The following is a 56,747-nucleotide window of genomic DNA, read 5'->3' as shown; positions in this document are numbered from 1 at the left end:
ATCTCTTCATCAGCCACGACATGAGCGTCGTCCGCCATATGTCGGATCGCATCGCGGTCATGTACTTGGGCAGGATCGTCGAGGAAGGGGAAACCGAGGCGCTGTTTTCCCGGCCCCGCCATCCCTATACGCAGCTCCTGCTGCAGACCATTCCGAATATCGAGGCGCCGAAGCGCGATCACGAGCTAGCCAGCGGCGAGGTGCCAAGTCCGCTCAAGCCGCCTTCGGGTTGCACCTTTCATCCGCGATGCCCGCTGGCGACGATCCGATGTTCGGTGGAGATGCCGGCGGTGCGCTCTCTGTCGAACGGAACGCGCGTGGCCTGCCATCTGGTAAGCGACGATTGACGGACAAGGCGCAGGGCCGTTCAGGCCAATGCCGCGCGCAGATCATGGGAGAGATCGCGAAGCTCGGTCAGGTCGAGTTCGGATTCGACATGCTCGAGATGATGCGCCATCAGGCGCGTCGCTTTGTCGACATTATTGCCGACAATTGATTCGACGATCTCCGCATGTTCGTCCGGTCCGCAGTTGAAGCGGTTCGTATTGCGATAAACAGCTGTTATCAGGGAGGAACGGGCGATCAGATCGCGCATTGTCGCAAACAGAAAATCCGAGCCGGCGGTCTCCGCCAGCAACAGATGGAAGCCACCGGAAAGCTTGATGATATCGGTGGTGATATCCTCCATGTTGGCGATACGTTCCTTGGCCACATGCTCGCGAAGGCGTTTTGCGTCAGCCTTGGAAATACCTTTGCAGAGCCGCTCGACCACGCAGCGCTCGACGGTGCGCCGAACGAAGAATACATCCCGGGCCTCATCGACCGACGGCTTGGAGACGAAGGCGCCGCGATTGGGGATGATCATGACAAGCCCATCGCGCTGCAATGTCGCGAGCGCCTGGCGGATGCGGGCGCGGCTGACATTGAAGATCGCGGCCATCTGCTCTTCCTTGAGCTGAACGCCGGGCCTGAGCCTCCGCTCGGCGATCGATAGCCAGACCTTCTCGACAATCTGCTCCACGGAGGCCCCGTTTTGGTCAGTCATGCTTTTACTCCTCGTTGCAGCTAGAGAAGCGTGATGCGGCGGAAAAAGTCAATCAGGGCCATTGGATTTTGATTGCAGAATTGTCAACAATATGGAATGATATTGTCAATCATAAATCGACATATGGATGGCGCGATGGAATTCGACTTTGCCGAGCTTGAACCTCAAAGCCGCTATCGGCTTTTGACGAACTTCGTCGGACCCCGCCCGATCGCCCTGGTCACGACGCGCTCGCCCGCCGGCCACAACAACGCCGCGCCTATGAGCTTCTTCAATGTCTTCTCGCACGATCCGCCGATCGTGGTGCTGGGCATACAACCGCGTCTGAACGGCGAGGAAAAGGATACGATCGCCAATATCCGCCGGACGCAGGAATTCGCCGTAAACATGGTGGATTTGGCAATTTCGCAGCAGATGCTGGTTTGCGGTCTCGGCTTCGGCAGCGACGTCGACGAGCTGGCGATGGCCGGCCTCTCTGCAGCCCCCTGCCGCAAGATAGATGCGGCCTATGCCGGCGAATCCCCCTGCGTTTTCGAATGCCGGGTGGAGCGTCTCATCGATTACCCACGCCGCACGCTCGTTCTCGGCGAGGTCGTCCATATGCATGTGCGGCGCAACTGCCTGGATGCCGCCGGGCACTACGTCGATCCGGAGAACTATCAGCCGATCGCCCGGCTGCATGCCGACAATTATATCGTCCCGGATCGCCAGTTCGTCCTCAAGGCTCCGCCGATCGCCGACTTCCTGAAGCCGCAAGACAAGGATTGATGAAAGGTCCCGTCTCCATGCATATCCGTCTCATCAATCCGAACTCGACAGCGTCCATGACGGCCCAGGCGCTGGACAGCGCCATGCGCGTCAAGCAACATGATACGCAGGTATCTGCCGCCAATCCGGCTGACACGCCCGTCAGCATCGAAGGCGCCGCCGACGAGGCCTCTTCCGTGCCGGGCATGCTCGCCGAAATCCGCAAGGGAGAAGCCCTCGGCATCGATGCCTATGTCATTGCCTGCTTCGACGATCCGGGCCTGCACGCCGCCCGCGAAGTCGCGCGCGGGCCGGTCATCGGCATCTGCCAGGCCGCCGTGCAGGTTGCCATGACCATCAGCCGCCGGTTCTCCGTCATCACCACCCTGCCCCGTTCGATCCCGATCATCGAGGATCTGGTGAGCGACTACGGTGCGGAGCGCCATTGCCGCAACGTGCGCGCCATCAACCTGCCGGTTCTCGGCCTGGAGGAAGATCCCGCCGAAGCGGAACGGCTGCTGATCGATGAAATCGAAAGGGCAAAGAAAGAAGATCGCGCCGAAGCCATCATTCTCGGCTGCGCGGGCATGTCCTCTCTCTGCGACCGGCTGCAGGCGGCAACCGGTCTTCCGGTCATCGACGGCGTCACCGCTGCCATCAAGCTTGCCGAAGCTCTGGTCGGGGCCGGCTATGCGACCTCCAAGGTCAATGCCTACGACTATCCGCGCATCAAGGGAGCGGAATGCCAGGCTTGTGTCTGACGCATTCCCATAACGACGGCGGCAACAGGCGGTCCCCCCATCGCGATCTCGTCATTCCTGCGCACCGATGCGGCGCGCGCGGGAATGGCGGATCCAGTGGCTTCGCGCGGATAGCAACCGCCCGGGAATACCCAACGATCGATGCACTGACAGCGGTGGGCCGAGCTCGACGGCAAACCGAGCGAAGTTCCCGCCGAGCATCAGGTCTGGCCTTCGCCAAAGCCGTCTGCACTTGCGCTGCAGGCGTGCCCGAGCCAATCGGCGAAGGCACGCACCTTCTGGCGCGCCTCCGCCCGGGCGGGCCAAAGGGCATAATAGCCATAGCCGCTGTCGATGATCCGTTCGAAGGGCGCGACAAGCTCGCCGCTTTCCAGGTCCTGCCGCGAAAAAGCGAGATCGCCCATCGTCACGCCGTAGCCGCTTGCCGCCGCGGTCATCGCGAAATCCTGGGTGTCGAAGACCTGATGACGGGACGCCTGGAAGGAATAGGCACCTTCGGCCTGCAACCATAGCGTCCAGTCGCTGTGGCGGGGGTTGGAATGCAGCAGCACGCAGTTCTGCAGGTTCTGCACCTCGGGCGGATTCCCGAGTTTGGAAAGCAGCTGCGGAGAACACATCGGCGTCAGGCGCTCGCGCAGCAGCGGCAGCACGTCCATGCCGGGCCAATGGCCGTTGCCATAGGTGATCAGCATATCGATGTCGCCGACGGAGAAGGTCGGGCGTAGAAACCAGGCGGTGTCGATATTGATATTCAGGTCTTCGTGATGGCGGTGAAGATCCGGCAGCCGCGGCAGGAACCATTTGCGCGCGAATGTCGGCGGCATGCGGATCGTCAATGAGCGCACGGTCGTTCTGGTCGCCTCGAACGAGGTCTTCAGCGAGGCGAGAAGACTGTCGACGATCGGGATGAGCGCCATGCCGCGCTCCGTCAGCGCCACCTTGCGCGTGTGACGCTCGAACAGGCTGCAGCCGAAATAATGTTCGAGCTGCTGGACCTGCCTGCTGATGGCGCTCTGGCTGAGATTGAGCTCGGTTGCCGCCGCGGTGAAGCTGCCCGTTTCCGCAACGACGGAAAAGGTCTGCAGGGTTTGCAGCGGCGGCAACCTGTTATGATCGAATCTCGGCTCCATTCCCTATCCGGCTTTCTCGCTGCTGTTGGAAGCGACAAGCTTTAAAGCATGCGGATCGAATGGCAACCGATGTGCTCAGGCGATCGCGCGGCGCATGATCTCCACGGCCTCCCTCACCCGGCGCGGGGCCGTTCCGCCCTTGTGATCCCGGCTGGCAACCGACCCTTCCACGGTCAGAACATCGAAGACATCCGCGCGGATGGATGGCGCAAAGGCCTGCATATCGGCAAGGGAAAGCTGCGAGAGCGTCGGCAGCGCCTTGTCGCGGGCCGCGCCCACGATCGCCGCAACGGCATGATGCGCATCGCGAAACGGCATCCCGGCGCGCACGAGGTAATCGGCAAGATCGGTCGCCGTCGAATAGCCCTGATTGGCGGCGGAGAGCATCCTGTCGCGCTTCACCGCGATGGTCGGAAGCATCTGGGCCGTGACGCTGACGGCGGCGCGAACGGTTTCGAGCGTATCGGTCAGCGGCGGCTTCGATTCCTGCTGATCCTTGTTGAAGGCCAGCGGCTGGCTTTTCATCAGGGCCGCGGAAAAAGCGAGGTTGCCGATGACACGAGCCGCCTTGCCGCGCACCAGCTCCGCCAGATCGGGATTGCGCTTCTGCGGCATGATCGAGGAGCCGGTGCAGAACTGGTCGCCGACCTCGATGAAATCGAACATCGGCGTGCACCACAGGATCACTTCCTCGCTGAAGCGCGAAAGGTGCCCCATGATGATCGAACCGGCGCTGCAGACATCGACCACATAGTCGCGGTCGGAAACGGCATCGAGCGAATTGGCAAAGGACCGGGAAAAACCGAGTCGGGACGCGCTGTATTCGGGATCGATAGGATAACCCGTGCCGGCCAGCGCGGCGGCACCGAGCGGCGAGATATTGAGACGCTCCCGGGCGGCGGTGACGCGATCGAGATCCCGCCGGAACATTTCGGCATAAGCCATCATATGATGCCCGAAGGTGACGGGCTGGGCGACCTGCAAATGCGTGAAGCCGGGCATGATCGCATCGGCATGCTGTTCGGCAAGATCGGCGAAGGCGCCGATCAGCGTCTTCAGATCGTCGGCCAGAAGATCCAGCTGCTCGCGCGCATAGAGGCGGATGTCGGTCGCGACCTGATCGTTGCGCGATCTGGCGGTGTGCAGCTTCTTGCCGGCATCGCCGATCAGCGCGATCAACCGGTTCTCGACGTTCGTGTGAACGTCCTCGAGTTCCGTCTTCCACTCGAAAGTGCCCGAACGCATCTCCTCGGCGACCTGATCGAGGCCGGTCTGGATCTGGTCGTTCTCCGCGGCGGTCAAGATGCCGGCGCGGGCCAGCATTTCGGCGTGAACCTTCGATCCGGCGACATCGTGCAGAGCAATGCGCTTGTCCTGGTCAAGGCATTCGTGAAAGCTCTCGAAATCCCTGGACACGGCCTCCTTGAAAAGCGGCGACCATGTAGCTTCTTTCTGATTTCTCATCTCGGTCTTCCCTTTTGGATGGATGCCGCCCTCCTCCGGGCGCATCTTCTATTGAAGCAGAGCAAGCAGGGTGCGGGCATCGGTCTGGTTTTCGAGATCGAGGACGAACTCGCTGAGGGCATCGACCTTGGATGCGGGTAACACCATCCCGGCAAGCTCGGCATATTTGCCGATCAGCCGCTCGTCGCTCAGAGGGTTCTGCGGGCCTCCCAGCGGAAACTCGACGACGAGCCGATGCCGCTCGCCAGCGGCGGTGACGATCGTGATGGCCGGTTCGTCCTCGTCCTTCATGGCAGGATCGATGCGGACGGCGATGCGATCCATCAGCTGGCCGATTTCCGCAGCCGACCAGGCCGCCTCTTCCAGTTCGGCCAGAAAGACCTTGCCGTAACGCAGCCGGGCGGCCAGCGCATAAGGCAGGCTCATCTGCGCCTGCGCGCGCGATTCAATGACCTTGCCGCCGCACATGCCATACTGGAAACCGCTGATATCGACCTCGACGGCGGCGATATCGGCAGGTGAAAGGCCATGGCGCTCAAGCATCAGGTCCAGCGCATCGATCCCCGCATGCGTGCCGCGGCAGGTGGCGTGCGGCTTGATGGAGCAGCGGTTCAAGCGCCAGTAGTCTCCAAAGTCGCGAACGAGCGCCTGCGGATCGCCCTTGCCCGCGCCGAAGGTCGCAAGGAAGCTGCCCCAGCGTTCTGCCTCGAAGACGCTGTCGGGACCTTCGAAACCCTGCCTCGCGAGACAGGCGGCCATCAGCCCGCCTTCGGCGGCGCGGCCGGCATGGAGCTTCTTGGTCGAACTGCCATTGTGGATGAAGGCCCAGGTGCCACCAGCGAAGGAGCAGGCGGAGCCGAGGGCAGACGCCATAGCAGTCATATCGAGGTTCACCATGCTGCCGACGGCGGCGGCGGCGGCGAATGCACCGCATGTGCCGGTGGAATGCCATCCGAGGGCGTTATGCTCTTCGTAACCGCCGACCGCTTCCAGCACGCGCCGACCGACCTCGTAGCCGAGCAGAACGCAGCGCAGAAGTTCACGGCCGCTGAACGGCCGGTCACGATCGCCGAGCGCGGCCAGCACGGCGGGCAGGACGACTGCACCGGAATGATCGCAGCCGCCGCTATCGTCAAGCTCATACGCATGAGCCGAAACGCCGTTGACGAAGGCTGACGTCCTTGCGTCAGAGGAAATGGGCCGGCCCCAGATTGGCGAGCGCCCGGCTCCGGCCTCAATGCCAAGCATCCGGACGACGGCATCCGTCTCGCGAGATACCGAGCCGGCAATCGCGGCACCCAGCGTATCGAGAATATGAAGCTTCGCCTTGTGAACGGTCTCGACGGGAAAGGCATCGAAGCCCGTTGCACATACGAGGCCGGCAAGCGTGCGGGTCAGATTATCGCTCACCGGCTCGCTCCTCGTCGACATAGGCGTCATAGACATTGATCGGGTGATCGGCAGGCGCGAAGACGCCTTTGCCGGCGTGCCAGCGGGCAACTTCGGCCGCTGTCGCCAGCCACACGTCGTCAAAACTTCCGATGTGCGCGAGCAAGGCTTCGACCAGCGCGATCCGGCCCGGCGTGCCGGTCCATTCGGGGCGAAGCTGAATGACGTAGCAGAGGCCGTATTTGCGGTAGGCGTCGAACTCGGCGATCCAGTTGCCGAGTACCGCCTCGTAAGACGGAATGCGGCTTTGCCCCTTCGGGAACGCAGGCGTGAAATTGAACTGGAAATAGGGCCGATCCTCCAGCTCGTTATGAATTGGAATTTCAACGAGCGAGGACGAATGGCTGTAGGGTACATCATCGCCGTTCAGCGATGCCGACCAGGTATAGCCGGCATCGACGAGCAGGCGGTCGAAACGACGCGGCCAGTTGCCGGCCGGAAGCCGGAAGCCGGAAACCTCGTTCGATGCGACTGTGTTCAACCTCTCACGGCTGCGCTTGAGCAGCGCCACGGCCGTCGGCGCATCCATCGCGTCGTAGCGCTCGAAATCCCAGCCATGGCTTTCGATCTCGTGGTGGGGCGACACGACATCTCGCAGCAGCCGCTCATGCTTTTCCGCTACCACGCCAGGCACAAACCAGCTCGTGGAGACACCGGCATCGGCAAAGGCGTTGCAGAGGCGCTCGACGCCGCGTGTGGCGCCATACTGCCAGACGGAAAAGCTCTTGCTGCGTGCTTTCAGATCCGGTGCCTGCGCGATGGCATCGAGCCCGTCATCGAAGATCACGGAGACGATGGCGGCGCATCTTTTGCCATGAGGCCAGAAGCCTTCAAAAACCGTGCTGGTCATGCCGCAATCTCCGGATGTCGTGCGATCCACCATCTTGCGATTTCGGCGCAATGCGTTGCCCAGACGCCATCGCCATGGGCAGCGATCGCCTTGAAAAGCCCTTCGAGGATGGCAAGCCGGCCGGGCCGCGCGCAGACCTTCGGATGCAGGATCGTCGTCCAACAGAGCCCTTCGCGATGATAACCTTCGAATTCGGCGCACCAGTTTTTCCGAACATCGGCATAGCCCGATATCCGGTCGAGGCCGATGGGGAAATCCGGGTCCTCGCTATAGGCGAGAGCGGTATAGTCGTCGATATCCCAGCGCCCCGGAATCTCGACCAGACCCCGGCCGCGCGGCGTCGCATGAAAGTAAGGGCGATCGTCACCGCGCATCGAGCTGGAATAGATCACGCCGAACTCGTGCAGCAACTGCGCCGTCTCGTCGCTCCAGTCGCCCGACGGCGTGCGGAAGCCGACCGGCGTCACACCCATTCGGCATTGGAAAATGTCGCGGGAACGCCCCATGATATCCAGCTGCTGCTGCCGGCTGCAGTCGATGAAGACCTCGTGATAATGGCCGTGATAGGCAATTTCATGGGCGTCGCGAAGAATGCGCTCGCATCGCGACGGCCAGTGTTCGACCACCCAGGTCGGAACGAAGAAGGTCGCCTTGAGCCCGTATTCACGAAGAAGATCGAGAAGCCGCGGCAGCGCCCGCCATGGACCATAGGCGCCTTGCGTGAAATAGCGCGGATTGGAGAGCAGCGAGCCGTCGAGCATCGCATCGCCCGTCGGGCCGTCGACATCGAAGGCGAGTGCCACGGCCGACTGCCGGCCTGCCGGCCACAGGCCTGGTTTCGCTGATTTGGTTGCATTCTTCGCAGTCATGGGACTCAGCATGCGTTTCGAGATGTTTTGGGTCGCAACCGTCCACCCGCGGGCGCTGAAGCGCCCCGGCCGATGGCTGTCTGCATGGAAGATGGAAGCGCCGCAGTGATCGCGGCGCTTCTTCAAGCGTTACTTGACGCCGTTGATGACGGCCTTCGGAACGGCGTTGTGAACGAGACCCCATTTCTTGAGGATCTCATCGTAGGTGCCGTCCTTGATCAGTCCGTCGAGAGCGCCGGCAACCGCATCGCGAAGGGCGGTATGGTCCTTCTTGAAGCCTATGCCGAACGTGTCGTTGCTGAGCAGCGGCTCGCCGACGAGCGTATAAGTGTTGGGCTCGATGCGCATCTGGTAGGCGATCGTTTCGATGCCCTGCACGACCGCGTCATAACGGCCCTGCTTCATGCCGAGACGGGCGGCGTTCGAATCCGCGGTTCCCTCGAACTTGATGGCGGGCTTGCCCTTGCCTTCGCAATTGGTCGCGCTCCAGGCCTTGACGTTGTCGCCGAAGGAGGTGCTGCGGCTTCCGGCAACCGTCTTGCCGCAGAGATCACTCGCCTGCTTGTAGGTTCCGGCATTGGCGTTGACGGTGAAAAGGATCGGACCGCTGGTGATGTAGTCAACAAAGTCCATGGCGGCCTGGCGCTTCACGTTGTCGCTCATGCCGGAGATGATCATGTCGGCACGGCCGGTCTGAAGGCCACTCTGCAGCTCCTGAAAGGCGGACGTCACGAAAACGGTCGTCAGATTAAGCTTCTTGGCGATGGCATTCGCCAGATCGACGTCGAAGCCATCGATCGTGCCGGTATCCGGATTGACGAATTCCATCGGCGGATAGATCGGGTTGGTCATGATGCGCAGTTCGCCGTCCTTGAGCAGGTTCAGGCTCGAATCCGCGGAGGCGGCTGTCGCAGCGAGAGATAGCAGGGCTACTGAGGCGGCGAGACGAATGAGTTTCATGAAATTCTCCTCTGATGTTCTTTCTTCAGGTTTTTGTTGTCAAAGCACCGCAGAGATGAAGTTCTTCACTCTGGGATTCCTGGGGTTCTCCAGAATTTCGCCGGGCGTGCCGGTCTCGACGATCATGCCGGCATCCATGAAGACGACGCGGTCGGCAACCTCGCGGCAGAAACCGATCTCATGCGTGACGACGATCATCGTCGTGCCGGAAGCGGCAAGCTCCTTCATGACGCCGAGGACTTCGCCGACGAGTTCCGGGTCGAGCGCCGAGGTCGGCTCGTCGAACAGCATGGCCTTCGGCTTCATCGCCAGCGCGCGGGCAATCGCGATGCGCTGCTGCTGGCCGCCGGACAGTTCGCCCGGATAGGCGCCCGCCTTGTCGGCGAGGCCGACGCGTTGCAGGAGAATGCGCGCCTCGGCGATGCATTCCTGCTTCGGCCGCTTCTGCACGCCGACCGGGCCTTCGATGATGTTCTGCAGCACCGTGCGATGCGGAAAGAGATGGAATTTCTGGAAGACCATGCCGACGGCCTGCCGCTGGCGGGCGATCTCGCGATCCGGCAGCGGAAAGAGACGGTTGCCCTCGCGGCGGTAGCCGGCGATTTCATCCTCGACCGTGACATAGCCGGCATCGATCTGTTCGAGCTGGTTGATGCAGCGCAGGAACGTGCTCTTTCCCGAGCCGGAAGGCCCGATGATGCAGACGACCTCACCCTTCCTGATCTCGAAATCGATGTCCTTGAGGACGTGAAAGGTGCCGAAGTATTTCTGCAGGCCGTGTGCCTTGATGATCGCATCCATCAGGAAGCCTCCCCGGCCAGAGCCTGGTTGGCGGCCTGCTGGGCGCTCGCATCGCGCCGCCCCCATCCCTTGGAGAAATGCCGCTCGATGTAGATCTGCCCGACGCTCAGGACGGTGACGACGATCATGTACCAGATGGCGGCCACGATCAGCAGTTCGATGACGCGCGAGTTGACATAGTAGATGTCCTCGACGTTTTTCAGCACTTCGGAATACTGGATGACGCTGGCGAGCGAGGTCAGCTTGACCATGCCGATGGTCTCGTTGCCGATCGGCGGAACGATGACCCGCATGGCCTGCGGCAGCACGATCTTCAGCGTTGCCCGCAGCTTCGTCATGCCGATCGACTGGGCGGCCTCCATCTGACCCTTGTCGATCGACAGAAGGCCGGCGCGCACGACTTCGGCCGTATAGGCGCCCTGCTGGATGCCAAGGCCGAGAAGGGCGGCGACGAACGGCGTCATGACGTCGACGGTGCGGATCGACCACAATCCCGGAATGCCGATGGTCGGGAAGATCAGGGCGAGATTGAACCAAAGGAGAAGCTGAAGCAGCGCCGGCGTGCCACGGAAGAGCCAGACATAGCCGACCGAAATGCTGCGTAGAACCGGATTGTCCGACATGCGCATGATGGCCGCGACGACGCCGAGGACAATGCCGACGATCATGGCACAGAAGGTCATGATGATCGTATTGCCGACCCCGATCATGACCGCCCTGGCAAACAGGTTCTGTCCGACATATTCCCAGGCAATATCGCCCTTCCAGAAGGCTCTCGCCAGAAGAAGAAGGAGGATGATGCAGATCGCCGCCATGATCTTGGTGCCGATTTTTCGCTGCGGCACGATCACGAGCGCATTCACGTCGAGTGGCGCTGAGTTCGTCAAGTTTCGATCCCCTGAGCTCGTTGGTGAGCTTCCGTTTTCTAGTGGGGAAAACTTACGTTGCTTTTGAATTCATCCGCAAACGAGATTTGAACATGCGATTTATGCGCCACATGCATAAATCGCGCATGCCGGCGGTACGGTTTCAGCGCAGACCGCGGTGCTTGCGGCTGCCCGGCCCAGAGGGATCGGGTGCCTTCACTTGTCCTGCGCGAGAGCCGTTTCGACCATGCGCAGCAGGCTCTTCAATTCCGGCTCGCGCACGCGCGCCGCTGCCTCATTTGGCGAAAACCATTGAAGCTGGCGCTGTCTCCGCTCGGGAAAGCGGTCGTCCAATCCGGACACTTCGAGAAGGTGAACCTGCACGATGGATGGAACGGTCTCGCCGGTATCGAGCGATTTCAGATAGGTATAACGACCGAAGCTCTTCTTTCGTGCTTTTCCCTTGACCCCCGCCTCTTCCCAGGCCTCGCGCTCGGCGACCTGATGCGGCAGCTTCTTGTCCATCGGCCATCCCTTGGGGATCACCCAGCGGCCGCTCTCGCGCGATGTGATCAGCAGGATTTCGACATCCTTCTGCCCCGGCAGGCGCCTGTAACAGATCGCGGCATACTGCTCTATCGAACGGCCGGCAAAGATCTTCTGCGCTTCGCCCGCCAGGCGTCTGAGATAGGTCTTTTTAGTCATTCGCCGTCACTGCCGCCTGTGGAACCGGGCTTGGCGTCCGGCTTTGCAAGAGTTCGCCGCGCTCCTCCAGAACGGGATAGGCGGCAGCGGCGACGAAGTGGGAATTGATCTGCTTGAGATCGCGCAGCAGGTCGAGATGAAGGGAGCTGGTCTCTGCCGTCTCGATCCCGCCCTGGCGCAGACGCTGAAAATGCGCTTCCGTTCCCTCGCGCTCCGCCTTGCGAAAGATGACTTTCTCCTGCGCCAGCATACGGGCGGCGCTCTCGTTCTGCGTCATGAACAGGGCGGCCGTCGTCTGCAGGTTCGATTGCAGACGGTCGAACAGCCTTGCCAGCTCGAGCTGGCCTTCCTTGGAGAAGCTCAGACCCCGGCGCAGGCGTTTGGCCAGATGCGGCAGAAGGTTCTGGTCCAGCACATCGCCGGCGTGCTCCATGTTCATCGAAAACAGCAATATCTCGTTCAGCCGCCGCCTGTCGGCTTCGCCGAGCTCATCCGGATCGATCGAGGTCAGATAGGTTTTTACCGCCGTGTTGAGACTGTCGAGGATGTTGTCCAGAGACCGCAGGCGCGTCAGGGCTTTTCGGTCCGTCTCGGAAAGGGCGAGCTTCGCCCCCGCGAGCATTTCCGAGAGCACGTCGACCAGTCTCAACGCCTCGCGCGCAGCCGCGCCGAGAGCCACGACTGGCGTCTCCTTGGCGGCAGGATCGAGATATCTCGGGCGCGTCGGGTCAGCCTCGTCGATCTTCTGCGGCAGCAGTTTCGTCAGCAGATCGGCATAGGGCCGCAGGAGCGGCATGAATATGACGGCCAGCACGATATTGAAGGCACTGTGGAAATTGGCGACGGCCCGGGCGCTGTCGCTGTCGATCATCGCCGACAGGCGTGTGACCGGCTCCAGGAAGCCGATCATCGCAGCCACACCGACAATGCGCGTCAGCATGTTGCCGATCGGCAGCCGCTTGACGGACAGATCAGAGCCCGATTGCCCTTCGATCAGCGGATTGATCGCGGTTCCGAGATTGGCTCCGAGGACGAGGGCAAATGCCTGGTCGATATTGACGAGGCCCTTGCTTGCCAGGGACATGATGAGCAGCACCACGGCAACGCTGGAGTGGGCCGCCCAGGTCAGAATCGCGGCCAGAAGCAGGCTGAGAACCGGGGTCGACGCGATGGCATCCAGCACGTAGGCCAGCGCCTTCGATCCCTCATATTGCGTCATCAGGTCGAGCAGCTGGTGCAGCGCCAGAAGCATGAAGCCAAGCCCGATCATGACGCGTCCGAGATCGTGCACGCGGGAATTCGCGGTTCGGCGGAACATCAGCACGCCGATAAGGATGAGCGCCGGCGAAGCAGCGGCAACATCGAAGGACAGCACCTGGACGATCAGGGTCGTGCCGACATTGGCGCCCAGCATCACGGCAAGCGCCGGCACGAGGTCCACCAGCCCGCCCGCCGCGAAGCCGGAGGCCATCAGACCGGTTGCCGTGCTGCTTTGCAGGATGGCGGTAACGCCGATGCCGGCGAAGAACGCCTTGATGCGATTGCTCAGCGCGCGGCCCAGAAAGGAGCGCAGATCGGGGCCGAAGGCGCGCTGGATGCCCGTCTGGACCATGCGCGTGCCCCACAGCAAAAGGGCGATGTGGCCAGCCAGAGCAACAAGGCCGAAAATAAGCGCCATAACGGTCCTCCGTATGCTTGTGACGCCCGATCCGATGCCGGACGACAATATCTCAGTTCGCTAAGTTTTCATTAGCCGACTATGTTTCTCCCCTGTTTGCATCTTTTGCAAGGCGAATTGTCACAAAACTGTCATAAATTTTATTTATGCATTTATAAACAAAAAGATAGAAGGTAAATTCTTCTGCAATCCTTCTGTTATGGACCTGCGGTCAGCCGCCCCTGACCGAATCGCGCCAGACGAGTTCGGGCTGTAGCCTCAGCGATCTGCCCTGCGCGACGCCACTCCCGGACAGCCATGTCACCGCCTCGCGCGCGATTGCCGTCACCGGCTGCGAAAATGTCGTCAGCCGATAGGACGACCAGGAAGCCTGCTCGATGTCATCGAAGCCGACGACGCAGAGCTGCTGCGGAACGGAAAGCGAAAACTGGTGGCGGGCGGCGTCCATGAATCCGCAAGCCAGCAGATCCGTTGCGCAGAAGACGCCGTCGGGCCGTTCCTTGCGGGTGAGCAAGCGCTGCGCCAAGATCCGGCCGGCCTCATATCCAGTCCAGCCATGCCGCTCGACGACGACGTCCAGGCCGTGATCCCTGGCGGCGGCGATGAAACCCTCCTCCCTTGCCATCAGGCTCGGCGTGCCGGCCTCCGAATTCGCAAAGGCAAGCCGGGTGCACCCGGCCCGAACGAAGGCCGTCACCACACGCGCCGCCGCCTCGCGGTCGTCGAGATTGATGTGCAGCGGTCCCGACTGGTCCTCATCGCGATTGATCAGCACGAGCCGTTGCCCGCTGCGCAGGCAGAGCTGCGTGATCGATTTGTCCGGCAGGCCGGACAGGATGACGGAGGCATCGGCACGGTAACGGATAGCCTGCTGCAAGGCCCTGTTGACGCTGCCGTCGGAGCGATCGGTATTGATCAGCATCGCCACCTTCCCCGCATGCTGCAACTGCAAGGTCAGCTCACGCAACAGGGCGGAGCGATAGGGCGTCGCAACATCGGAAACGATGAGGCACACGATACCGCTCTCATTGCGCATGAGCCCGCGGGCGAGATGATTGACCTGATAGCCAAGCTCTTCGGCCGCCTGCAGAACCTTTTGCCGCGTCGCTTCGGAAACGCTGGCGCCGGGGGTGAATGCGCGCGACACCGCCGAGCGCGAGACGCCGGCTCGCTGCGCCACTTCCTCAGCGCTGACAAAATCTCGTTGCGACACGGTGCCTCCCTAGTCTTCGATGGACTTGAGCATAGATTGCAATCGCGTGCAACATGGCAATCATGTCAGTATTGTGAAACTTTTGTGACAATGCTGGTTGACATGGTGAAGCAACCAATGCAGCATTTGCACACGCTTGCAAAAGCGCTCGGCGTGGAGGCGCCGCAAAGCAGGAGGACATCATGCGATTGGTCAACATGGCTGCGGCGGCACTTGCCGCGGGAATATCTCTTATTGCCTGGTCGGCGCACGCTGCCGGCGATCTCAACGTGATCTGCTCCGCAGATCCCGAAGTCTGCGACCTGATGAAGGGTCTGTTCGAAAAGCAGAGCGATATCAAGGTCAACATGGTTCGGCTTTCCGCCGGAGAAACCTATGCCAAGATCCGCGCCGAGGCGCGCAATCCGAAGACCGACATCTGGTGGGCGGGAACCGGCGACCCACATCTGCAGGCCGCAGCCGAAGGCTTGACCCTGGAATATAAATCGCCGCTCTTCGACCAGCTTCAGGACTGGGCCAAGAAGCAGGCGGAAAGCGCCAATTTCCGCACGGTCGGCGTTTATGCCGGCGCGCTCGGCTGGGGATACAACACCGAAATCCTGAAGAAAAAGGGCCTGAAGGAGCCGAAGTGCTGGGCCGACCTGCTCGATCCCTCCTACAAGGGCGAGATTCAGATCGCCAACCCGAATTCGTCGGGCACATCCTACAACACGCTAGCGACGCTCGTTCAGATCATGGGCGAGGACAAGGCTTTCGATTACCTGTCGAAGCTCAACGCCAACATCTCGCAATATACCAAATCGGGCTCCGCTCCGGTGAAGGCGGCCGCGCGCGGGGAATCGACGATCGGCATCGTCTTCATGCATGATGCCGTTGCCCAGACCGTCGAAGGCTTCCCCATCAAGGCGGTCGCGCCTTGCGAAGGGACCGGCTACGAGATCGGCTCCATGTCCATCATCAAGGGCGCCAGAAACCTGGAGAATGCCAAGAAGTGGTACGACTGGGCGCTGAGCGCCGAGGCGCAGTCGCACATGAAGGACGCCAAGTCCTATCAGCTCCCCTCCAACAAGTCGGCCGAGGTTCCGAAGGAAGCGCCGAAGTTCGAGGACATCAAGCTGATCGACTACGACTTCAAGAAATATGGCGATCCGACCGTCCGCAAAGCCCTGCTTGCCCGATGGGACAAGGAAATCGGCGCGAAGGCCAACTGATCGTCCCCTCGATCCTGCGGGCCGGGGCGCACATGCATCCGGCCTGCACCACATCTGAACTTTGCTGAATGGGATGCGAATCCGACCATGACCAATAGCAAACGCCGGCTGGATGTCGCACTTGTTCTCGGCATCGCCGCCTTGATACTACTCCCATGGTATCGCATCGAAGGCGGCTTCTTCGGCTTTGACTGGCTGGGCAGCTTTCCTCGCGACCCCTCCACAGCGCCTGGAATCCTGCAGATCGCCAGTTATGGCCGATGGTGGCTCGCGATCGCCGCCGGGCTCTTCGTGCTCGGCGGCATCGCGCGCTTCGTTTCCAACCCCATGCGCCGCGGCGCGCTCATGGCCCTTGCCGGTGCACTGGGTTGCGTCTTTCTATCGCTGCAAGGCCTTGCGATCGCCTCGTCGGGCTGGAGCTGGACGATCAGCGAAACCATGTTCGGAGCACTGGCGGACGGTCAGCCGGCGATGGGCGCCGGCGCCATCACGCTTGGCATCGTCTTCGTGCTGCTCTTCTCCTTCGGCCTTGCGGAACGCGGCGTGATGAAGGGTGATGCCTTCGTCGTCAGCGCCATCACCATGCTGGTCGTCCTTGTGGCGATCTTCGTATTCTACCCGGTCGGCAGCATGTTCATCGGGGCCTTCCAGTCGTTCGATGGCTCGTTCGATCCGACCGGCTTCACGACGAACATTCAGGATCCATCCATCTGGAGCCTCAGCTGCATCGTCGGCGGCGACCGTTGCGGCGTTGCCTGGCGCACGCTCTGGCTCGCCATCCTCACGGCCGGGGGATCGACGCTGCTCGGTCTCTGCTTCGCGCTTGTCGCCACCCGTACCAACTTTCCCTTCAAGAAGGGATTGAGGCTGCTGACGATTCTCCCGATCATCACGCCGCCCTTCGTGGTCGGCCTTGCCCTGACCTTGCTGTTCGGGCGGGCGGGCGTGGTGACGCAGGCAGCAGCATCGATCTTCGGCACGGAGCCAGGCCGCTGGCTCTACGGCCTGACCGGCATATGGATCGCGCAGGTCCTCTCCTTCACGCCGATTTCCTTCCTGGTTCTCATCGGCGTCGTCGAAGGCGTAAGCCCGTCGATGGAGGAAGCGTCGCAGACCCTGCGCGCCAACCGCTGGCGCACTTTCTGGCGGGTATCCCTGCCCCTGATGAAGCCCGGCCTGGCAAATGCATTCCTGATCGGCTTCATCGAGAGCATGGCCGATTTCGGCAATCCGATGGTGCTCGGCGGCAGCCATGGGGTTCTGTCGACCGAGATCTTCTTCAGCGTCGTCGGCGCGCAGAACGACCCGTCGCGTGCCGCCGTCCTCGCCATGGTCCTGCTCTTCTTCACCTTGAGCGCATTCCTTGCCCAGCGCCTGTGGCTGCAAGGCAAGAGTTTCGCGACGGTGACGGGCAAAGGCGATTCCGGCGCCCACGCAGCCCTTCCCCGCGGCCTTTCGATCGCAATTCATGCGCTCGTCATTCCCTGGATGATCTTTACGGTCGTGGTCTACCTCATGATCCTCTTCGGCGGTTTCGTGCGCACCTGGGGTCTCGACAACACGCTGACGGTCGAGCATTACGTCAAGGCTTTCTCCATCGGCCTGCGCGACGATGGCGGCCTTGCCTGGAGCGGCGTTGCCTGGAATTCCTTCTGGACGACGATGGAGATCGCCCTGATTTCCGCGCCGCTGACGGCCGCCGTCGGATTGCTCACCGCCTATCTCATCGTGCGCCAGAAGTTCGTCGGCCGCGGCCTGTTCGAGTTCGCGCTGATGATGAGCTTTGCCATCCCCGGCACGGTCATCGGCATCAGCTACATCATGGCCTTCAATTTGCCGCCGCTGGAGATGACGGGAACGGCATTGATCCTCGTCGCCTGCTTCGTCTTCCGCAACATGCCGGTCGGCGTTCGCGGCGGCGTGGCGGCCATGAGCCAGCTCGACAAGAGTCTCGACGAGGCATCCCTGACGCTGCGCGCCGACAGCCTGAGAACCATAAGGAAAGTGATCCTGCCCTTGCTGCGGCCGGCGATCAATGCTGCGCTGGTCTATTCCTTCGTGCGCGCCATCACCTCGATCAGCGCGGTCATCTTCCTTGTCAGCGCCCAGTACAACATGTCCACCGCCTATATCGTCGGCCTCGTCGAAAACGGCGAATACGGCGTCGCGATCGCTTATTCCTCCGCTCTCATCGTCGTCATGATCACCATCATCGCCGGCTTCCAGCTGCTCGTCGGCGAAAGACGCCTGCGGCGCGTAAACCGTGTCGCAACGACGCCGACGACGCCCGCATCCCTCGCTCAGGAGAAAACCGCATGAACCCGAAGGCTCCCGGTTCCGTCGTCTTCGAGAATGTCCGCAAGAGCTTTGGCGCGTTCACCGCCATTCCCGACCTGTCGCTCACCATAGAGCCTGGGACGCTCGTGACCCTGCTCGGCCCTTCGGGCTGCGGCAAGACGACGACGCTTCGCATGCTGGCGGGGCTGGAGCATCCCTCCTCCGGACGCATCCTGATCGGCGGCAAGGACGTCACCATGCTCCCGGCGAACGAGCGCGATGTCTCGATGGTCTTCCAGAGCTACGCGCTGTTTCCGCATATGACCGCGCTCGACAATGTCGCCTACGGGCTCGAATCCTCCGGCATGAAGCGCAAGGAGGCACGCGAAAAGGCGGAAAATGCCTTGAGCCTCGTCGGGTTGGCGGGCATGGGCGTGCGTCTGCCGGCAGAATTATCCGGCGGCCAGCAGCAGCGGGTCGCCGTGGCGCGCGCCCTCGTCGTCGAGCCTCAGGTCCTGCTTCTTGACGAACCGCTCTCCAATCTCGACGCTCGGCTGCGCCGCCGCGTCAGGACGGACATCCGCGAATTGCAGCAGCGCCTCGGCTTCACCGCTGTCTACGTGACCCATGATCAGGACGAGGCCCTTGCGGTTTCCGATCGCATCATCGTCATGAAGGATGGCGGGATCGCCCAGCAAGGCGCGCCGCGCGAGCTCTACGACGCTCCCGCCTCCGCCTTCATCGCCGACTTCATGGGCGAGGCCAACGTCATGCCATGCGATATCATCGAGGTCGATGGCGACAGCGCGACGATTGCGATCGAGGGACTTCGCCACAAAGTGAACGGCCGCTCCGTCAAGCGCGGCCCCGCGCAGCTCGCCGTCCGGCCGAACGCCATCACGCTGACGCCGCGCAGGGACGATAGCCCGTTCAACGGCCAGATCGTCCATTCCGCCTATCTCGGCGATCACGTCGAGTATGAGGTGCAGACCGAGCGTGGCTCCCTCTTCGTCGTCGACACGACCGTCGACGCAGCTCTTCCTCCCCGCACGGACGTCGCGATCGCCTTCAAGGATCGCGGCATCGCAGTCATCGGCGGCTGAATGCCGTCAAACATCAGACGATCAAGGACATATCGCATGACATCCGCATCTCCCGCCGATCTCGAAACCCGTTTTGCGCTTGCCGAGACTATCGGCCGCGAGGCAGGAAAGCTCGCCCTCGATTATTTCAAACGTCGAGAGACGCTGATCATCGAAACCAAGCGCGACCTGCAGGACGTCGTGTCGATCGCCGACCGCGATGTCGAAAATCTCATCCGCGGCCGTATCCACCAGGCCTACCCTGACGACAGCATTCTTGGCGAAGAATACGGCCTGGAGACGGGCACGTCGGGCTATACCTGGGTCGTAGACCCCATCGACGGCACCAGCCCCTTCGTCAACGGCATGCCCAATTGGTGCGTTTCCATCGCCGTGCTGCACGACGGCGTTCCGGTAGTGGGCGTCATCTCGGCCCCCTGCCACGACGAGCTCTATGCCGCCGCGCTCGGAAAGGGCGCTACCCTGAACGGCAAGAGCCTCAAGCTCGATTCTGCGCGCAACATCCGCAATGCCGTCACCGGCATCGGCGCCAACAATCACGTTACCCCCGCCTTCGTCGCAAGAATGATCGAGCAGCTTCTGGAGGCCGGAGGCAATTTCGTCCGCAATGGATCGGGCGCCCTCATGCTCGCCTACGTCGCGGCCGGCCGGCTGGTCGGCTACTACGAACCCTATATGCATGCCTGGGATTGCCTTGCCGGCTATTGCCTCGTGAAAGAAGCCGGCGGCTGGTATCATCCCTTCCCCACGGAAGGCGAACGCCTGACCAAGGGATCGGTGGTTCTGGGGGCGGCCCCGGGCGCTATCGACGATCTACGCAGGATCGCCGGCGTTTAAGGCTGGAACCGATATGCCGGCAGTGCCGGATGGTCGCCACGCAGCCTGAAGAGCCGCGATCCGAAACCCGTTCCGCCCGCCATTTATGCGAAAGCAAGGTGGCGAGCGGGCACCGACGCGGCTCCGGAGGCAAAAAACAGGGCACGATGCCGGCCTCTTATACGTTTCGGCATCGTATTTTAGAGCCCTTCCGCTTTTCCTGGGATCGCCCTACTCCTCCAGCGCCGCCTGCCTGTCCTTGATCAGCCGCATCGGCAGACTGACCGTCACCGACAAGCCGCCGAGGCCGGAGCGGGCGAGTGTCAGCTTTCCGTCATAGGCCTCCACCAGATCCTTCGCGATGGCGAGCCCGAAACCGGTGCCGGCGACGCTTTCGTCAAGCCGCCTGCCGCGGCGGATGAAGGCGATCTCCGCGTCCTCCGGCAAACCGGGACCATCGTCTTCGATAAGCAGTTCCACGCCTTCGTGCTCGGGCAGGAGCGAAAGGCAGACCTTGACCCTGCCCGCCGCCCACTTCCTGGCATTGTCGATCAGGTTGCCGGTAATGTCCGCGAAATCGGCTTCGTCGATCGCCAGCCACATTTCGCCCGGCGCGACAAGATCGAACTCGATCTCGCGCTCGACCGACAGGCGGCGCATGACCGAGATGATCTTCTGCAGATCGGCGCTGGCGTTCAGGACACCCACCGTATGGGCGGCCGCCAGGCTTGCGCGGGTTTGCGCCAGCGTTCGCTTGATCTGCGCCTCCATGCGGCTGACTTCCGTCTGGATCGCCGCCGCCCGTTCCGACATCCCCTCTTCCGAAAGGATGCGCGCCGTCGCCTCGAGCGCGGCCAGCGGCGTCTTGAGGCCATGGGCCAGATCGCCGGCGCGGGCGCGGGCCTGGGTCAATTGCGTCTCGCGCGACGCCAGAAGGCCGTTGAGGTCGTCCACGAGAGGCTGGACTTCGCGCGGAAACTGGCCGGTGATCTTGCGCGCGGAGCGCTCCTGCACGGCCATCAAGGCCGTGCGAAGATCGTTCAGCGGCCGCAAACCGTAGCGCAGAAACGCCATGACGGCCGCGATGAGGGCGACCGAGAGCACGCCGAGCGAGGGCGCCATGGCATAAAAGAAGCGCCAGCGCGCCGGCGCCAGCTCGCTATTGTCGAGCGCCATCACGATATCGACGATCTGATCGCCTGACGCCGAAGGGATCGAGATCGATCGTTCGACAGCGAGAAGATGGCTGCCGTTCGGCCCCTTCATATCCGTCGCCCTGTCGGCGTCGCGAGGGCGGGAGCGGGAACGCAGCCATGGCAGGTTCTGCTCCCAGAGCGATTGCGAGCGCAGTTCGACATTGCCGTTTCGCCCGATCTGCCAGTAGAAACCGCCATTCGGGATGCCGAAGCGGGGATCGGTCGGCGTATCGTCGAGAAAGAGCTGGTTGGATGAATTGATATCGACGGCGGCCAGCAGGACGCGCAATTCCTCGTCTATCTCGGAGAGCGCGAGCGCCCGGACGGCCAGCCCCGAGATGGCGTTGATGCCGACACCGGCAAGAAAGGTCGCGACGATGATCGCCACCACGGAACCGAGCAGCAGCCGTCCCCGCAACGAGAACGGTGTCATGAGGGCGGCGCCTCGCGCGGAATGACATAGCCCTGGCCGCGGCGCGTCTCGATGACGGTTCCGTCGAATTTGCGCCGCAGGCGCGCGACGACGACCTCGAGCGCATTCGACAGAAGCTCCGTCTCCTCGTCATAGATGCTGTCGGCGATCTGCGAGCGCGACAGGACCGTGCCGGCATTGTGCAGCAGATAGGCGAGAAGCCGGTATTCGAGCGCCGTGACCTGAACCGGCTGGCCGCGAAACGACACCGTGCGCTGACGGGTATCGAGCTCGAGAACGCCATTGGACAATATCGGTGACGATTGCCCGGTCGCACGGCGCATCAGGGCGCGCACGCGCGCCAGAAGCTCCTCCATGCGAAAGGGCTTTGTGAGGTAATCGTCCGCGCCGGCGTCCATGCCGTCGACCTTGTCGCGCCAGCCGTCCCTGGCCGTCAGGATGATCACCGGCATGCCGCGCCGTTCGGCGCGCCAGCGCCGCAGCACCGTCAGCCCATCGAGCTTCGGAAGTCCGAGATCGAGAATCACCAGGTCGAAATGCTCGATGTCTCCGCGATACCACGCCTCTTCGCCGTTGCTGACCGTCGAGACGACATAATGCTGATCCTCCAGGCAGCGGCGCATATCCGCCACGATACTGGGCTCGTCCTCGGCAATCAGAATGCGCATCGTCAGCGTCTCTCGATCACGGCGAGCGAAACACCATCGAGCACGATATCGCCGCGCTTGCCGTCGGCTTTCAGCACGCGCACGGCGTAAGCCTGGCGTCCGGCCCGGCGAACCCGCTTGATTCGCAGTACCCTTCCCGGCATTTCGCGCGCGACGACTGCATAGATGTCGCGCAGCGGCCGCAGCGGGCCGGAATCCTCCACCAGGACGCTGCTATGCGAACGGGCCGATGCGTCCATGCCTATGCAGCTCAGCAAAGCCGCCACCAGGAGAACGGACAGCCGGCGGGGCCGACCGGCTCTTTGCCCGAATATGTGCAACGATGTTCATCCTTCTTTCGAGATTGCACGCGGGCCGTGTTGCGCCTCGGCCCAACCATAACTTTCTCAACATTACAGTTCCCTGACAACCCCCGTAAGAGAGCTGCAAATTGAAAGGTGTATAAGCGTTGAGAGATGGCACGCTGATTGTGCCGAATTTCGTTTCGCAGAAGTTACCATGACTATCCAGATTTCGTCGATTATCTCAAATGCCAGCCTCTCCGTATTTTCAGGCGGCATACGGCCCGAGTTCGTTCGCAACGAAACCCTCGTGGACATATTCAGGGCGACGGTCGCCCGCAGCCCCGACAAGACGGCCCTTGCCCTGATCGGAACCGACCAGGCGATGAGCTATGCCGAGCTGGACCGGTTGTCCGACGAAGCGGCGCACGCGCTGAGTCGCCGCGGCATCGGCCCCGGCGACTTTGTCGGCCTGTGGTTCCAGCGCTCCCTCGATCTCCACGTCGCGCTTCTCGCCATCCTCAAGGCCGGCGCCGCCTACATCCCCTTCGATGCCGCGGCCCCTGCCGACCGCGTCGCGGTGAGCCTAGCCGATTGCGGTGCGAGATGGTTGCTGACACATGACGAAAAGGCGGCTCTTGCGCCTGCATTCGACGGCCAGACTCTTCTCCTCGAATCCCTGCTTGCCGAGGACGGTTCGGATGTTGTTCCGCGTGCCGCGGGCAGCAACGATCCCGCCTACGCGATCTACACCTCCGGCTCCACGGGCAAGCCGAAAGGGATCGTCATCACGCACCGGAACATCTGCCACTATCTGCGGGCAGGCAACGACGTTCTGGGCCTCGTCGAATCGGACGTCGTTCTTCAGCAGGCCTCCGTTGCCTTCGATCTTTCGCTCGAGGAAATATTCGTTCCCTATCTGGTCGGCGCAACCCTGAAGGTCGCGACCTCGGCCGTGATGGCGGAACTCGACAGGCTTGCCGATGTCCTGGAAGCGGAAAAGATCACGGTCATCGACACCGTCCCGACGCTGCTCACCATGCTGGAGCGCGACGTCGACAGCCTGCGCGTCATCATCGTCGGCGGTGAGGCATGCCCTCCGGCAATCGTCAGCCGTTTCTGCAAGCCCGGCCGGCGCCTGATCAATACCTACGGCCCCACGGAAACCACGGTGGTCGCCACCTATGCCGAACTCGATCCCTCGCGACCGATCACGATCGGCCGCCCGATCGCCAACACAACCGCCTATGTTGTCGATGAAAACCAGCAGCTGGTTGCGCGAGGCGACACCGGCGAACTGCTGATCGGCGGGCCGGGCGTGGCTGCCGGATACCGGAATCTGCCGCAGCTCACCGCCGCCAAATTCGTCGCCAATCCCTTCGTCGCCAATGGCGACCCTGTGCTTTACCGCAGCGGCGACGCCGTCCTGATGGATGAGGAAGGCCAGCTTCATTTCCTCGGGCGCATCGACGATCAGGTCAAGATACGCGGCTATCGCATCGAGCTCGGCGAAATCGAAACGGTCGTCGGCGAGCTTCCGGAGGTCAAGGCGGCCTCCGTGGTCGTGCATCGCCCGCCGGACGGCGAGGACATGCTGGTCGCGCATATCGTGACGACGGGCAACAATTTCGATCGCGAAAAGGCGCGCGCCGTTCTGGCTGCCAAGCTGCCGCCCTACATGGTGCCCGCCGCCTGGCACAGCCATGTGTCGTTGCCGCGGCTGCCTTCCGGCAAGATAGATCGCAAGACACTCGCCGCGATTCCGCTGGCAACCGATCAATCGGCCCAGGCGCAGGAGCCGCCCCGCACATGGACCGAAGCACAGCTGCTGAAGGCGGCGACCGAGGCGCTTCGCCTGCGCTCCATCAATTTCGAAGCCGATTTCTTCACCGAGCTCGGCGGCCATTCCATGCTGGCGGCCCGCTTCGTATCCGAAGTCCGGAAGATCCCGCTGCTGGCGGGCATCGCCCTGCGTGACGTCTATGCCGGCCGCACCCTGCGGGGTATCGCGGCACTCCTGGAGCAGCGGACCGAGCGCGCCTCCGGGCAGGAGCGCAGGAATTTCGAGCCGGCTCCCTGGCGCCGGCGCTTCTTCTGCGGTCTGGCCCAGGCCGTGGTATTGCCCTTCATCGTGGCGCTTGCGACCCTGCAATGGATCGGCCTGCTGCTGGCCTCGATCCTGCTGATCGGTGACGGCGCATCGGTCTGGAACGAAGTCCTTGTCCTCGGCGGCGTCTATCTCGGCCTCAATCTGGGCGAGAAGCTGATGGTCGTAGCCCTCAAATGGCTCGTCATCGGCCGCACGCGTCCCGGCGTCTATCCGCTGTGGGGCACCTATTACTTCCGCATCTGGCTGATGCAGCGCATCGTTCAGCTCACCGCTCCGAAATTCCTCAAGGGCTCGCCGCTCATTCGCGTCTACATGCGCGCCCTCGGCGCCAAGGTCGGCAAGGACGCGATGATCGACGAATTCGAGGAAGGCGCAATCGATCTGGTGCGCGTCGGCGCAAGATCCAGCCTCGGCGTCAAGCTGAAGCTCGCCAATGTCGAAGTCATCGGCAACGAGATCCATGTCGGCACGATCGACATCGGCGAAGGCGTGCAGATCGGCAATGGTTGCGTCATCGGCCATAATGTCAGCATCGGCGACGGCGCGGTCATCGGCGACCTGACGGCGCTTGCCGCCGGCACCAAGGTCGAAGCCCATACCCAATGGGACGGCTCGCCCGCTCGCCTGACGGGTCCTGCCGAACGCGAAGCCATGCCGGCGCATCCCGAGCTGGGAGCCGTCGGCCGTGCGTTCCAGTTCGCCGCCTATTTCGTCGCCTACAATCTCAGCCTTGTCGTCGGCCTGCTGCCGATCTTCCCGGCGTTCTTCCTGTTCTCGGCCGTCCAGCAGATGGTCTCGCCGGGCACCGACGAGTCCCTGTCCTGGGGTATGATCGCCGCGCTTTCCTGGCCGGCCGCGCTGCTGCTGATCGTCGTATCCATGGCGGTGGTCGTGGCGCTGCGATGGGTGCTGTTGCCGCGCGTCGTGCCCGGTCGCTACTCCATCTTCGGCAATCTCTATTTCCGCAAATGGGTCGTCGGCCTGACGACCGAAGCGATGCTGGAGACGCTGAACTCGCTCTACGCCACCGTCTTCATGCGCAACTGGTATCGCCTGATGGGCGCAAAGATCGGCAAGGGCACAGAAATCTCCGCAAACTTCGCCGGCCGCTACGACCTCATCGAAATGGGCCGCGACAACTTCATCGGCGACGAGACCATTTTCGGCGACGAGGAAATCCAGAACGGCTGGATGGTGCTCAAGCGCCTGAAAACCGGGGACCGCTGCTTCTTCGGCAATTCCTCCGTCATCTCGCAGGGCGCGGTGATCGAGAGCGATTCGCTGGTCGGCATCAAGACGCGCCTGCCCGACTCCCTGCATGTCAAGGCGGGCGAAACCTGGTGCGGCAGCCCGGCCTTCCAGTTCCCGACGCGCGAAAGGCTGCAGGCCGCAGCCACCGCGACCTATGCGCCGCCATTGCGCATGCGCCTCGTCCGCATCCTGTTCGAGGCGATGCACACCTCTCTGCCGACGGCGATCCTGATCGTCATGGCGCTTGCCATGTCGGACATGCTGGCGGATGCGATCGACGACCGCGCCTGGGGCACATTGTTCTGGACACTGATGGCATCCGGCCTGGCGACCTCCGGCATCCTCTATCTGGTCGCCGTCGCCTTCAAATGGACCCTGATCGGCACCTACAAGCCCATGAACCGGCCGATGTGGTCCTGGTGGGCGATGCGCACCGAGGCCGTCGCGGTCTTCTACGGCGGGCTCGCCAGCAAGATGCTGCTCGACTATCTGCGCGGCACGCCCTTCCTGCCTTGGCTTCTGCGTCCCTTCGGCGCCCATATCGGCCGAGGCACATGGATCAACAGCACCGATATCTGCGAGTTCGACTGCACCCATATCGGCGATCATGCCGTCCTCAACATGGGGTCCTGCCCGCAAACCCATCTCTATGAGGACCGCATCATGAAGGTGGGCCGCATCGAGATCGGCCAAGGCGTATCCGTCGGCTCCGGCAGCACCGTCCTCTACGAGGCCAATGTCGGCGATTTCGCCGAGATCGGGCTGCTGACGCTGGTCATGAAGGGCGAGGCCATTCCGCAGGGAACATCATGGGTCGGCACGCCCGCTCAGGCCGTTCAAGCCGAGCAGGAACCTGCGCCAGCGGTTCGGAAGGAAGCCTTGCCGTCCGCAGCCGCATGAGTGCTGCCGTGATGACTCCTCGCTTCGAGGTGGTTCTGAAGGTTGCGGATGCGATGGCCGTCCTCGTTCGCCCGGCTCCGGGCGGACGCGAAGAGCGCGACCAAGCGGCGCAGGCCGCGCTGAGAGGTGCGACGCAACGGGACGATCTGCTCATCTACCGCCGGCCGAGTGCCCGGCCGGCGCTGAAGCCTCCCTATCATGAACTGGGCGTTTCCCTTTCGCACCGCGCCGATCTGCTGCTGGCGGGCTTCTCGCCAGACAAGGCAATCGGCGTCGATATCGAGATCGGAGACGATCGCGGTTTCGACCCGATCGCCTTTGCCGCCGATCACTTCTCGCCAGGCGAGGCGGCGGCCATTGCCGGACTTGATATCGTTCCGGCACTGGATACCTGCTATCGTCTCTGGGTTGCCAAGGAAGCTGTATTGAAGATCAGTGGCCGCGGTATTTTCGACGGGCTGGACGAACCGGATCTGGCGAAGCATCTGGATTGCGTCCGCATAAACGGCGCAACCGTTCGCCTTGACGCTGGCTCGCGACTGCCAGCGATCGCCGTATCGGTCGTCCGGCTTGCCGCACCGGCCGAGGAGCCGACTTATTGCGCCCTTGCCTGCGCGCTGGGCTGACGGATACGCAGCCGCGTCATGCGGCCTGCCCTTCCAACATGACGGCCTTTAAGTTCTCGACTTCAAATGGTCGGTCGGCAGCGCCGTGGTGTATTTGATCTGGCTGAGCGCGAAACTGGAGCGGATGTTGGCGACGCCCGGAATACGGGTGAGGAAATCGACGACCAGCGCCTGAAACTTCATCAGATCCTCGACCACCACTCTGAGCATGTAATCGGCTTCACCCGTCATCAGATAGCATTCGACGATTTCCGGTTTCGTCCGGATCGCGGCGTTGAAGACATCGAGCGATTCCCGGTCCTGCTGCTTGAGTGAGACCTGCACGAAGACGTTAACGGCAAGCCCGAGCGATTGCGCGTCGACCAGCGCCACGGAACCCTTGATGAGGCCGCTTTCCTTGAGTTCGTTGACCCGCCGCCAGCAGGGAGACGCCGAAAGGCCGGTCGCTTCGGCCAGGTCCGAAATGCTCATTTCGGCATTCTGCTGCAGGAGGTCGAGGATGCGGATGGAAGCGGTATCGAGGGATGATCTGAAAACAGGCATAATTGACCGACAAGAGAAGATTTTTCGAAAGAAGATTTCGCATTTTCTCAAATCCGGGTCAACTGAGACCAGTTTAATCTCGAATTCAGGTGTAGCATTTCGCAAAACTGCCCTGGAGGAGAAAGACCACGATGACTGCGCCGGCCATAACACCAGCAACGCTGGCATGCCTGAAGAATCTGGAGCGACAGGTCCTTTGGCATGCATGCTGGATGATCCACAATGCCAACCATTTGCGGGCGAAGGGAGAGGTCAAGGTCGGCGGCCATCAAGCCTCTTCGGCATCGCTCGCCTCGATCATGACCGCGCTCTATTACCATGTCCTGCGGCCGGAAGACCGCATCGCCGTCAAGCCGCACGCCTCGCCGGTTTTTCACGGCATCCAATATCTGATGGGCAACCAGACGCGGGAGAAGCTGGAGAATTTTCGCGGCTTCGGCGGCGCGCAATCCTATCCGAGCCGCACCAAGGATATCGATGACGTCGACTTTTCCACCGGCTCCGTCGGCCTCGGCGTCGCCATCACTGCCTTTGCCTCTATCGTGCAGGACTATATCAGTGCAAAGCCGTGGTCCAAAACGCGGCCGGCCGGGCGCATGGTCGCGCTGGTCGGCGACGCGGAGCTGGATGAGGGCAATATCTACGAATGCCTGCAGGAAGGCTGGAAGCACGATCTGCGCAATACCTGGTGGGTGATCGACTATAACAGGCAGAGTCTCGACGGCGTCGTGCGCGAGGGGTTGTGGCAGCGCATCGAAGGCATATTCACGGCCTTTGGCTGGGACGTGAAGGTGATGAAATACGGCGTGCTTCAAGAGGCCGCCTTCCAGGAGCCGGGCGGCGACGCTTTGCGCGGCTGGATCGATCGTTGTCCGAACCAGCTCTATTCGGCGCTGACCTTCCAGGGTGGCACCGCCTGGCGCAAGCGGCTGACCGACGAAATCGGCACGGAACCGGGTGTTGCCGATCTGCTGGCCGCGCGCAGCGATGATCAGCTCTCCGACCTCATGAACAATCTAGGCGGCCATTGCCTCGAGACGCTGATCCACACCTTCGAAAGCATCGACCACGACCGGCCGACGGTCTTCCTTGCCTACACGATCAAGGGCTGGGGCACGCCGCTTGCCGGCCACAAGGACAACCATGCCGGGCTGATGACCAAGGCGCAGATGGAGGCTTTCCAAAGCCGCATCGGCGTCAAGGCGGGCCAGGAATGGGAGATATTCGGCGCGATCCCTTCCCCTGAGCCGGTGCGCCGCTTCCTTGCGACCGTGCCGTTCTTTGCCGAGGGCAGACGCCGGTTCAAGGCTCCCGCCCTGCCTTCCTCCGGCCCCGTCTTCCTCGACGACCGCGAGCTGTCGACGCAGGCGGGCTTCGGCAAGATCCTCGATGCGCTCGCCCAGCGGGACGACGATCTCTCGGCACGTATTGTCACGACGGCGCCGGATGTCACCGTCTCGACCAATCTCGGCCCATGGGTCAATCGCCGCGGCCTTTTCGCGCGCGCGCAATTGGCCGACACCTTCCGCGACGAGCGCGTGCCATCGGCGCAGAAATGGGAATTCGGGCCGGGCGGCCAGCATCTCGAACTCGGCATCGCCGAGATGAACCTGTTCCTGCTATTGGGCGCCGCCGGCCTCTCCCATTCGCTGTTCGGGGAACGCCTGCTGCCGATCGGCACCGTCTACGATCCCTTCGTCGCCCGCGGCCTCGATGCCCTGAACTATGCCTGCTACCAGGATGCGCGTTTCATGATCGTCGGCACGCCTTCGGGCGTGACGCTGGCGCCGGAAGGCGGCGCGCACCAGTCGATCGGGTCACAGCTTATCGGCATGAGCCAGGATGGGCTTGCGAGCTTCGAGCCGGCCTTCCTCGACGAACTGTCCGTCATCATGGATTGGGCGTTCGACTACATGCAGCGTGACGGCGAGGCAAAGCACGACGAGCGCACATGGCTGCGCGACGAGACGGGCGGATCCGTCTATCTGCGCCTGACGACCCGGCCATTGGAGCAGATCGCCATAAGACGGCAGGATTCTGTCTTCCGGCAGGGCGTGATCGATGGCGCCTACTGGCTGCGCCAGCCGTCTGCGCGCACGCGCATCGTGCTTGCCTATCAGGGCTGCGTCGCGCCGGAAGTGCTGATGGCGGCCGGGCAGCTCGCCGAAGCGCACGGCGATATCGCCGTGCTGGCAGTCACCTCGGCCGACCGGCTGAATGCCGGCTGGACGGCAGCCCAGCGCGCGCGCCGACACGGCCACGTCTCCGCCTCCAGCCATGCGGAAACGCTGCTCGCCGCCGTTTCACGCACCGCAAACCTGATCACCGTGACCGACGGACACCCCGCAACGCTCGGCTGGCTCGGCTCCGTTCACGGTCACAGGACCGTGTCGCTCGGCGTCGAGCACTTCGGCCAGACCGGCACGATCGCCGATCTCTATGCCCATTTCGGCATCGACACGCACGCGATCATGGAGGCGGCCGAATCGCTGATGCGCACGGATGCCACCGTGCAGATGCGGATGGGGGCAGCCTGACGCCGCGTCGGCACGAAAACGGGGCGACGCTTCCGCGCCGCCCCTTGCTCATGCCCGCCCGGCTTCGCTCAGATGGCCTTGGCGGCTCTTACGAAGGCGGCGATCTTGTCGATATCCTTGCGAAAGCCGCCATCGGGCAGCGGCTTGTTGGTATGCGTCAGCGAATCCACGGCCCATGGCTGAACGGCAGCGATGGCGGCCTGGACGTTGTCCGGTCCGAGCCCTCCCGCCAGAATGACAGGCAGCTTGCTGCGCTTGACGATTTCGCGGCTCAGCGACCAATCGTGCGTCACGCCGGCGGCGCCGATGCCATCGATATGGGCTGCGACCGAATCGAGGATGAAGGAGTCCGAATAAGGTTCGAAAGCGGCGGCATGATCCAGCGCTTCCGGTCCGGTCATGGGAATGGCCTGCAAAATCTGCAGCCCGGGATAAAGCGGCAGCAGACGCTCGCGCAACTGGCGCACATGCTGCGGCGTCACCAGCTTGATATCCCCGCACAGATGCAGCACGTCCGGACGCACGGAGCCGACCATGTCGGCGATGAGGCCGAGATCGCTTTCGACGGACAATGCCACGCGCTGAGCCTTGCCTTTCAGCGCATCGACGATTTCCCGCGCCGTCTCGAAGCTGATTTCGCCCGGCAGACCCCGGTTGGACGGCGTCACGCCGAGATAATCCACGCCCGCAGCAGCTGCTGCCAAGGCTTCGGAGACGGTCTGCATCGTATAGATTTGAACTTTCACGGAAGTACCTGCTTCAATGGCTAGATCGATTTGGGAAGAATGGCGTTGACCATGCGTTCCTCGGTAAGCTGAGCCCGCTCGGCATTGCGTGCGACGAGGGCGGAATAGAGGGCATCGATAAGCGCCATCTGGGCGATCTGAGCCGCCATCGGCTCGCTGCCCTGCTCATGAGAAACGCTGACGAGAACGACATCGGCGAGCCGCGCGAGCGGCGAGGCGCTGTTGCCGGTAATACAGAGTGTCGCCGCTCCCCGGGAGCGGGCCTCCTGAAGCATCAGCACGGGATCGCTGGTAATGCCGGAATAGGAAATGACGACGACGAGGTCTTCCGGCCCGGTAAGTGCCGAATGCATGATCTGCAATTGTGAATCGATGGGCGCGTCGCACCGCAGCCCGAGACGGATGCAGCGCTGATAGAGCGCCTGCGCGACAATGCCGGAACCGCCGACGCCGCCGACAAGGATATGGCGCGCACCGGCCATCAGGTCGAGCGCCTTGGCGAGCGTCGCTTCGTGCAGGACACTTTGAGTATCGCTGATAGCCTGGGCGACCGCGCGAAACAGGCGAACGGCCGTCTGAAGATCGCTGGCATGCGGCTCGTTGCCAGCTTCGCTGCGCCTGTCGCGCGGCTCCTGCGCCAGCGCCAGCTTAAGATCGGTAAATCCTTCGAAGCCGGCCGTGCGGCACATGCGCAGCACGGTCGTATCGCTGACATCCGTCGCCTGGGCGATGGCCGACATCGAATTGCGAATGGTGGCGTCGACATTTTCCAGGACCCACAACGCCACACGCCGCTCCGACTCGGACAATTTCGGCAGAACGCTTCGCAGCCGGCTGCTGGCTGGGTTCACTGGACCACGCAGGTCAACGGTCATGGTGGTTCTTTCCCTGGCGGACGCTGTCGACCGGAAAGCTAGCATGGTGATGTTGTGGTGTCACTATAGACAATACATTTTTGTTGTGGCATCACTGCACGATGCAGCTGAGGGGCTGCGAACACTTCTCGAAGAGGATGGGGAGGATACCGTGAAGCTCAAACGTCTTCTGATAGGCGCGGCCCTGGCGCTTGCAGCATTTCCGGCGATGGCCGGCCAACTGACCTTCTGGCATGCTTATGCGGGGCAGCAGGACAAGGTCGATTTCATCAACTTTGCGCTGGGCGAATTCGCCAAGAAGCATCCTGACATCAAGCTGGACGTGGTGGCTGCGGAGCAATCGGCCTACAAGACCAAGCTGAACACGGCAATGGCGTCCGGCAATCCTCCGGATGTATTCTACACCCTGCCCGGCGGCTTCCTGAACGCCTTCGTCAAAGGCGGGCAGATGTACGCACTGGATCAGGACCTCGCCAAGGACGGCTGGCGCCAGAGCTTCCTCGAAAGCGCCATCGCGCAGACGAGCAAGGATGGTCATACCTATGCCGTGCCGATCGATGTCGATTCCGTCGTCTTCTGGTACAACAAAGCGCTGTTTGCCGAAAAGGGCTGGACGGTTCCCAAGACCTACGACGAGCTGATGGCGCTGGCCGAAAAGATCAAGGCCGACGGCACCGTTCCTTTCGCGCTCGGCAACAAGGATTCCTGGCCGGCCACGTTCTGGTTCCAGTATCTCGAAATGCGCCTCAAAGGTTCGGGCGTCGTCGCCTCCTTCGTCAATGGCGACGCCAAGGCAACGTTCGGGCCGGAAGGCGAGAAGGCCTTCGAAAAGGTCGCCGACATCGCCAAGAAGGACTATTTCCCCACCGGTTTCAACGGCATGAGCGACCAGGAAGCCAACATGCTGTTCCTGAACGGTCAGGCCGCGATGATGCTGAACGGCACATGGCAGATCGGCGCTTCCGCCGACGCGCCTGAAGGTTTCGATCTCGGCTTCTTCTCCTTCCCGACGGTTCAGGGCGGCGCGGGCGACCAGTCCGACGTTCTTGCCGGCGTTGCCGCCTCCTTCGGCATCTCGCAGAAGGCCGAAGATAAGGCGGACGCCGTGACGCTCCTGAAGTTCCTCACCTCGCCGGAGGTGATGACCAAGTATGTGGAGCTTCGCAAGACGATGGTGACAGTCAAGGGCGCCACCACCGAAGCCGCGGCCGGCCCTGTGCTTTACGGCATCAGCAACGGCCTGGTCAGCGCCGCCGGTCATCTCGATTCCTTCTACGATACGGCCATGCCGCCGGCCGCGACCAACACCTACTACAGCGCCCTGCAGGGCGTTCTGGATGGCTCCGTCGCTCCGGCCGATGCCGCCAAGCGTCTGGAAGACGCGCTGAAAGCCGGCAAATAACGCCCGGGACATGAAACGACGACAAGGCCGCCGACCCCGTGCGGCGGCCTGATGAAAGTTCAGAGAACCGGCGGGATCATGAGCACTGACGGCCTAGCAAAAAGATACAATCGGGCGGCACTTCTGTTCCTTTCGCCAGCTCTCTTGTTCGTTTGCGTCTTCGTCGCCTATCCGGTTGCCTATGCCGGCTGGCTGACGCTGTTCCAGTGGGACGGCGCCTCCGCGCCCATCTTCGTCGGCGCCGGCAATATATTGCGTCTCGCAGCCGATTCCGTCTTCTGGGCGTCGCTCGGGCGCAATCTGCTCGTCGCCCTGTCGGCCATTGTCTTCCAGGTGTTTCTGGCGCTGGCGATCGCTTACTGCCTGGTCCGCATCATCCCCGCCTTCAGCCGGATCTTCCTGTTTCTCTATCTCGTGCCGGTCATGGTGAGCGAGATCTGCATCGGCCTCCTCTGGCGGTTCATGTACAATCCCTATTTCGGCCTGGTGAACGCCGCCTTGAAACTCGCCGGACTGGATAGCCTGAAGCGCGGCTGGCTGGGCGAATCCGATACCGCCTTCCTGGCCGTGGTCGTGGTCATGAGCTTTACCTATCTCGGGCTCTACGTTCTGTTGTTCACCTCGGCGGTGCGCAGCGTGCCGGAAAGCGTCTACGAGGCTGCCGAGATCGACGGCGCCGGCGACTTCCGCAAGTTTTTCTCCATCACCATCCCCATGGTCTGGGATGCCGTTCGCGCCAATTCGCTGCTTGCGATCATCGGCTCGCTCAAGACCTTCTCCCTCGTGTTCGTATTGACCAATGGCGGTCCGAGCCATGCCAGCGAAGTGGTTTCCACCTACCTCTATAAAGTGGGCTTCAGCAGCTTCCAGATGGGTTATGCGGCCACGATCGGCTTCGTGCAGATGGTGCTGACGGCGCTGGCCGCCTGGATCATCTTCCGGTTTCTCAAGCGCAGGGGTGAGGCATGACGACCGTCGTTCGCCGCTGGAGCCTGACGAGCACGATCGTCCTTGTGGTCCTGACGCTGCATGTGCTGCTGGTGATCTTCCCCTTCATCTGGATGATCTACAGCACGTTCAAGACCAACAAGGAATTCATGCGCTCTGTCTGGTCGCTTCCGACCAGCCTGAATTTCGATGCCTATGTCGGTGCCTGGAGCGGCGGCGCGCTGGGCGGCTATGCGCTCAACTCGCTGATCATCATGGCGGGCTCGACGCTGATAACGGTTTTCCTCTCGACGCTGGCCGGCTACGCGCTGGCGATCTATCGTCCGCGCTGGATGCCGGCGCTGGAGCTTTCGCTGACGGCGGCGATGGCGATCCCTGCCTATGTGGCGCTGGTGCCGCTGGTGGTCATGCTGCGAAGCGTCGGGCTGCTGGACACGCATCTCGGCGTCATCCTGCCGACCGCGGCCTTCAATATACCGGTGTCGATCTTCATCATGCAGGCCTTCTTCAACACGCTGCCGCGAGAGCTTTTCGACGCCAGCCGTGTCGACGGCGCATCCGAATGGCGCATCTTTCAGAAGATCGCCCTGCCGATCGCCCGCCCCGCCATGTTCACGGTCGGCATCGTCAACATGATCTGGGTCTGGAACGATTTCCTTTTTCCGATGGTCTTCATCAACAATCCCGCACGCAAGACCCTGCCCGTCGGCCTCACCGACTTCGTCGGCGAGCACATCACCAACTACCCCGTGATGCTGGCAGCGATCCTGCTCGCCGCGGTGGCGCCTCTCATCCTTTTCATCTTCTTCGAACGTCAGATCACGGCCGCGCTCATCGGAGGCGCCGTGAAAGAATGACCCACGGGTCTTATTTTCCAGGAGAAATGCCATGTCTTCCAAAGATCTCGATTTCGCCAGCCGCGCCGTGTTCTACGAGCCGGAAGAACATTCGCAATCGATCAGCTATCCGATCTACATGTCGGCCAACTTCCAGTACGCCGGCGATATCTACGACCAGATCGTGGACGGCGCGCGCAAGGACGTGAACATCTATTCCCGCTGCGGCAACCCGACCGAATACAAGCTCGAAGAGCATATTGCGGGCCTGACCGGCGGCACGGCCTGCCTCGCCACGGCTTCCGGCATGGCGGCAATCTCGCACGCCCTGTTCGGCATTCTGAAAGCCGGCGATCATATCGTCGCGGATCTGACGACCTATTCCAGCACGCATGAATTCTTCGACCACCGCGCCCAGGACTTCGGCCTGAAGGTCAGCCTTGTGGATTGCACCGATGTGCGCGCCGTCGAGAATGCCTTCACCGATCAGACGAAGGTGCTTTACGTCGAGGCGATCGCCAACCCGACGATGAAGGTTCCGCCGCTGCGCAAGCTGGTGGAACTTGCCCATAGCCGTGGCATCGTCGTCATCTGCGACAACACTTTCGCCTCGCCGGCCGTCTGCCGCCCGCACGATTTCGGCGTCGACGTCGTGGTCGAAAGCGCCACCAAGTTCATCGGCGGCCATAACGACGCCGTCGGCGGCGTCATTACCCAGAAATCCGATATCCTGCCGGCGGACTGGCTGGAGGATGTGCGCTGGAACACGCTCAACAAACTCGGCGCACCGCTTTCGCCCTTCAATGCCTGGCTACTCCTGCGCGGTGCGCAGACCCTGGCGCTGCGCCTTGAAAAGCAGTGCGCCAATGCGCTGGCGCTCGCCAGGCACCTGGAGGCGCATCCGCGCGTCAAGCGCGTCTTCTATCCCGGCCTGCCCTCGCATCCGAACTACGAATCGGCCAGCGAACAGCTGCGCGGCGGCGGCGCAATGCTGTCCTTCCAGGTGGATAGCGAGGCGGCCGGCGTGCGCCTGCTCAAGCGGCTGAAACTGTGCTCCTTCGCAGCCAGCCTCGGCGGATTGCGCACGACCACCCAGGTTCCCGCCACCATGGCGTTTCTCGATATTCCAAGCCAGGAGCGCGAGGCGATGGGCGTGGTCGACGGCCTCGTCCGCTTCTCCGTCGGCATCGAACACATCGACGATATCATTGCCGACGTCGATCAGGCCATCGAGCAGATGCATACCGATCTCTGAGGCGCATGAGAATGGCCGTCATCGTCCTGCTCGGCGATATCAATATCGATCTGGTGCTCGATATCCCCGACTATCCCGCCGAGGGCGGGGAAGCGATCGCCACCGCTCAAACGGTGGCGATCGGCGGGTCGGCGACGAATACGGCAATCGCGCTTGCCCGCGCCGGGCATGAATGCCGCCTGCTGGGGCGGGTCGGGCAGGATGCATGGGGCAGTCAGGCGCTGTCGCAATTGCAGGCAGCGGGCGTTGCGACGCACTGGATCGGCCGGGATGCGACCGAACCGACCCAGCTGAACGTTGTCGCCGTCGGCGCGACGGGCGAGCGGACCATGTTTGCCTATCGTGGCGCCAACGCGCAATTGTCGGCGGAGATGATCGATGAGACCGCATTTGCCGATGCGGCACTCCTGCACCTCTCGGGCTATGCGCTGTTGCAGCCCCGGCAGGCAGGGGCGGCGCTGCGCGCGATCGACATTGCCGTCCGCAACGCCATTCCGGTCACGCTCGACATTCCGAGCGGCGTGGTGAGCGCGCTGGGGGAAAAGGTGCGATCTCTCCTGTCCAAGCTCGACACGATCCTGCTTGCCGACAGCGATCTCGCCCGGCTTCTGAACCGGCCGGAACACACGGATCATAACAGCCTGATCGCCGCCCTGCTGGACGCAGGCGTCAAACGGGTGGCGATCAAGGGTCGCGGCACGGTCTCGCTGCTTCATCAGATCGATATCGAAGAAAGCGCGCCGTGGTTTCCCGTCGATGTGGTGGACACCGTCGGCGCGGGCGATGCCTTTGCCGCCGGCCACATCCATGGACGCATCGCCGGACTCGGCGGCGCCGATTGCTGCCGCCTTGCCAACGCCTTCGGCGCGGTTGCCGTTACCCGCAAGGGCGCCGGACAGGCCATGCCGACATGGGATGAAGTCACCGGTCTCATGGCCGGCGCCCGGCGATAGCCCTTGAGCCGGTAGATCGCACGGCCAACAGCCGATATCCGATATGAATTTCGCGGTTTCCGAACCATCGGCGCACCGTCGCCTTGTTTGAGCGATATAGTCCCGCGCGGGCATCGACATCATCGACCGGCGTCCTCGAATGTTCTGTGTGCGGCCTGGTCGCCTTGCAAGGAGCAGAACGGATGACCGTCACCGAACCAGAACCCATGTCGCGCAGCGCCGCCATATCCTATGCGATCGGCTTGCCGCTGGCCTTGCTCGCGCTCGTTTTCCTGCCGGCCGGTCGTCTTGACTGGCCGCCCGGATGGATCTTCGTCGCCTTTCTCGCCCTCGCCTACGGAGCGTCGCTCCTCGTTCTGAGGCGCGTAAACCCCGGGATCTTCAGGGCACGCAGCCGCTTTCAAACCGGCACCAAGCGCTGGGACCTCATTCTGGTTTCCCTCATGTGCCTCGGCATGGTAACCGAAATACCGGTCGCAACCCTGGACGCCGGCAGAATGTCATGGTCGGCGGTGCCAATGCCTGTGATGACCCTGGGCTATGTGCTGCTTGCCGCCGGTATCGCGCTTGCGACGTGGGCGCAGGCGATCAATCGCTTCTTCGAACCCGGCGTGCGCCTGCAGCGCGAGCGCGGGCAGCACGTCGTCAGCAACGGCCCCTACGCATTCGTGCGCCATCCAGGCTATGTCAGCGCCATCATGGTGTTTCTCGGGTTGGCATTGTCGCTGGCATCGTGGTGGGCTCTGCTGCCGGCCGGCTGGGCGACCGCCTTGCTGATCCTGCGCACGCGCTGGGAGGACGCGCTGCTGCGCGACGAACTCGAAGGCTATGTCGAATATTCCCGACGCGTGCGGTTTCGGTTGCTGCCGGGCCTTTGGTAAGGCTCGGTCCGCCCATCGAGCAGGTCCAATGCCCGGACACCGGGACCCGATCCTGTGAAGGCGGCTTGGCGATCCCATGAGACGCCAACGGTCCATTCCCTCGCTTTACGCGGTCCCGGACGGAAAGCCGCGGCATCCTTTCCAAGGCATGGCTCTACGTCCTCGCATGCCACAAGGACCGAAGCCCGCCGGCCTTTCCCCTTAACGGATCCGTCGTCGGCACGCCGAGCTGCTCGATCCGCGCCTTCTGCTCGGCCGACGGCATGTTGCGGCAGAGATCGGCTTCCTGGCCCGGCGGATAGCCGCCGATCACGAGAAAATCCCCACTGGCCTCGAGCCTGCAATGCCCGGTTCCGGCCGGCAACAGCAGGGCATCGCCGGCTTCGACATGAATCTCCTTGCCGCCTGGCCCGCCAATCAACAGTGTCGCCCGTCCCTCGGCTATTCCCAGTATCTCATGAGCCGTGGAATGATAATGATGAAAGGGATAGACGCCATTGCGCCAGATCCCGCCCCATCCGTTGGCCCGGAAAAGCCGTTCGAACTCTTCCGCCCGCGCCGGCATATCGAGCACGGCGCGATAGACGACAACCGGGAAATTCCGGTTGTTGGGAACCCAGTCACGCGGTTCGAGCCTGATCGCCTGTTCCATCCGTTCTCTCCTCGTCGCCTCGCCATAACCGCGCAACCCGGCGGCGGTTCCACGAGAAACCCGGGAACGATCGGCCGTCGCCTCGGTTTGGACGGGTATCCGGATCAACGAAAGAACGAAAGGACAGATCATGCCTTCCATCGATTCAGCTCATATTCTCATCCTTTCCACCGACGGCTATGAGCGGTCCGAGCTCCGTGTCCCCCTCGACGAACTGCGAAAGCGCGGCGCCAACGTGAAAATTGCCTCCATCAAGGAGAACAGCATAAAGAGTTGGGACAAGACCGACTGGGGCGACAGCGTTGGCGTCGACCTGCTGGCAAAAGACGTCGATGTCGGTCAATTCGATGCGCTGGTGCTGCCGGGCGGCCAGATCAACCCCGACAAATTGCGCATCGATGGCGATGCCATGCGCGTCGTCCGAGAATTTTTGAGCTCCGGCAAAATCGTCGCCGCCATCTGCCATGCGCCCTGGCTTCTGATCGAGGCCGACGCGCTGCGCGGCCGTCAGGCAACCTCCTATCGGTCGATCAGGACCGACGTCGAAAATGCCGGCGCGACATGGCAAGACGAGATGGTGGTGACGGATCAGGGCATCATCACGTCCCGGTCTCCCGACGACCTTCCAGCCTTCGTCGACAAGATCGTCGAAGAGATCCGGGAAGGCCGCCATGAGCGGCGCGTGGCGTGAACCGGAAAAACCCCTCGAAACCCGGCTGCCACAGCCGGGTTTTCATTGCTGCTCTCTCCCCGTGACATGGCGATCGCATATTGACTGGGACGTCCTGCTTTGATCTGTTGACCGGATATGACAATACCTGACACCCAGCAGGATTGGGATGTCCGGGAGGGACAGCAGGGCATGATGATGGAGGCTGTGCAGGCGGTCAGCCTGAAACAGGTGGCGATTTCGTTTGAAATTGCCGGGAAAACGCGGTTCGACGCCGTTTCGGCTACCGATCTGGATGTGGGGGCGCATGAGTTCGTGGCGATCGTCGGCCCGACGGGATGCGGCAAATCCACTCTTCTCAATGCGACCGCGGGCCTTTTGACACCCGCATCGGGCACGGTCGACGTCTTCGGCCAGCCGCTGAAATCAATCAATCGCCAGGCAGGCTATCTCTTCCAGCAGGATTCGCTGATGCCCTGGAAGACGGTGCTGGAGAATGTCGCGATCGGGCTGGAGATCGCGGGCGTGGGCGCCGTCGAGGCACGGAAGAGAGCGCGCGAATGGCTGGGGCGCGTTGGCCTTGCCGCCTTCGCGGACCGCTTTCCGCGCATGCTGTCGGGTGGCCAGCGCAAGCGCGTCGGCCTCGCCCAGGTTCTGATCCGCGACCCCAAGCTGCTTTTGATGGACGAGCCCTTCGGGCCGCTCGATGCGCAGACCCGCCTGATCATGGGCGATCTGCTGCTGAAGCTCTGGTCCGAAGACCGCAAGGCCGTGATGTTCGTCACGCACGACCTCGACGAAGCCATTGCCCTTGCCGACCGTGTCGTCATCATGTCCGCAGGCCCGAAATCGCGCGTCATAGGGGACTTCAAGGTGCCGCTGGAACGCCCGCGCGATATCGCCGAGATCAGGCATGATCCCGTGTTCATCCAGCTGCACCGGGATATCTGGCAAGCATTGCGGGACGAAGTCATGACGGCCTATCGGCAGAGCAGTGGAGAGACCGCATGAATCGCTCAGTCCTCCTTCTGCTGCAGATCCTGGTGGCGCTGGTCGTCCTGGCGCTCTGGCACCTGGCGACGAACACCAGCCTTTTCGGCAATCCGAAGACCATATCCTTCTTCTTTGCCGACCCGCTGAAGGTCGCGCAGCGCATCGTGCAATGGTTCGCAAGCGGATCGATCTGGTATCATCTCTGGATTACGCTGTCGGAATCGATCCTGGCCTTTCTGCTCGGCGCCTTCGGCGGCATCGTCTTCGGTTTCTGGTTCGCGCGAAGGCCGGTGATCGCGGCCGTGTTCGATCCCTACGTGAAGGCGGCGAATGCGCTTCCCCGCGTCGTGCTGGCCCCGATCTTCGCACTCTGGTTCGGCCTCGGCATCTGGTCGAAGGTCGCGCTCGGCATCACGCTCGTCTTCTTCATCGTCTTCTTCAATGTCTATCAGGGCGTCAAGGAAGTCAGCCAGACGGTGCTTTCCAATGCCCGCATGCTGGGCATGAACGAGCGGCAATTGCTGCGCCATGTCTACCTGCCCTCGGCCCTGTCCTGGGTATTTTCCAGCCTGCATACCTCGGTGGGCTTTGCGGTGGTCGGCGCTGTCGTGGGCGAGTATCTGGGATCTGCCGCCGGTCTGGGATATCTGATCCAGCAAGCCGAAGGTGTCTTTGACGTGACGGGGGTCTTCGCAGGCATGGTCGTGCTGACGGCCTTCGTCCTGCTCGTGGACTGGCTGATGACGATTGTCGAACGGCGGTTGCTGGCCTGGCGCGGTCAGTGACGCAGAGAAAATAGCAACGCGGAGGAGGAAAACATGGAACGCAGGACATTTCTGATCGGAACGGCAAGCTTCGGGATCGGCGCATCGCTCGCCGGAATTCTGCCGGCTGCGGCGCAGGACGCGAAACCGGAAAAGCCGGATCTGTTGATCGGGGTCGGCGGCAAGCCGTTGCTCTATTATCTGCCGCTGACGATCGCCGAGCGGAAAGGCTTCTTCAAGGAAGAAGGTCTCAATGTCACCATCAACGACTTCGCCGGCGGCTCGAAGTCGCTCGAAGGCCTGATCGGCGGCTCCCTCGATGTCGTGGCCGGCGCCTACGAGCATACGATCCGCATGCAGAACAAGGGGCAGGACATCGTCGCGATCTGCAATCTCGGCCGCTTCCCGGGAATCGTCATCGCCGTGCGCAAGGATCTGGCCGGCGAGATCAAATCCATGGCGGATATGAAGGGGCGCAAGATCGGCGTGACGGCGCCCGGCTCTTCGACGGCCCTGATGTTCCAATATGCCATGCTGAAGAACGGCCTCAAGGTCGACGACGCGTCGCTGATCGGTGTCGGCGGCGGCGCCGGGGCAGTCGCCGCGGTCAAGAGCGGACAGATCGACGGGCTCTCCCATCTCGATCCCGTCATTGCGCAATTGCAATATGATGGCGATATCGCCGTGCTTCTGGACACCCGCACGGAGGCTGGCACACGCGCCCTGTTCGGCGGCCCGAACCCGGCCGCGACGGTCTATATCAAGCGCGAATTCGCCGCGGCGAACCCGATCACGACGCAGCGGACCGTCAATGCCTTCATGAAGGCATTGAAATGGATTTCGACCGCAAGCCCGGAAGATGTCGCCGGTGTCGTGCCGGAAGAATACCTGCTCGGCAACCGCGATCTCTACATGCAGGCCTTCAAGAACTCCAAGGAGATGTACTCCCCGGACGGCATGGTGACGAAGGAAGGCTATGATTCCATGATGGGCGTCCTGAAGACGCTCGATCCGGAACTCGCCAATGCCGATGTGCCGTTCGACAAGACGTTCGATCCGACCTTCGCAAAGGCCGCGAAAACCTGATCGGCCGCACTGACACTCCCTGCGAAGACGTAGGGAGCACCATCCGAGCAGGATCGCGGTCGAACGTCGCCCGCGATCCCATCTTATCTTTCCGCTGAAAACAGGTTGGCTTTGCCGCCTTGCCGCGATAGATATGGTGGGTATCGCTCTTCGCGTCGGTGACGCCGGGCGATTCTCGTCCGGCCCCTCGGCCATTTTCAGCGGACGACCAGCCGGAACGAGCTTCCGGCCGCGCAGACATGGTCTGAAAAACTAGAATGACTTTCGCGAATTGCAGGGAAATCCGGCTCTAGCGCCCAAAGCCTTTAAAAGCGCACAATCCCCCCTCGCTGCGAAGCGTTTACAGGCGCTTCCCGCAACCCGCATCGGAGGAGATGCAGGCAAGCCCCATGAGGTCACGAGCGCCTGAAGCGCTTAGGGAGGAACAATGCTTGAACGAATTTTCAAACTGAGTGAGCACGGCACGTCCGTCCGCACCGAAGTCATCGCGGGCGTGACGACGTTTCTGACGATGTCCTATATCATCTTCGTCAATCCGGACATTCTGTCGACGACAGGCATGGACCGCAATGCGATCTTCGTCGCCACCTGTCTTGCCGCCGCATTGGGCTCCATGATCATGGGCCTCGTCGCCAACTGGCCGATCGGGATGGCGCCCGGCATGGGGCTCAATGCCTTCTTCGCCTTCACGGTCGTCGCGGCACTCGGCTTCACATGGCAGCAGGCGCTTGGCGCGGTCTTCATTTCCGGCGGCATTTTCGTCCTGCTGACGGTCACAGGCGTACGCAGCTGGCTCATTGCTGGAATTCCACACTCGCTTCGCAGCGCGATCGCCGCCGGTATCGGCCTGTTTCTGGCCATCATCGCGCTCAAGAGCGCCGGTGTCGTCGTTGCCAACAAGGCGACGCTGATCGGACTGGGCGACCTGAGGCAGACCGGCACCCTTCTCGCGATCTTCGGCTTCTTCGTCATCGCCGCTCTCGATGCATTGAAGGTAAAGGGCTCGATCCTGATCGGCATTCTCGCCGTCACCGTCCTCTCCTGGATCTTCGGCGTCAGCGAATTCCACGGCATCGTCTCGGCCCCACCCTCGATCATGCCGACCTTCCTGCAGCTCGATATCGTCGGCGCTCTGCATGGCGGCCTTGTCCATATCATCCTCGTCTTCGTGCTTGTGGAGGTTTTCGACGCCACCGGAACGCTGATCGGCGTCGCCAAGCGCGCAAAACTCATCGAGGAAGGGAAGCCGAACCGCCTGAGCCGCGCCCTGCTCGCCGACAGTGCCGCCATCGTCGCCGGCTCGCTGATGGGCACCAGCAGCACGACGGCCTATGTCGAGAGCGCCTCGGGCGTTCAGGCTGGAGGCCGTACCGGTCTGACGGCATTCACGATCGCCGTGCTTTTCCTGGCTTCGCTCTTCATTTCGCCGCTCGCCGCCTCCGTGCCGGCCTATGCGACGGCGCCGGCCCTGCTCTATGTCGCCGGCCTGATGATGCGCGAACTGACGGAAATCGAATGGGATGACCTGACCGAAGCAGCACCGGCGGCGCTGACCGCGCTTGCCATGCCCTTTACCTATTCGATCGCCAACGGCCTTGCCTTCGGCTTCATCAGCTATGTCGTCCTGAAGGTTTTCACCGGTCGCTGGTCGACGCTGCATTTGGCGACGCAAATCGTCGCCGCCCTGTTCATCGTGCGTTTCGCCTTCTTCGCGGACTAGAGACTTTCCGCTTTTCGTCGAATCGCGAACACGCTGCATCCTTCTGTTCGTACACAATTCCGAACGGAAAGCCGCCAGGCGCTGTTGCCGGAATTGCCCCGGCAGCGCCGCCGATCCATGGCCCGGGTCATTCGACAGAATGTCCCGGGCCTTTCTGGTTCTTGCGGGGCGGCATCCCTTCATATCGTACAGACAACGCATCGGATGAAAGCCGGAGCGCTGCCCTGATGGAAACAGATCGAGGGGCGCTGCGGCCGCGGCGCCCCTCTTGCCATTTGGACCGGCTCCGATCCGCTCAGCGGATCAGGAAGGGCTCTTCGAAGAAATGCTCTTCCAGATTCACGCCTTTGCCGCCGCGATCGACCACGATGAAGTCGGAGATGCCGTCAAGCGGCGTCAGGATGCCATGCCAGACATTGCGCCAGATATTGACGCCCTGCCCCGGCTTCGTGCGGAACGCCAGCGGCTTGCCCGGACCATTCTCCGTCTCCTCGGCCGCGACCACCAGGAACGGATTGCTCGTCAGCGGGACGAACGCCTGGCTGCCGAGAGGATGCCGCTCCACCATCCGCAGCTCCAGCGGCAGAGCATAGGGTTCGCCGCGCAGCCAGCTGATCATCGTTCGTGCCTCCTCGCCGATGGCCTCGACCTTGGCGAGGTCATGATAGCGAACGCATTTCCCGGCATTGATGGGATAGCTTTGCGCCCCGTCGATTTCGATCACGTCGCCGAAGGGGGCGAATGCGGCTTTGGTCAGCGGCTGAATCTCGATCACTTTCATCCATGGTCTCCCGTTTGCGTTCTTCGACGTTGCCCCATTCCGCGTTCGGCGACATGTTGGCGAGGTTCAATGCGTGGGCTGCAACGCGGCCAGCAGGGCTCAACCGGAGCGCAAAGTGCGCTCCGCCCGGCCGGCAGCCTTGGCCGCTTCCATATTTCGATCGTTGCCCTTGCTGGGCCTGAAATCTTTACGCCCCGTCCACGCTGCATTTCGCCAATGTCGCGTCAGGAAAATCGGACCTCATGATCCGGCGGGGTTCTGTATCCGGGAATGCACACGTTCATTTCTTCCCGCCTGCGAATTCGGCGAAGACCGGATTTCCGATAGATGTCTGCCCGGGCATTTCCGAAATCCGCCAGGCACAGTGGCTTACCGGCGCGACATTCGCCCGCGCCTGCAGTCTGAACGAATATTACGCCTATCCCTGCCGCTCAGCCTTTGAAGGGCTGCCGGCGGCGGCTGGGTCCATGCATGTCAAGGCGATATCGCATGAAACGCTCCTCCAAACGTTTTCGATGGCAGATTTCTAGCCGCAAATCACGCGCGCCATTCCCCTTGGAAATTTTGAAAGTCTCGAACGATCCCGCTGCTTTTCAGTGGAATGGACCTGTCGGATAGTAGAGGCAGGAGTGCTACGTTCGGGAGAAAAACATGCAGTCTGATTTGCGGAGAGCCGGGCGGCTCACGACCCATGTGTTGGATACGGCGCTCGGCAAGCCGGCCCAGGGCCTGCGCATCGATCTCTACCGGATCGACGGCGAAGCCCCGCAGCTCCTGACGTCCACCGAGACCAACGACGACGGCCGCTGCGACGCGCCGCTGCTCTCGGGCGAAACCATGAAAGCCGGCACCTACGAGCTGCGCTTCCACGCCGGCGACTATCTGGGCCGCACGAGCGAAGCTCCCATGTTCCTGGACATCATCCCGATCCGCTTCGGCCTCGCCGACGAGGGCGCGCACTACCATGTGCCGCTGCTGCTCTCGCCTTATAGCTATTCTACCTATCGGGGGAGCTGAACGATGACCGCTACGACAATCCGTTCGGAACTGCGTTTCATCCTCAATGGCCAGGACGTCAGGCTCACCGACGTCGCGCCCGACTTGACCCTGCTCGACTGGCTGCGCCTCTCCCGGTCGCTGAAGGGCACGAAGGAAGGCTGTGCCGAAGGCGACTGCGGCGCCTGCACGGTGCTGGTCGGCCGGCTGTCGCCGTCGAATGGCCTGGTCTATGAAAGCGTCAATGCCTGCATACGCTTCCTCGGCTCGCTGGACGGCTGCCATGTCGTCACCGTCGAGCACCTTGCAGGTGGCGACGACCGCTTGCATCCCGTGCAACAGGCGATGGTCGACTTTCACGGCTCGCAATGCGGCTTCTGCACGCCGGGCTTCGTCATGTCGCTCTATGGCCTGTGGATGCAGACGCCGAACCCCACGGATCAGCAGATCGAAACGGCGCTTCAGGGCAACCTCTGTCGCTGCACCGGCTACGAACCGATTCTGCGCGCCGCCCGCTCCATTTCCAGCTATGGCGGAACGCAGAACGATCCCCTGCTTGTCGAGCGCGAAACGATGATCGCGCGGCTCAAGGCCCTGGGCGACGGTGCACGCGTAGAGATCGGCGGGGAACGCCAGCGGCTGATCGTGCCCGCCAGCCTCGATGATTTCGCCTCGGTTCTCGAGGCGTCGCCGACTGCAACCGTGGTTGCCGGCTCCACCGATGTCGGCCTATGGGTCACAAAGCACATGCGCGACATCACGCCGGTCGTCTTCATCGCCGGGCTTCGGGAATTGAAGTCTGTCACCGTAGCGGACGGCGTCGTCAGCATCGGCGCCGGCGTGACCTATTCGGAAGCGATCGCGACGCTTTCGCAGCATATTCCAGAGCTCGGCCCGCTGATTGCCCGCATCGGCGGCCAGCAGGTCCGCAACATGGGCACGATCGGCGGCAACATCGCCAACGGCTCGCCGATCGGCGACACGCCGCCGGCGCTGATCGCGCTCGGAGCATCGCTGACCTTGCGCAAGGGTACGATCCGACGCACCATTCCGCTGCAAGACTTCTTCATCGCCTACGGCAAGCAGGACCGCCAGCCCGGCGAATTCGTGGAAGCCGTGCATATTCCGATTCCGGCTGCGGGCGAAAATTTCGCCGTCTACAAGGTAACGAAGCGCCGGGACGAAGATATCACGGCGACGCTCGGCGCCTTCCGTCTGGCACTCGCCGCCGACGGCACGGTCGCCGCGATCCGGATTGCCTATGGCGGCATGGCCGCAACGCCGAAACGCGCTCTTGCCGTGGAAAATGCGCTGCTCGGCCAGCCCTGGAATGAAAAGACCGTGGAGGCGGCGATGGCAAAATACGCCGAGGACTACGCCCCGCTATCCGACATGCGCGCCACCGCGGAATATCGCGCGCTCGCAGCCAGGAACCTTCTGCTGCGTTTCTACCTGGAAACGACGTCCAGTGCGGCACCCGCCCAGGTGTCCAGATATGAGGCTGCGTGAGCCATGAACAAGCACACTTCAGACATCAAGGCCGAAACCATCGTTGGTGGCGTTCATTCCAGTCCGCGCCATGATTCCGCGCACAAGCATGTCTCCGGCGCCGCCGTCTATATAGACGACATCCCCGAGCCCGCCGGCACCCTGCACGCCGGTCTTGGCCTGTCGACCGTGGCGCACGGCATCCTGAAGTCCGTCGATCTTGCCGCCGTGCGCGCCGCTCCCGGCGTCGTTGCCGTCCTGACCCACGAGGACGTGCCCGGCGTCAACGACATCTCGCCATCCAACATGCATGACGACCCGGTGCTTGCCGCCGACAAGGTCGAGTTTCACGGCCAGCCGATCTTCTGCGTGATCGCCGAAACGCGCGAACAGGCCCGCCGCGCCGCACGGCTGGCAAAGATCGAATACGAGGAATTGCCCGCCGATATCGACATCTGGGATCTCGATGTTTCGACGCATCGGCAAGTCGTCACGCCGCTGACGCTGAAGCGCGGCGATGCGGCTGCCAATCTTGCGAGCGCTCCCCGGCGCGTGACGGGCCGCATGCGGCTCGGCGGACAGGACCATTTCTATCTCGAAGGCCAGATTTCGCTTGCCGTTCCCGGCGAGGACGACGAGGTCGCCGTCTATTGCTCGACCCAGGGCCCGAGCGAGACGCAGCACATGGTTGCCCATGCGCTCGGCATATCCAGCAATGCCGTGACGATCGAGGTTCGCCGCATGGGCGGCGGCTTCGGCGGCAAGGAAACGCAGGCCAACCAATGTGCCGCCATAGCCGCCATCGCTGCCAAGAAGCTGAAACGCGCCGTAAAAGTCCGGCTTGACCGCGACGAGGACATGGTCGCCACCGGCAAGCGGCACGATTTCGCCATCGACTACGATATCGGCTTCGACGACGAGGGCCGCATCCTCGCGATCGATTACACCTTCGCGCTTCGTGCCGGATTTTCCGCCGATCTTTCCGGCCCCGTCGGCGACCGCGCGCTGTTTCACTGCGACAATGCCTATTTCTTTCCGCACGTTCACGCGAAGTCGGCGCCGCTATATACCAATACCGTCTCCAACACGGCTTTTCGCGGCTTCGGCGGACCGCAGGGGATGGTGGGCGCCGAACGCGTCATCGACGAGGTGGCCTTTGCCGTCGGCAAGGACCCGCTCGAAATCCGCAAGCTGAACTTTTATGACGCGATGGGCGTCGACGGCGCACGCAATCTTACCCCCTATCACCAGAAGGTCGAGGATTGCATCATCCAGCGCATCGTCGCCGAACTGGAGGAAAGCGCCGATTATGCCGGACGCCGCAAGGCCATCGCCGAATTCAATGCGAAAAGCCGCATCGTCAAGCGCGGCATCGCGCTGACGCCCGTAAAATTCGGCATTTCCTTCACCAAGACCGAATCCAACCAGGCCGGCGCTCTCGTCCACGTCTACAGCGACGGTTCCGTGCACATGAACCATGGCGGCACGGAGATGGGGCAGGGCCTGCATCTGAAGGTGGCGCAAGTCGTGGCGGAAGAATTCCAGATCGATCTCGACCGGGTGAAGATCACCGCAACGACCACCGCCAAGGTGCCGAACACCTCGCCGACCGCAGCGTCCTCGGGTGCCGATCTCAACGGCATGGCCGCACAGAACGCCGCGCGCCAGATCAAGGACCGGCTGATCGCCTTTGCGGCGGAAAGCCATCAGGTGCCGCGCGAGCAGATCGTTTTCCTGCCCAACCGCGTGCGGATCGGCGATACCGAGATGTCCTTCGACGATCTCATCAAAAAGGCCTATATGGCGCGCATCCAGCTCTCCGCCGCAGGCTTCTACAAGACGCCGAAGATCCACTGGGACCGTTCCAAGGGCCGCGGCCACGCCTTTTACTACTATGCTTACGGCGCGGCCTGCTCGGAGGTGTCGATCGACACGCTGACCGGCGAATATGTTGTCGAACGCACGGATATTCTGCACGATACCGGCCGTTCGCTGAACAGGGCCATCGATATCGGCCAGGTCGAGGGCGGCTTCATCCAGGGCATGGGCTGGCTGACGACGGAAGAGCTTTGGTGGGATGGCAAGGGGCGCCTGAGAACGCATGCGCCCTCGACATACAAGATCCCGCTTGCATCCGACCGGCCAAAGATTTTCAATGTAGCCTTGACCGACTGGTCGGAGGCCTATGAGCCGACCATCCATCGTTCCAAGGCGGTCGGCGAACCGCCGCTGCCACTCGGCCTTGCCGTCCTGCACGCTCTTTCGGATGCCGTGGCGAGCGTCGCCGACCACAAGATCTGCCCGCGTCTCGACGCGCCGGCAACGCCAGAGCGGGTCCTGATGGCGGTCGAGCGCCTGAAGGCGATGCACAAGGAGTGAAGTCATGCCCGCCGCGCGCGAGGACATTCGGGATTTTCTACGCCGCGAACCGGCGTCGATCCTCGTCGAGGTGACAGGGGTCGCAGGTTCCGCGCCGCGCGATACGGATGCCTGGATGCTGGTGTCGGAACGGGCAATCTTCGCGACGATCGGCGGCGGCCAGCTCGAATATATGGCGATAGACCAGGCGCGCCGGGCCTTGCGTTCCGGCCTTGCGGCGGAGCCGATGAACGTGCCGCTCGGCCCGGAGATCGGACAATGCTGCGGCGGCCGGGTGGGGCTTGCCTTTACGGCGCTCAACCCGGAGCTTGCGAACGGCCTCGTCGCCCGCAGCGATCGGGAAATGGCGGCGCGGCCTCATGTCTATGTTTTCGGCGCCGGCCATGTCGGCGATGCGCTCGCCATGGCGCTTTCGCTCGCGCCGCTGCGCGTCGTGCTGGTGGACACGCGCGAAGAAGAGCTGACCGCCTCCAACGTGCCGCGTATCGAGACCTGTTTGACCGCCATGCCGGAAGCGGTCGTGCGCGACGCGCCGGCAGGCAGCAGCTTCGTGATCCTCACCCACGACCACGCGCTTGATTTCCTCATCACTGCCGAAGCGCTCAAGCGCGCGGATGCCGCCTATGTCGGCATGATCGGCTCGAAGACCAAACGCGCCACGTTCCGCAACTGGCTGTCGCGGGAGACCGGCCAGGCGGATCTTTTCGACCGTCTCATCTGCCCGATCGGCGGAACGGCGGTGAAAGACAAGCGCCCGACCGTCATCGCGACCCTTGCCGCCGCCGAGATCATGACGGCGGCGCTGAGCTGGGCGTCAGACCGGGCAAGGCTTGCCGGAGCCGTCGGCCGCTAGGGCAACTCCAGGAAAAGTGCGCAGCTGTTTTCCGTCCGGAATTGTATAAAAACAAAAGGATAGATCCTCCGAAACCACTCCCCGGTAATCTTGCTTGCCGTAGTCCCACGCAGGCTTCCGAAAAACCTGTTATTGGACAACGGGTAACTGCTTCAGGGGATTGGCGAGCGGCACGCCAAGCGGCTCGAAATGGCGCTCGTTGGCCGTCAGGACGGTGAGGCCATGCGCAGCAGCGGTCGCGGCGATGGCAATGTCCTCAAAGCCGGGGTCGTGAGCGCGCGCCCGGTCAAGCATCAGGCCAGCGTGTCTTGCCTCTTCAATTCCGAACGACAGGATGCGGCCGGCATAGAAATGTTCCACTGCTGCAAGCCAGCGGCGTAAATGCTCCGCCTTCGTCGTCGCCCCGATCCGGACGGCACGGGCGATGCCGGCCTCGATCTCGGCTATGGTGATTGCCGAAAGATAAAGCCGGTCACTATTGGCGCGCATCCAAGCCGCGAACGCGTCGGCGCCGACCTGGCGCTTGGTCGGCGCATCGGCCGACACGATATTGGTGTCCAGAAGATACAAGATCAAAAGCCATTTTCACGCAACGCACGGGCGGGCTTCCGCGATCGTTGCGGAATATCCGCCGGCTCGCCGGGAAAGGCCAAAAGCAGGTCGGCGAAATCAGGTACTTTGGAAACCCGTTGCCATTCTTCGAAGGAAACCAGCACGGCTTCCTTCCGGCCATGGCGGGTAATAACCGTCGGCTCACCGGCCACGGCTTGATCGACCACAGCGGAAAGCGTCGCCTTTGCATCCTTGAGCTGGATTTCCTTCATGCCGCGCCTCCATATGACCATCGGTAGTCATATATGATCTCGTCCGGTTTGAATCAAGCGGAGATCAACCTGCGGCCTCGGATCGCGACGCTGCGGCCACCGGCTCGTCTTCCAGCAGCTTGCCGATCAGTCGCTGACATCGCTCCGCCATGAAGTCGATCATGAGGCGGACCTTCGGATCCTGGAAGCGCTTGTGCGGATAGATGGCGGCGAGCTGAACGGGCGCCGGCGGACTTTCCTTCAGAATTTCCACCAGCCGGCCCTCCGTGAGATAGGCCTTTACCTCGAATAGCGGCTTGTTGATGATGCCGCGGTCTTCCAGCGCCCATTGCGTGAGCACATCGCCGTCATCGCTGTCGTAAGGGCCGGCCACCTCGAATTTGCGAGGGCCTTCAGCCGTCATCAGCGTCCAGAAATATTCCTTCGAGCCGGGATAGCGCAGCAGAAGACAGTCGTGCTTGTCGGCGATCAAGGCGTCCGCACCTGACGGCACGCCGCGGCGCGCGAGATAGGCCGGCGAAGCGCAGAGCACCCGCTCGCAATTGAGGATGCCGCGCATGCGCAGATTCGAATCCTCCAGCACGCCGAGCTTGAACGCGACGTCGACCCCTTCGGCAAGAATATCGACATTGTGATCCGACAGACGGACGCGCACTTCGATATCCGGATACTTGTCGTGGAATTCCGGAATGCCCGATGCGATCAGCCTGCGGCCGATGCCGAGCGGCGCGGTGATCCTGAGCGATCCCTTCGGGTTGCGCGAGAGATCGGCGATCGCCGCCTCCGCCTCATTGACAGCCTCGATGATCTTCACCGCCTTCTCGTAGAAGACGCGGCCGTGCTCGGTCGGCGAGAGCTTGCGCGTCGTCCGGTTGAATAGACGCACGCCGAGATGACGCTCAAGTTCCTTGATGCGATTGCTCGCAACCGCAGGCGTGACACGCTGGTCGCGCCCTGCTGCCGAAAGAGTACCGAGTTCGACCACGCGAACGAAGACACGCACGTTATCAAGATAGGACATGACCCCTTCTATCACATCGGCGTGAGGAACAAACCGGGGTGCATCTTATAGATTTTTTTGAAAGTGTTGCGGATTCACCGGGATTTCCGAGAAAATCGAGCGATGGCAAACAATCCGGTAAAGATCGGGCCCGTAAAATTCGGGAGGGAGTTCCCATGTATGAATACGCCATCGCCTGGGACTGGCTGACATTTGCCGTCCGCTGGCTGCACGTCATTACGGCGATTGCCTGGATCGGCTCGTCATTCTATTTCGTCGCGCTCGACCTGGGCCTGAAAAAACATCCGGCCTTGCCACCGGGCGCCTATGGCGAGGAATGGCAGGTTCATGGCGGCGGCTTCTACCATATTCAGAAATACCTGGTGGCGCCGGCCAACATGCCGGACCATCTCGTCTGGTTCAAATGGGAAAGCTACGTCACCTGGCTATCCGGCTTCGGCATGCTGTGTCTCGTCTACTATGCCGGCGCCGACCTCTACATGATCGACCCGGCCGTGCTCGACGTCTCCAAGCCGGTGGCGATCGGCATTTCGCTGGCCTCGATCGCCGGCGGCTGGATCATGTACGACCTGATCTGCAAGTCGCCCTTCGGCAACGACAATACGCGGCTGATGGTGGCGCTGTACTTCATTCTGGTGGCGGTGGCCTGGGGCTATACGCATCTGTTTACCGGCCGCGCCGCCTTCCTGCATCTCGGCGCCTTTACCGCGACGATCATGTCGGCCAACGTGTTCTTCATCATCATTCCGAACCAGAAGATCGTCGTCGCCGACCTCCTCGCCGGCCGCAAGCCAGATCCGAAATACGGCAGGATCGCCAAGCAGCGTTCGACGCACAACAATTACCTGACGCTGCCGGTGCTGTTTCTGATGCTGTCGAACCACTATCCGCTGGCATTCGGCACGCAGTTCAACTGGATCATCGCCTCGCTGGTCTTCCTGATGGGCGTCACCATCCGCCACTGGTTCAACACCCGCCACGCCGATGCCGGCAAACCGACCTGGACCTGGATCGTCACCGTGGTCCTCTTCATCGTCATCATGTGGCTCTCCACCGTGCCGAAGGTCCTCACGGGAGAACCGGCCGAGCCCAAGCTCTCCGCCACGCAGCAGCCCTTCGTCACGGCCGAGGCCTTTCCCAAGGTTCGCGATACCATCATGGGGCGCTGTTCCATGTGCCATGCGAAGGAACCGAGCTGGGAGGGCATCATCGCGCCTCCGAAGGGCGTGATGTTCGAGACCGACCGCGATATCGCCGCCCATGCCCGCGAGATCTATCTGCAGGCCGGCCGCAGCCATGCCATGCCGCCGGCCAACGCTTCGCATATCACCGACGAGGAGCGCCGCCTGCTCGTCTCCTGGTACGAGAGCGCCGTCAACGGGGAGAAGACCCAATGAACGAAGTTCTGATCCGTGGCCGTGTGCTGACCTTCCTGGCCGAACCGCAAGGCATCGATGATGCCGCCTCCTATCGCTATATCGAAGACGGTGCGGTTTTCGTTCGCGATGGAAAGATCGTCGAGATCGGCGCCTACGGCGACATCCTCAAACTGGCGCGCTCCGACACCAGGATCGCCGATCATCGTCCGAACCTCATCCTGCCCGGCTTCATCGACACGCACCTGCACTTCCCGCAGACGCAGGCGATCGCCTCCTATGGCGCCCAGCTGCTCGAATGGCTGAACACCTATATTTTCGTCGAGGAACAGAAGTTCGCCCGCGCCGCTCATGCGGCCGAAGTGGCCGACCGTTTCATGGACGAGCTCCTGTCGAACGGCACGACGACGGCGGTTGCCTATTGCTCGGTCCACCCCGAAAGCGTCGACGCCTATTTCGCAGCGGCGGAAGCGCGCGGCATGTGCATGATCGGCGGCAAGGTGATGATGGATCGCAACGCGCCGGACGCGTTGCGCGATACGCCGCAGCAGGGTTACGACGAGACGAAGCGGCTGATTGCCAAATGGCATGGCCGCGGCCGCGCGCATTATGCGATCAGCCCGCGCTTTGCCATCACCTCGACGCCCGAGCAGATGGAGATGAGCACGGCGCTCGTAGCCGAACATCCGGACTGCTACGTCCAGACCCATCTTTCCGAAAATCGCGACGAGATCGCCTTTGCCACCTCGCTTTATCCCGAAGCGACGGACTATACGGATATCTACGCCCGCTATGGCCTGCTGAACGATCGCATGCTGCTCGGTCATTGCATCCATATGAGCGAACGGGAAGTTGCCGTGCTGGCCGAAACCGGCGCGGTCGGCGTCTTCTGTCCGACGTCGAACCTCTTTCTTGGCTCGGGGCTCTTCAACGCCGCGAAATTCGACAGGCTAGGCGCGCGCTGGTCGGTTGCGACGGACGTCGGCGCCGGCACCAGCTTTTCCATGCTTGAGACCATGGATGAGGCCTACAAGGTGCTGCATCTGCAGGGACAGCGGCTGACGCCGTTCAATTCCTTCTATCGCATGACGCGCGGCAATGCGCTCGCGCTCGGCCTCGAAAGGCGGATCGGATCGCTGCAGGCGGGAGCGGATGCCGATATCGTCGTGCTCGATTCCAGCGCCAAGTCGGCAATGGAATTCCGCATGCGCACGGCAACCTCGCTGGCCGAGGAGCTTTTCATCCTCCAGACCATGGGTGACGACCGCTGCGTCGCCGAGGTCTATGTCGCCGGCAAGGCCATGAAGACGGAGAAGCCGCAAACTGCGGCACGCGAATCCCTGCAACTCGCCTGATCAAACAATGCCGCGATTCGTCGGCGCCGTTTCCGGATGGAAAGGGGCGCCGGCAGCCTATCCGAGAACGCCTTTCATCAGAACCGGTCATTCGCGAAGCCGTTCAGAAACGCCTTGCCTTCCCGCCCATTGCCTTCGTCAATTCCTCCGCGGCTGCTCTTACGACGGGGCCGAGCGCCGCGACCCTCTCGTCCGGCAACCGCACCGCCGGGCCTGAGATGGAAATCCCTGCAACGGCCTCGCCGTATTCATCAAAAATCGGCGCCGCCACGCATCTCATGCCGAGCGTGTGTTCCTCATCGTCGATCGACCAGCCTCTTGACCGTATTCTGGCAATATCCTCCAGCAGCGAGGAAATCGTATCGCAGGTCCTATCGGTGAAATGCTGCAGCACGCGACCGCCGAGCACCGCCTCGATCCGGCTATCCGGCCATGTCGAAATGATCGCCTTGCCGATGCCGGAAGCATGGATCGGCCCGCGCCGGCCCGGGCGGAAAAAAGCGCGCATCGGCGCATGGCTTTCCGCCTGCGAGATGAACACGACGTCGCCATCGTCCTCGATGGCGATATTGGCGGTTTCACCGGACTCTTCCATCAACTGCTTCAGGAAAGGCCGGCTGATCGTGCCGAGCTTGCGGAAGCGCAGGTAGGCCGTTCCGATCTCGAACGCTTTGACCCCGATCGTCCAGGCGCCGGTCTCGCCGTCATGCGTCACCATGCCGTGCTGGGCAAGGGAGGTCAGCAGACGATGGACGGTAGACGGCGCCATGGCGGATCTGTCGGCCAGATCGGTCAGCACCGCGCCGTCGGCTTCGGCCACCAGCTCCAGTAACTTCAAACTGCGATCGAGCACCTGCACGGACGAAGCCGCCGCATTCTCGGCAGGCTTTCGGCCCGCCCTCCCCCTCGTCTTTTCCCGATTGTTCGCCATGATGCCCACTTTTGACTGGAAAGCGCCGTGCATTTTGGCTCGGCGCCTGTGCCTCATCCCATATCCGCTTCGCATCGATTGTTCCAGTTTCGTTGAAAATGTTTATTTCCACATAGTGGGATTAATTTCCATTTTATGATTGCGCCCATCGATGCATGCGCTACCTTCACGTCAGAAACGGAGGAAGTCCCATGGCAAAGATGCGAGCAGTCGATGCCGCAGTGCTGGTTCTGGAAAAGGAAGGCGTCAGCTGCGCCTTCGGTGTTCCGGGCGCTGCGATCAACCCCTTCTACTCGGCAATGAAGGCGCGCGGCTCGATCCGCCATGTGCTTGCCCGCCATGTCGAGGGCGCAAGCCATATGGCCGAGGGCTACACCCGCGCCCGGGCCGGCAATATCGGCGTCTGCATCGGAACGTCGGGCCCGGCCGGCACCGATATGATCACCGGCCTCTATTCGGCCTCCGCCGATTC

General features: G+C 62.4%; 52 protein-coding genes (2 of these 52 only partly in view). 28 read left to right on the top strand and 24 right to left on the bottom strand.

Annotation, left to right across the window (positions count from 1 at the left end):
* Positions 1-347, top strand: partial view of an oligopeptide/dipeptide ABC transporter ATP-binding protein gene (locus ACJJVH_RS28530; protein ID WP_112795215.1) — the 3' portion only. 631 nt of this gene lie to the left of the window's left edge; 347 of the gene's 978 nt are visible here — the last part of the coding sequence; the start codon falls outside the window, past its left edge; its stop codon occupies positions 345-347.
* Between the two features lie 20 nt (positions 348-367).
* On the opposite strand, the gene ACJJVH_RS28525 is transcribed toward ACJJVH_RS28530, so the two are convergent.
* Complete coding sequence (locus ACJJVH_RS28525; RefSeq protein WP_112795214.1) at positions 368-1,045, bottom strand: GntR family transcriptional regulator; 678 nt, start codon at positions 1,043-1,045, stop codon at positions 368-370.
* 135 nt (positions 1,046-1,180) lie between these two features.
* On the opposite strand from ACJJVH_RS28525, the gene ACJJVH_RS28520 reads away from it, so the two are divergent.
* The gene (locus ACJJVH_RS28520; protein WP_112795213.1) at positions 1,181-1,813 is read left to right on the top strand and encodes a flavin reductase family protein; all 633 of its coding nucleotides are present in this window, start codon (positions 1,181-1,183) and stop codon (positions 1,811-1,813) included.
* 17 nt (positions 1,814-1,830) lie between these two features.
* On the top strand, positions 1,831-2,553 hold the full coding sequence (locus tag ACJJVH_RS28515; protein ID WP_113358789.1) for an aspartate/glutamate racemase family protein: 723 nt from the start codon (positions 1,831-1,833) through the stop codon (positions 2,551-2,553).
* A gap of 200 nt (positions 2,554-2,753) precedes the next feature.
* Here ACJJVH_RS28515 and ACJJVH_RS28510 read toward each other — a convergent pair whose 3' ends face one another.
* From ACJJVH_RS28510 to ACJJVH_RS28460, 11 genes are all read right to left on the bottom strand, one after another.
* Positions 2,754-3,683, bottom strand: coding sequence for a LysR substrate-binding domain-containing protein (locus ACJJVH_RS28510; RefSeq protein WP_412066778.1), 930 nt, complete (start codon positions 3,681-3,683; stop codon positions 2,754-2,756).
* A gap of 75 nt (positions 3,684-3,758) precedes the next feature.
* On the bottom strand, positions 3,759-5,147 hold the full coding sequence (argH, locus tag ACJJVH_RS28505; RefSeq protein ID WP_412066777.1) for an argininosuccinate lyase: 1,389 nt from the start codon (positions 5,145-5,147) through the stop codon (positions 3,759-3,761).
* A gap of 48 nt (positions 5,148-5,195) precedes the next feature.
* Positions 5,196-6,557 carry an MmgE/PrpD family protein gene (locus ACJJVH_RS28500; RefSeq protein WP_412066776.1) on the bottom strand — a complete coding sequence of 454 codons (1,362 nt, stop codon included), beginning with the start codon at positions 6,555-6,557 and terminating at the stop codon, positions 5,196-5,198.
* Positions 6,547-7,446: a polysaccharide deacetylase family protein gene (locus ACJJVH_RS28495; RefSeq protein WP_412066775.1), complete on the bottom strand. Its 900-nt coding sequence runs from the start codon at positions 7,444-7,446 to the stop codon at positions 6,547-6,549. Before ACJJVH_RS28495 ends, ACJJVH_RS28500 begins: the two co-directional genes overlap by 11 nt.
* Entirely contained in the window at positions 7,443-8,327 is an 885-nt protein-coding gene (locus tag ACJJVH_RS28490; protein ID WP_412066774.1) for a polysaccharide deacetylase family protein, read from the bottom strand. The genes ACJJVH_RS28495 and ACJJVH_RS28490 overlap by 4 nt, the downstream gene beginning before the upstream one ends.
* 117 nt (positions 8,328-8,444) lie before the next feature.
* Positions 8,445-9,275 (bottom strand): ABC transporter substrate-binding protein, encoded by an 831-nt coding sequence (locus tag ACJJVH_RS28485; protein ID WP_412066773.1) that lies wholly within the window; start codon positions 9,273-9,275, stop codon positions 8,445-8,447.
* 39 nt (positions 9,276-9,314) lie between these two features.
* A complete protein-coding gene (locus ACJJVH_RS28480) occupies positions 9,315-10,076 on the bottom strand; it encodes an amino acid ABC transporter ATP-binding protein (protein ID WP_112795209.1) in 762 nt (253 codons plus the stop codon).
* Entirely contained in the window at positions 10,076-10,891 is an 816-nt protein-coding gene (locus ACJJVH_RS28475) for an amino acid ABC transporter permease (protein WP_112795322.1), read from the bottom strand. Before ACJJVH_RS28475 ends, ACJJVH_RS28480 begins: the two co-directional genes overlap by 1 nt.
* A 267-nt stretch (positions 10,892-11,158) precedes the next feature.
* Positions 11,159-11,647: an NUDIX hydrolase gene (locus ACJJVH_RS28470; RefSeq protein WP_112795208.1), complete on the bottom strand. Its 489-nt coding sequence runs from the start codon at positions 11,645-11,647 to the stop codon at positions 11,159-11,161.
* Positions 11,640-13,325 (bottom strand): Na/Pi cotransporter family protein, encoded by a 1,686-nt coding sequence (locus ACJJVH_RS28465; RefSeq protein ID WP_113435630.1) that lies wholly within the window; start codon positions 13,323-13,325, stop codon positions 11,640-11,642. Before ACJJVH_RS28465 ends, ACJJVH_RS28470 begins: the two co-directional genes overlap by 8 nt.
* Positions 13,326-13,536: 211 nt before the next feature.
* A complete protein-coding gene (locus ACJJVH_RS28460) occupies positions 13,537-14,538 on the bottom strand; it encodes a LacI family DNA-binding transcriptional regulator (RefSeq protein ID WP_112795206.1) in 1,002 nt (333 codons plus the stop codon).
* A gap of 182 nt (positions 14,539-14,720) precedes the next feature.
* Between ACJJVH_RS28460 and ACJJVH_RS28455 the strand changes: the two genes are divergently transcribed.
* From ACJJVH_RS28455 to ACJJVH_RS28440, 4 genes are all read left to right on the top strand, one after another.
* Positions 14,721-15,749, top strand: a complete 1,029-nt coding sequence (locus tag ACJJVH_RS28455) for an ABC transporter substrate-binding protein (RefSeq protein ID WP_112795205.1) — start codon at positions 14,721-14,723, stop codon at positions 15,747-15,749.
* An 87-nt stretch (positions 15,750-15,836) separates the two neighbouring features.
* Entirely contained in the window at positions 15,837-18,068 is a 2,232-nt protein-coding gene (locus tag ACJJVH_RS28450) for an ABC transporter permease (RefSeq protein WP_412066772.1), read from the top strand.
* On the top strand, positions 18,065-19,129 hold the full coding sequence (locus ACJJVH_RS28445) for an ABC transporter ATP-binding protein (RefSeq protein WP_112795203.1): 1,065 nt from the start codon (positions 18,065-18,067) through the stop codon (positions 19,127-19,129). Before ACJJVH_RS28450 ends, ACJJVH_RS28445 begins: the two co-directional genes overlap by 4 nt.
* Before the next feature lie 36 nt (positions 19,130-19,165).
* Entirely contained in the window at positions 19,166-19,966 is an 801-nt protein-coding gene (locus tag ACJJVH_RS28440; RefSeq protein ID WP_112795202.1) for an inositol monophosphatase family protein, read from the top strand.
* 210 nt (positions 19,967-20,176) lie between these two features.
* Here the strand turns inward: ACJJVH_RS28440 and ACJJVH_RS28435 are convergent, their stop codons facing one another.
* Genes ACJJVH_RS28435 through ACJJVH_RS28425 form a run of 3 tightly spaced genes read right to left on the bottom strand, consistent with a single transcriptional unit; the run spans position 20,177 to position 22,481 of the window.
* Positions 20,177-21,574: a sensor histidine kinase gene (locus ACJJVH_RS28435; protein WP_113358502.1), complete on the bottom strand. Its 1,398-nt coding sequence runs from the start codon at positions 21,572-21,574 to the stop codon at positions 20,177-20,179.
* Positions 21,571-22,242 carry a response regulator transcription factor gene (locus ACJJVH_RS28430; RefSeq protein WP_112795200.1) on the bottom strand — a complete coding sequence of 224 codons (672 nt, stop codon included), beginning with the start codon at positions 22,240-22,242 and terminating at the stop codon, positions 21,571-21,573. The genes ACJJVH_RS28435 and ACJJVH_RS28430 overlap by 4 nt, the downstream gene beginning before the upstream one ends.
* A gap of 2 nt (positions 22,243-22,244) precedes the next feature.
* Complete coding sequence (locus ACJJVH_RS28425; protein ID WP_112795199.1) at positions 22,245-22,481, bottom strand: hypothetical protein; 237 nt, start codon at positions 22,479-22,481, stop codon at positions 22,245-22,247.
* 259 nt (positions 22,482-22,740) lie between these two features.
* Between ACJJVH_RS28425 and ACJJVH_RS28420 the strand changes: the two genes are divergently transcribed.
* Both ACJJVH_RS28420 and ACJJVH_RS28415 read left to right on the top strand, forming a co-directional pair.
* Positions 22,741-26,784, top strand: coding sequence for a Pls/PosA family non-ribosomal peptide synthetase (locus ACJJVH_RS28420; RefSeq protein ID WP_412066771.1), 4,044 nt, complete (start codon positions 22,741-22,743; stop codon positions 26,782-26,784).
* Between the two features lie 11 nt (positions 26,785-26,795).
* Positions 26,796-27,410: a 4'-phosphopantetheinyl transferase family protein gene (locus ACJJVH_RS28415; protein ID WP_412066939.1), complete on the top strand. Its 615-nt coding sequence runs from the start codon at positions 26,796-26,798 to the stop codon at positions 27,408-27,410.
* A 48-nt stretch (positions 27,411-27,458) separates the two neighbouring features.
* Here the strand turns inward: ACJJVH_RS28415 and ACJJVH_RS28410 are convergent, their stop codons facing one another.
* On the bottom strand, positions 27,459-27,953 hold the full coding sequence (locus tag ACJJVH_RS28410) for an Lrp/AsnC family transcriptional regulator (protein ID WP_412066770.1): 495 nt from the start codon (positions 27,951-27,953) through the stop codon (positions 27,459-27,461).
* 131 nt (positions 27,954-28,084) lie between these two features.
* On the opposite strand from ACJJVH_RS28410, the gene ACJJVH_RS28405 reads away from it, so the two are divergent.
* Positions 28,085-30,490 carry a transketolase-like TK C-terminal-containing protein gene (locus ACJJVH_RS28405; protein WP_412066769.1) on the top strand — a complete coding sequence of 802 codons (2,406 nt, stop codon included), beginning with the start codon at positions 28,085-28,087 and terminating at the stop codon, positions 30,488-30,490.
* Positions 30,491-30,558: 68 nt separating this feature from the next.
* Here ACJJVH_RS28405 and ACJJVH_RS28400 read toward each other — a convergent pair whose 3' ends face one another.
* Both ACJJVH_RS28400 and ACJJVH_RS28395 read right to left on the bottom strand, forming a co-directional pair.
* Positions 30,559-31,236 (bottom strand): phosphoribosylanthranilate isomerase, encoded by a 678-nt coding sequence (locus ACJJVH_RS28400; protein ID WP_162751723.1) that lies wholly within the window; start codon positions 31,234-31,236, stop codon positions 30,559-30,561.
* A gap of 20 nt (positions 31,237-31,256) precedes the next feature.
* Complete coding sequence (locus tag ACJJVH_RS28395) at positions 31,257-32,111, bottom strand: MurR/RpiR family transcriptional regulator (protein WP_112795194.1); 855 nt, start codon at positions 32,109-32,111, stop codon at positions 31,257-31,259.
* A gap of 151 nt (positions 32,112-32,262) precedes the next feature.
* Here ACJJVH_RS28395 and ACJJVH_RS28390 point away from each other — a divergent pair, with 151 nt between their 5' ends.
* The 6 genes from ACJJVH_RS28390 to ACJJVH_RS28365 all read left to right on the top strand — a co-directional run bounded on the left by ACJJVH_RS28390 (position 32,263) and on the right by ACJJVH_RS28365 (position 38,386).
* Positions 32,263-33,513 carry an ABC transporter substrate-binding protein gene (locus ACJJVH_RS28390; protein ID WP_412066768.1) on the top strand — a complete coding sequence of 417 codons (1,251 nt, stop codon included), beginning with the start codon at positions 32,263-32,265 and terminating at the stop codon, positions 33,511-33,513.
* Between the two features lie 78 nt (positions 33,514-33,591).
* Positions 33,592-34,482: a carbohydrate ABC transporter permease gene (locus tag ACJJVH_RS28385; RefSeq protein ID WP_112795193.1), complete on the top strand. Its 891-nt coding sequence runs from the start codon at positions 33,592-33,594 to the stop codon at positions 34,480-34,482.
* Entirely contained in the window at positions 34,479-35,318 is an 840-nt protein-coding gene (locus tag ACJJVH_RS28380) for a carbohydrate ABC transporter permease (protein ID WP_112795192.1), read from the top strand. Before ACJJVH_RS28385 ends, ACJJVH_RS28380 begins: the two co-directional genes overlap by 4 nt.
* Positions 35,319-35,349: 31 nt before the next feature.
* Positions 35,350-36,552, top strand: coding sequence for an aminotransferase class I/II-fold pyridoxal phosphate-dependent enzyme (locus tag ACJJVH_RS28375; RefSeq protein ID WP_113358507.1), 1,203 nt, complete (start codon positions 35,350-35,352; stop codon positions 36,550-36,552).
* Positions 36,553-36,563: 11 nt separating this feature from the next.
* Complete coding sequence (locus ACJJVH_RS28370; RefSeq protein ID WP_112795190.1) at positions 36,564-37,505, top strand: carbohydrate kinase family protein; 942 nt, start codon at positions 36,564-36,566, stop codon at positions 37,503-37,505.
* 182 nt (positions 37,506-37,687) lie between these two features.
* Positions 37,688-38,386 (top strand): methyltransferase family protein, encoded by a 699-nt coding sequence (locus ACJJVH_RS28365; protein ID WP_412066767.1) that lies wholly within the window; start codon positions 37,688-37,690, stop codon positions 38,384-38,386.
* Positions 38,387-38,540: 154 nt separating this feature from the next.
* Here the strand turns inward: ACJJVH_RS28365 and ACJJVH_RS28360 are convergent, their stop codons facing one another.
* Positions 38,541-39,038 carry a cupin domain-containing protein gene (locus ACJJVH_RS28360; protein WP_113399769.1) on the bottom strand — a complete coding sequence of 166 codons (498 nt, stop codon included), beginning with the start codon at positions 39,036-39,038 and terminating at the stop codon, positions 38,541-38,543.
* Positions 39,039-39,168: 130 nt separating this feature from the next.
* On the opposite strand from ACJJVH_RS28360, the gene ACJJVH_RS28355 reads away from it, so the two are divergent.
* The 5 genes from ACJJVH_RS28355 (at position 39,169) to ACJJVH_RS28335 (ending at position 44,271) form a co-directional block, all read left to right on the top strand.
* Positions 39,169-39,729, top strand: a complete 561-nt coding sequence (locus ACJJVH_RS28355; protein WP_412066766.1) for a type 1 glutamine amidotransferase domain-containing protein — start codon at positions 39,169-39,171, stop codon at positions 39,727-39,729.
* Between the two features lie 171 nt (positions 39,730-39,900).
* Positions 39,901-40,719, top strand: a complete 819-nt coding sequence (locus tag ACJJVH_RS28350; protein ID WP_112795187.1) for an ABC transporter ATP-binding protein — start codon at positions 39,901-39,903, stop codon at positions 40,717-40,719.
* Entirely contained in the window at positions 40,716-41,486 is a 771-nt protein-coding gene (locus tag ACJJVH_RS28345; protein WP_112795186.1) for an ABC transporter permease, read from the top strand. Before ACJJVH_RS28350 ends, ACJJVH_RS28345 begins: the two co-directional genes overlap by 4 nt.
* Before the next feature lie 33 nt (positions 41,487-41,519).
* Positions 41,520-42,551, top strand: coding sequence for an ABC transporter substrate-binding protein (locus tag ACJJVH_RS28340; RefSeq protein ID WP_112795185.1), 1,032 nt, complete (start codon positions 41,520-41,522; stop codon positions 42,549-42,551).
* A gap of 427 nt (positions 42,552-42,978) precedes the next feature.
* On the top strand, positions 42,979-44,271 hold the full coding sequence (locus tag ACJJVH_RS28335; RefSeq protein WP_112795184.1) for an NCS2 family permease: 1,293 nt from the start codon (positions 42,979-42,981) through the stop codon (positions 44,269-44,271).
* Between the two features lie 295 nt (positions 44,272-44,566).
* Here the strand turns inward: ACJJVH_RS28335 and ACJJVH_RS28330 are convergent, their stop codons facing one another.
* Positions 44,567-45,052: an ureidoglycolate lyase gene (locus ACJJVH_RS28330; protein WP_112795183.1), complete on the bottom strand. Its 486-nt coding sequence runs from the start codon at positions 45,050-45,052 to the stop codon at positions 44,567-44,569.
* Positions 45,053-45,703: 651 nt separating this feature from the next.
* Between ACJJVH_RS28330 and uraH the strand changes: the two genes are divergently transcribed.
* From uraH to xdhC, 4 genes are read left to right on the top strand one after another with little or no spacing between them, the layout of a single operon-like run.
* Positions 45,704-46,069, top strand: coding sequence for a hydroxyisourate hydrolase (gene uraH / locus ACJJVH_RS28325; RefSeq protein WP_113405383.1), 366 nt, complete (start codon positions 45,704-45,706; stop codon positions 46,067-46,069).
* 3 nt (positions 46,070-46,072) lie between these two features.
* Positions 46,073-47,557, top strand: coding sequence for a xanthine dehydrogenase small subunit (xdhA, locus tag ACJJVH_RS28320; protein WP_412066765.1), 1,485 nt, complete (start codon positions 46,073-46,075; stop codon positions 47,555-47,557).
* A 3-nt stretch (positions 47,558-47,560) separates the two neighbouring features.
* On the top strand, positions 47,561-49,915 hold the full coding sequence (gene xdhB, locus ACJJVH_RS28315; protein ID WP_412066764.1) for a xanthine dehydrogenase molybdopterin binding subunit: 2,355 nt from the start codon (positions 47,561-47,563) through the stop codon (positions 49,913-49,915).
* A 4-nt stretch (positions 49,916-49,919) separates the two neighbouring features.
* Positions 49,920-50,768, top strand: a complete 849-nt coding sequence (gene xdhC / locus ACJJVH_RS28310; protein WP_112795178.1) for a xanthine dehydrogenase accessory protein XdhC — start codon at positions 49,920-49,922, stop codon at positions 50,766-50,768.
* Between the two features lie 129 nt (positions 50,769-50,897).
* On the opposite strand, the gene ACJJVH_RS28305 is transcribed toward xdhC, so the two are convergent.
* The 3 genes from ACJJVH_RS28305 to ACJJVH_RS28295 all read right to left on the bottom strand — a co-directional run bounded on the left by ACJJVH_RS28305 (position 50,898) and on the right by ACJJVH_RS28295 (position 52,613).
* Positions 50,898-51,338: a PIN domain-containing protein gene (locus ACJJVH_RS28305; protein WP_412066938.1), complete on the bottom strand. Its 441-nt coding sequence runs from the start codon at positions 51,336-51,338 to the stop codon at positions 50,898-50,900.
* A gap of 2 nt (positions 51,339-51,340) precedes the next feature.
* Complete coding sequence (locus tag ACJJVH_RS28300; RefSeq protein WP_113422184.1) at positions 51,341-51,592, bottom strand: type II toxin-antitoxin system Phd/YefM family antitoxin; 252 nt, start codon at positions 51,590-51,592, stop codon at positions 51,341-51,343.
* Positions 51,593-51,656: 64 nt separating this feature from the next.
* Positions 51,657-52,613 (bottom strand): LysR family transcriptional regulator, encoded by a 957-nt coding sequence (locus ACJJVH_RS28295; protein WP_113422185.1) that lies wholly within the window; start codon positions 52,611-52,613, stop codon positions 51,657-51,659.
* Between the two features lie 155 nt (positions 52,614-52,768).
* Between ACJJVH_RS28295 and ACJJVH_RS28290 the strand changes: the two genes are divergently transcribed.
* Together ACJJVH_RS28290 and guaD are read left to right on the top strand one after the other, a co-directional pair.
* A complete protein-coding gene (locus tag ACJJVH_RS28290; RefSeq protein WP_412066763.1) occupies positions 52,769-54,010 on the top strand; it encodes a urate hydroxylase PuuD in 1,242 nt (413 codons plus the stop codon).
* A complete protein-coding gene (gene guaD, locus ACJJVH_RS28285) occupies positions 54,007-55,344 on the top strand; it encodes a guanine deaminase (RefSeq protein WP_412066762.1) in 1,338 nt (445 codons plus the stop codon). The genes ACJJVH_RS28290 and guaD overlap by 4 nt, the downstream gene beginning before the upstream one ends.
* 103 nt (positions 55,345-55,447) lie before the next feature.
* Here guaD and bhcR read toward each other — a convergent pair whose 3' ends face one another.
* Positions 55,448-56,275, bottom strand: coding sequence for an HTH-type transcriptional regulator BhcR (gene bhcR, locus ACJJVH_RS28280; protein WP_412066761.1), 828 nt, complete (start codon positions 56,273-56,275; stop codon positions 55,448-55,450).
* Positions 56,276-56,466: 191 nt separating this feature from the next.
* Between bhcR and gcl the strand changes: the two genes are divergently transcribed.
* Positions 56,467-56,747, top strand: the start of a protein-coding gene (gene gcl, locus ACJJVH_RS28275) for a glyoxylate carboligase (protein ID WP_412066760.1). The gene runs 1,504 nt beyond the window's last position; only the first 281 of its 1,785 coding nucleotides appear in the window; the start codon lies at positions 56,467-56,469; the stop codon falls past the right edge of the window.

It is taken from the genome of Rhizobium sp. SYY.PMSO (genome assembly GCF_046840415.1).
Lineage (GTDB): Bacteria > Pseudomonadota > Alphaproteobacteria > Rhizobiales > Rhizobiaceae > Rhizobium.
The sequence above is the reverse complement of the archived record's forward strand: the minus strand, read 5'-3'. Positions and strand labels throughout refer to the sequence as shown.

What these genes read in the sequence shown, in the direction of transcription:
- ACJJVH_RS28525 (WP_112795214.1), bottom strand. Translation starts at nt 1,045, where the DNA reads ATGACTGACCAAAACGGGGCCTCCGTGGAGCAGATTGTCGAGAAGGTC.
- ACJJVH_RS28520 (WP_112795213.1), top strand. Translation starts at nt 1,181, where the DNA reads ATGGAATTCGACTTTGCCGAGCTTGAACCTCAAAGCCGCTATCGGCTT.
- ACJJVH_RS28515 (WP_113358789.1), top strand. Translation starts at nt 1,831, where the DNA reads ATGCATATCCGTCTCATCAATCCGAACTCGACAGCGTCCATGACGGCC.
- ACJJVH_RS28510 (WP_412066778.1), bottom strand. Translation starts at nt 3,683, where the DNA reads ATGGAGCCGAGATTCGATCATAACAGGTTGCCGCCGCTGCAAACCCTG.
- argH (WP_412066777.1), bottom strand. Translation starts at nt 5,147, where the DNA reads ATGAGAAATCAGAAAGAAGCTACATGGTCGCCGCTTTTCAAGGAGGCC.
- ACJJVH_RS28495 (WP_412066775.1), bottom strand. Translation starts at nt 7,446, where the DNA reads ATGACCAGCACGGTTTTTGAAGGCTTCTGGCCTCATGGCAAAAGATGC.
- ACJJVH_RS28490 (WP_412066774.1), bottom strand. Translation starts at nt 8,327, where the DNA reads ATGCTGAGTCCCATGACTGCGAAGAATGCAACCAAATCAGCGAAACCA.
- ACJJVH_RS28485 (WP_412066773.1), bottom strand. Translation starts at nt 9,275, where the DNA reads ATGAAACTCATTCGTCTCGCCGCCTCAGTAGCCCTGCTATCTCTCGCT.
- ACJJVH_RS28480 (WP_112795209.1), bottom strand. Translation starts at nt 10,076, where the DNA reads ATGGATGCGATCATCAAGGCACACGGCCTGCAGAAATACTTCGGCACC.
- ACJJVH_RS28475 (WP_112795322.1), bottom strand. Translation starts at nt 10,891, where the DNA reads ATGGCGGCGATCTGCATCATCCTCCTTCTTCTTCTGGCGAGAGCCTTC.
- ACJJVH_RS28470 (WP_112795208.1), bottom strand. Translation starts at nt 11,647, where the DNA reads ATGACTAAAAAGACCTATCTCAGACGCCTGGCGGGCGAAGCGCAGAAG.
- ACJJVH_RS28465 (WP_113435630.1), bottom strand. Translation starts at nt 13,325, where the DNA reads ATGGCGCTTATTTTCGGCCTTGTTGCTCTGGCTGGCCACATCGCCCTT.
- ACJJVH_RS28455 (WP_112795205.1), top strand. Translation starts at nt 14,721, where the DNA reads ATGCGATTGGTCAACATGGCTGCGGCGGCACTTGCCGCGGGAATATCT.
- ACJJVH_RS28450 (WP_412066772.1), top strand. Translation starts at nt 15,837, where the DNA reads ATGACCAATAGCAAACGCCGGCTGGATGTCGCACTTGTTCTCGGCATC.
- ACJJVH_RS28445 (WP_112795203.1), top strand. Translation starts at nt 18,065, where the DNA reads ATGAACCCGAAGGCTCCCGGTTCCGTCGTCTTCGAGAATGTCCGCAAG.
- ACJJVH_RS28440 (WP_112795202.1), top strand. Translation starts at nt 19,166, where the DNA reads ATGACATCCGCATCTCCCGCCGATCTCGAAACCCGTTTTGCGCTTGCC.
- ACJJVH_RS28435 (WP_113358502.1), bottom strand. Translation starts at nt 21,574, where the DNA reads ATGACACCGTTCTCGTTGCGGGGACGGCTGCTGCTCGGTTCCGTGGTG.
- ACJJVH_RS28430 (WP_112795200.1), bottom strand. Translation starts at nt 22,242, where the DNA reads ATGCGCATTCTGATTGCCGAGGACGAGCCCAGTATCGTGGCGGATATG.
- ACJJVH_RS28425 (WP_112795199.1), bottom strand. Translation starts at nt 22,481, where the DNA reads ATGGACGCATCGGCCCGTTCGCATAGCAGCGTCCTGGTGGAGGATTCC.
- ACJJVH_RS28420 (WP_412066771.1), top strand. Translation starts at nt 22,741, where the DNA reads ATGACTATCCAGATTTCGTCGATTATCTCAAATGCCAGCCTCTCCGTA.
- ACJJVH_RS28415 (WP_412066939.1), top strand. Translation starts at nt 26,796, where the DNA reads ATGACTCCTCGCTTCGAGGTGGTTCTGAAGGTTGCGGATGCGATGGCC.
- ACJJVH_RS28410 (WP_412066770.1), bottom strand. Translation starts at nt 27,953, where the DNA reads ATGCCTGTTTTCAGATCATCCCTCGATACCGCTTCCATCCGCATCCTC.
- ACJJVH_RS28405 (WP_412066769.1), top strand. Translation starts at nt 28,085, where the DNA reads ATGACTGCGCCGGCCATAACACCAGCAACGCTGGCATGCCTGAAGAAT.
- ACJJVH_RS28395 (WP_112795194.1), bottom strand. Translation starts at nt 32,111, where the DNA reads ATGACCGTTGACCTGCGTGGTCCAGTGAACCCAGCCAGCAGCCGGCTG.
- ACJJVH_RS28385 (WP_112795193.1), top strand. Translation starts at nt 33,592, where the DNA reads ATGAGCACTGACGGCCTAGCAAAAAGATACAATCGGGCGGCACTTCTG.
- ACJJVH_RS28380 (WP_112795192.1), top strand. Translation starts at nt 34,479, where the DNA reads ATGACGACCGTCGTTCGCCGCTGGAGCCTGACGAGCACGATCGTCCTT.
- ACJJVH_RS28375 (WP_113358507.1), top strand. Translation starts at nt 35,350, where the DNA reads ATGTCTTCCAAAGATCTCGATTTCGCCAGCCGCGCCGTGTTCTACGAG.
- ACJJVH_RS28370 (WP_112795190.1), top strand. Translation starts at nt 36,564, where the DNA reads ATGGCCGTCATCGTCCTGCTCGGCGATATCAATATCGATCTGGTGCTC.
- ACJJVH_RS28365 (WP_412066767.1), top strand. Translation starts at nt 37,688, where the DNA reads ATGACCGTCACCGAACCAGAACCCATGTCGCGCAGCGCCGCCATATCC.
- ACJJVH_RS28360 (WP_113399769.1), bottom strand. Translation starts at nt 39,038, where the DNA reads ATGGAACAGGCGATCAGGCTCGAACCGCGTGACTGGGTTCCCAACAAC.
- ACJJVH_RS28355 (WP_412066766.1), top strand. Translation starts at nt 39,169, where the DNA reads ATGCCTTCCATCGATTCAGCTCATATTCTCATCCTTTCCACCGACGGC.
- ACJJVH_RS28350 (WP_112795187.1), top strand. Translation starts at nt 39,901, where the DNA reads ATGATGATGGAGGCTGTGCAGGCGGTCAGCCTGAAACAGGTGGCGATT.
- ACJJVH_RS28345 (WP_112795186.1), top strand. Translation starts at nt 40,716, where the DNA reads ATGAATCGCTCAGTCCTCCTTCTGCTGCAGATCCTGGTGGCGCTGGTC.
- ACJJVH_RS28340 (WP_112795185.1), top strand. Translation starts at nt 41,520, where the DNA reads ATGGAACGCAGGACATTTCTGATCGGAACGGCAAGCTTCGGGATCGGC.
- ACJJVH_RS28335 (WP_112795184.1), top strand. Translation starts at nt 42,979, where the DNA reads ATGCTTGAACGAATTTTCAAACTGAGTGAGCACGGCACGTCCGTCCGC.
- ACJJVH_RS28330 (WP_112795183.1), bottom strand. Translation starts at nt 45,052, where the DNA reads ATGAAAGTGATCGAGATTCAGCCGCTGACCAAAGCCGCATTCGCCCCC.
- uraH (WP_113405383.1), top strand. Translation starts at nt 45,704, where the DNA reads ATGCAGTCTGATTTGCGGAGAGCCGGGCGGCTCACGACCCATGTGTTG.
- xdhA (WP_412066765.1), top strand. Translation starts at nt 46,073, where the DNA reads ATGACCGCTACGACAATCCGTTCGGAACTGCGTTTCATCCTCAATGGC.
- xdhB (WP_412066764.1), top strand. Translation starts at nt 47,561, where the DNA reads ATGAACAAGCACACTTCAGACATCAAGGCCGAAACCATCGTTGGTGGC.
- xdhC (WP_112795178.1), top strand. Translation starts at nt 49,920, where the DNA reads ATGCCCGCCGCGCGCGAGGACATTCGGGATTTTCTACGCCGCGAACCG.
- ACJJVH_RS28300 (WP_113422184.1), bottom strand. Translation starts at nt 51,592, where the DNA reads ATGAAGGAAATCCAGCTCAAGGATGCAAAGGCGACGCTTTCCGCTGTG.
- ACJJVH_RS28295 (WP_113422185.1), bottom strand. Translation starts at nt 52,613, where the DNA reads ATGTCCTATCTTGATAACGTGCGTGTCTTCGTTCGCGTGGTCGAACTC.
- ACJJVH_RS28290 (WP_412066763.1), top strand. Translation starts at nt 52,769, where the DNA reads ATGTATGAATACGCCATCGCCTGGGACTGGCTGACATTTGCCGTCCGC.
- guaD (WP_412066762.1), top strand. Translation starts at nt 54,007, where the DNA reads ATGAACGAAGTTCTGATCCGTGGCCGTGTGCTGACCTTCCTGGCCGAA.
- bhcR (WP_412066761.1), bottom strand. Translation starts at nt 56,275, where the DNA reads ATGGCGAACAATCGGGAAAAGACGAGGGGGAGGGCGGGCCGAAAGCCT.